Genomic DNA, 51633 nt, shown 5'->3' with positions numbered 1-51633 from the left:
CCACTAATAGGCAGATTCCTAAGCATTACTCACCCGTCCGCCGCTAGGTCCAGTAGCAAGCTACCTTTCCCCGCTCGACTTGCATGTGTTAAGCCTGCCGCCAGCGTTCAATCTGAGCCATGATCAAACTCTTCAGTTTAAAATCAATAGTGCTTTATTCAAAACACCAAATCTTGGCTCATCAATTTTCTGACATCAATTTCTCAAATAAACTTCGAGTAATTTCTACCATTCAATCAATGAAAATAATTTCGTCAATCAACCAGTAAAAATCCACACAAGTTGTTCTTCATAATCTCTTAATGATCTTTCTAACACCTCGTCAGTGCCAGAAGCTGGACTCAAAACACCGGATAACTCAGCATCTCGCTTCGTTCATCACCGTGTATCTCGTCGGTATGGGTGCATTATAGGGCAATTTCCTACACGTGCAAGTGCTTTTCACTGACACAAATCACGAGTGTACTATTTTTATGCACCAATATGGATCATTTTTATTCTATTATTCACATAAACACATGATTATAAAATAAAAATAACCGTAAAATATTTCTATATCATTTTTTACTTATTTTTGCGGGCCTGCTGTTTTAATGCTCACACTATTAATAATAACTGGTTTTAGTGGCACATTTTGATGCATTCCATAGTTGGCAGTCGGAACACCAGCAATTTTATCAACCACATCCATGCCTTTAGTTACTTTACCAAATACTGCATAACCCGCATTCATAGGAGAACGGTTCAAAAAGTTATTATCGACCAGGTTCACAAAGAACTGGGAACGGGCTGAATCTGGCTGATTCATACGGGCCATAGCTAAAGTGCCACGTGTATTGCTTAAACCATTATAAGATTCATTCTTAATAGTTGACTTATTATTTGGCTTTTCCACCATATTCGCATCAAAGCCGCCCCCCTGTACCATAAAACCTGGAATAACCCGGTGAAAAATGGTGCCTTTATAGAAGTTGTCTTTTACATAGTCTTCAAAGTTTTTGGCAGAGATCGGTGCTTTATCATTATAAAGCTCAATTTCGATATTCCCCATAGAAGTTTTCATTTCAACTATGGAATTGGCCGCCAGTGCTGGTAAAGCTAAAGCTGTTAAAGCTATTGCATATAATGGTTTTTTTAACATTTTTTAACTCATCTACTCAGAAGTAAGGGTTGAGAATCAAGCTATATTAATCTTTGATACCCATTAATGCATTACCCTAACCGACCAATTACAAGAGAATAAGAATGAACGTGCACCGTTTGCAGGAGAAAAATATTCATCAGTTTCCTCCCTGGCATTTACAGGGAGAGGGTTTTATTTTGAATTACTGGATTACTCCGCACTTTATCCGTGAATCTCGGAATTTTGGAATTGCCCCTTCTCCGCTGGGTCGTGTTGTACAAGTTATGCTGGTACGTTATCACCATTCTCCTGTAGGTCCTTATGATGAGCTACTGATTATGGACCATCCTTTAATAAGTCGAAGACGTCTGTCTACCATTCCAAAGATTTATGTTTCTACGCATGAATCTATTGTTCACGGTCAGCACTTATGGGGGATACCGAAGGAATACGCAGAATTTGAATGGCAGGAACAAGGACAGGAAGTCATTTGCCGAATCACTCATCAAGGGCAAAACATGACTGTTCGTCTGAAGAAATCTAAATCATCACGTTCCTTCTATTTAAATAGTCATCATCTTCCAACATCCATGTTAAAGATTCGACAAACCTGGAAATCCTCACATTATCAGTTTAGCCCGCAATTCCGAGGCTATCTATCCAAACTCGCTCAGGTAGAGTGGCAAAATACTCAATCGATTTTCCCGGATTTTTCTCGAGCCAAATATATACAAAGCTTTTATGTACCTAAATTCAATCTGGTCTTTCCCGAAGCCAAGGTACACAAAAAGTAAAAACTGGTGTTTCACGTGAAACACCTTAATTGAGATTTGATTTATTACTCTATATAGAGCTATTTTTAACTATGCTTATCCCAGAACTTACGGAAGTGTTTGCTCATTTCAATTACATTCTTTTTGGCGCGTCTTGAAATACTGGTCAGATTAATAAAGCCATGCGTCTGATCGGTATAATCATGATAATGTACTTTCACTCCATGCTGACGCAGCTTATGTGCATAAATAGCCCCTTCATCATGCAGCACATCATGACCAGCAGTAATCAGATAAGCCGGCGGTAAATTTTTCAGGTTGCCATAGGTCGGTGAAATGAGTGGATCATCCAATGCAATTTCATGTCGTTCCACATAATGATAAGTCACCAGTTCGATATCACCATCAGTGAGTACCAGACCATCTTTGTAAGCAAAATAGGAAGGATGACGGCTTTTAAAGTCCATGGCTGGATAAAGTAATAACTGAGCCTGAGGTACATAAACCTTGTCTGCACTGCGCTGAGCTACGACTGCTGCCAGATTGCCACCCGCACTGTCCCCTGCGACTGCAATGCGTTTTTTTAGAATTCTGAGCTGCTTGCTGTGTTGATGTGCCCAAGCCAGTGCATCTTCGCAGACTTGAACAATTTGTGAAGGATGATGTTCCGGCGCCAAAGGATAAGCGACACTCAATACTTGGGCATGCGCGTGTTTGGCCAGCAAACGACAATATTCATCATGCGTGTCCAGACTGCCAATCAGGAAGCCTCCTCCATGATAAAATATAATTAAAGGTAACTTTTTAGCTGGAGCCGGGTGATAGTGACGTGCTTGTACGATGCCACTGTGCAAGGGTAACTGGATATCTTCAACCTGGCGAATAGCAGTCGGTTTGGATTTTAGCAATTGCATGCTCTGTTCAAAGAAAATACGTGACTGCGCGATATCTTCTCTGACTATTCCAGTTTTGCCCTGTTTTAACTGCACGGCCATCAGACATTTTACAAAGGGATCCAGTTCAGGATAGTGGTAAGGATAATCCAGACTTCTGACTATTCTTTCCTGAGCAATTTTAGGTAATCGGTCCAGCAGACGTGCTGCTACCCCTTGCCCCTTATCCATCATGGCCTGTAATTGCTGACTCGATATCACCATAGCTTCCCATCCTTATTCGCTTAATTCTTCATATTTTCTACATGATCAGGGTGTATTTTGACCATATTCTTATATAAGTGCCTACATCGACATACAAATTTAGGCAGATCAATAAGCTAATCTCATTTTATCCCCCTGTCATTGACAATTTAAGCTGCTGTTTAGGCGCAAATTGTAGGATTGACCTTAACAAGGAGTGCTCACCTTTGGCTGGAAAACTGATATTCGTATCAATTGCGACGAGCTTATTGGCTGTAGGTTGTGTCGCATTCCCTGAAGATGACTATTATGACGGACGTTATAATAGAGCTTATGACTATCGCTATGACCGCGATTACCGTTATGACAACCGTTATGATCGGCAGCGTTGGGAATATGAACAGCAACGACGTTTACAGCAGGAACGTCGCCGAACTGAACTGGAACGTCAGCGACTAGAGCAACAGCGACGCCAGTTAAATGATCAACGTAGAAAACAGATTGAGTTGGATCACAGACGTCAGCAGGAACGCCAGCGTATTGAACAGCAACGCAAAAAAATCAGTAGCAGCCAAGCGGCTAGAAACCGAGCCGAGGCAGAGCGTAAAAAGCGTGGACAGCAGGCAGATACACGTCGCCGAGCAGCTGAACAGCAGCAACGACGTAAAGCTGAACAGAACCGTAATGAACGTGTCAAACGCTGGCAGGAATCACGTCGCTAGAATAGTCAGATTAATCTAAAAATTTGAAAGCGACCTAAACGGCCACTGATCCAGATAAGTTTCATCTATAAAAAAACCCGATCTCGGGCTTTTTTTAATGTCTTTATGAACAGAAATAGATGTTAGATAGCTATTATAGAATAAAACCCCTGAAGCGTATTTCTTCAAGGGTTTTATAGGGTTGTGTTTAAACGAACATCCTCTCGTTTATATGCTTCTCAGCAAATTTTTAAGAACTTCCTGTTCTCGATAAATCAATATTAGGCTGATTCGAGCATCTAACAAAGTAGATATTGTCCTGAATCCTTGTAGGCTTTAACTTACAGCTTTTCTATAAGTGATTGATCACTAGAATTTGAGAAGAAAATTAATAAATTTTACGCAAAAAAAAAGCTTATCTAGAGAGGATAAGCTTGAAAAACACATTTCAAAATAAGAAGAAACTACAGCGATAGAATCTGAAACGAATAATACGAAGTTGATCATTTTTTGTGAAATACTTTATTGCTTAGTTATTAATCGCTTTTATGTCTAAAAAACAATCAATATAAACATTCAGGCAAAAAAATAGCTGAGTCTTGGGGTATTCAGCTATAAAAGAGTAAAACGAATCAGGAACAGTAACCTAGTTCGGCTCTCTCCTTCTGAACCAGGTCACTGTTGATAAAGCTATGATGGTGCTTTTGATTTAACTTTTAAAACAGATAAATATTATTATTTATATCTAAAAATACGATTAAAAATTTTTCTGATTAAAAACATTCTTTTAATGAATGATTTATTTTCTAAAAACTAATTTAAGTACTTATACATTCATCTCTCATCTAATTACTAAGATCAAAACTAACTAAAAATTCTGAGGTTTTTATCTTCAAAACAGAGAAATTGTCTGCTTTTTCTCATTTCAATCCAGTTTGGAATAACAGAAACACAGCCTTTTGCAATAAATCTTAAAATTAATCACTCATTTCGCTTGAATTTTGAAGCCCAGCCCCGACTTCTTTATGTAATTAAGAACTTCCCAAATCATGGCAGTTCAGCATTCACGCAGTTAGCACTGATACCGAAGGACTGTACATGTTTAAGAACCCATTTAAACGGAGTAAATCAATGGCGACTGAGCAAAACGATCAAGCTCAAGAACTTGAGCAAGAGCAAACGGAACAACAAACAGCTCAAGCTGAACCTGAACAAGCTGAAGTTACCGTTGAGTCTTTACAGGAACAAATCGCACAGCTTGAAGGCGATTTAAAACTGGAAAAAGCACGTACTGCAAATGCCGTATATGAGGCACAAAAAAGTGTAGAACGCATTCAGCGCGAATCAGAAAAGCATAAAGATACTGTTTTGGAAAAGTTCTCTAAAGAGCTGTTAGAAACTGTAGATAACCTGGAACGTGCAATTCTCGCTGCGGGTGAAGAACAAGGCCCGTTACGGGAAGGCGTAGAACTAACCTTAAAAGGTTTACTGACAACATTAGAAAAATTTGGTGTGGTCGTAGTTGATACCGAGAATGGTTTTAATGCCGAGTTACATCAGGCAGTTGGTATTGCACCAGATACCAAAGCCAATGAGATCGGTACAGTCTTGCAAAAAGGCTATGCCCTGAACGGCCGTTTATTACGTCCTGCCATGGTCATGGTTGGCGCTTAAGCCAAATAAATTCGGGAGTTTGTGAAATTTTTCAAAAAATTTACTTGAAAAAAATCGAACGGCTCTCATATCGGATAACAAGTGTAAATCACAAAAAAATTTTAGAGGAAACATCCAAATGGCTAAAATCATTGGTATTGACTTAGGTACTACAAACTCATGTGTTGCAGTACTTGAAGGCGACAAAGTTAAAGTTATCGAAAACGCTGAAGGCGCACGTACAACTCCATCTATTATTGCGTACAAAGATGGTGAAATTCTGGTTGGTCAATCAGCTAAACGCCAAGCGGTAACGAACCCTAAAAACACATTATTCGCGATTAAACGTCTGATCGGTCGTCGTTATGAAGACCAGGCAGTACAAAAAGATATCGGTCTGGTGCCTTATAAAATCCTGAAAGCTGACAATGGCGATGCTTGGGTTGAAGTAAACGATAAGAAACTTGCACCACAACAGATCTCTGCAGAAGTTCTGAAAAAAATGAAGAAAACTGCAGAAGACTATCTGGGTGAAACAGTGACTGAAGCGGTGATTACTGTTCCTGCTTACTTCAATGATGCGCAACGTCAAGCTACCAAAGATGCAGGCCGAATTGCAGGCTTAGAAGTTAAACGTATCATCAACGAACCAACTGCTGCTGCACTTGCGTTCGGTATGGACAAGAAAGAAGGCGACCGTAAAGTTGCTGTATACGACTTGGGTGGTGGTACTTTCGACGTATCAATCATTGAAATTGCTGACCTTGATGGCGACCAGCAAATTGAAGTGTTATCTACCAACGGTGATACATTCCTGGGTGGTGAAGACTTCGATAACGCATTAATCGACTATCTAGTTGAAGAGTTCAAGAAAGAACAAAACGTGAATCTGAAAAACGATCCACTTGCATTACAACGTCTGAAAGAAGCTGCTGAAAAAGCAAAAATCGAGCTTTCTTCTTCTAACGCAACTGAAATCAACCTTCCATACATCACTGCAGATGCGACTGGTCCTAAACACTTAGTGATCAACGTTACTCGTGCAAAACTTGAAGGTTTGGTTGCTGACCTGGTTGCGCGTACGATTGAGCCTTGCCGTATTGCACTTAAAGACGCTGGTCTTTCGACTTCTGACATCTCTGACGTAATCCTGGTGGGTGGTCAGTCTCGTATGCCAATGGTTCAACAGAAAGTTCAAGAATTCTTTGGTCGTGAGCCACGTAAAGATGTGAACCCTGACGAAGCGGTAGCAATGGGTGCTGCGATTCAAGGTGCGGTATTGTCTGGTGACAAAACTGACGTACTTCTGCTTGATGTAACGCCTTTAACACTTGGTATTGAAACCATGGGCGGTGTATTGACTCCAATCATCGAGAAAAATACCACGATTCCTGCGAAAAAATCGCAAGTGTTCTCAACTGCTGCGGACAACCAGCCTGCTGTAGACATTTCGGTTTACCAAGGTGAACGTAAAATGGCGCAGCAAAACAAACTGTTGGGTAATTTCCAGTTAGGTGACATCCCACCAGCTCCACGTGGTGTGCCACAAATTGAAGTATCGTTCGACATCAACGCCGATGGTATCTTGAAAGTATCTGCGAAAGACAAGAGCACTGGTAAAGAGCAATCTATCCAGATCAAAGCAAACTCAGGTTTGTCTGATGCTGAAATCGAAGCAATGATCAAAGATGCTGAAGCGAATGCTGAAGAAGACCGTAAGTTTGAAGAGCTGGCTAAAGCACGTAACGAAGCGGATGCCTTGGTTTCTTCTGCTCAAAAAGCAGTGAAAGATCTTGGTGAACAAGTGACTGCTGACGAAAAAACTGCAATCGAAACTGCAGTGTCTGAGTTAGAAGCGTCAACTAAAGAAAATGATGTAGAAGCGATCAAAGCGAAAACTGAAGCGCTGCAAAACATCATCATGCCGATTACTCAACGTGCTTATGAAGCAGCTCAAGGCCAAGGCGGTGCGCAAGGTTTTGATCCAAATGCTTTCCAAGGCGGTGAAGGTCAACAACAAAAAGCGGATGATGGCGTTGTAGATGCTGAGTTCACTGAAGTGAAAGATGATAAAAAATAATTTATCAGCTTAAGCTTAAAAAAGACCGCGCGAAAGCGCGGTTTTTTTATGCCTAGACTTGAAAGAATTAATGGAAAATTACCAAAATTGGATCGTATTTTCAGGCAAAGCTGTTTAAGTTAAATCAAATATTAAAATATCCTGAACTTATGAAAATTCTTATTTTGTGGCCTTTACTCAGTTACTTGAGCCTGACAGCCTGTAGCTTCCCTGTTTCAAATTCGCCCTCTCAAATCACTTCAACTCAATCTATTCAAGCTATTGCAAAGTTATTTGATCAGGCACAAAGCTCTGGCGTTTTAGTAATTCAACGGGGTCCACATCTACAGGTCTATGGCAATGATTTGAGTCGTGCACATACCGAATATGTTCCTGCTTCAACCTTTAAAATATTTAATGCTCTGATTGGCCTGCAACATGGTAAAGCCACGACCAATGAAATTTTTAAATGGGATGGCAAGAAGCGCAGTTTTGCAGCCTGGGAAAAAGACATGACTCTCGGCCAAGCCATGCAAGCTTCTGCTGTACCCGTCTATCAGGAACTGGCACGTCGCATTGGTCTGGAACTAATGCAACAGGAAGTACAACGTATTCAATTTGGTAATCAGCAGATTGGTCATCAGGTCGACAACTTCTGGTTAGTCGGACCTTTGAAAGTCACCCCGAAACAAGAAGTCGAATTTGCCTCTGCGCTTGCTCAAGAGCAGCTTGCCTTTGATCCTCGGGTTCAGCAGCAAGTTAAAACCATGTTACTGTTACAGGAGCGACAAGCTTATCGGCTTTATGCTAAATCCGGTTGGGGTATGGATGTGGAGCCGCAAGTCGGCTGGCTCACCGGTTGGATCGAAACACCTCAGGACGAAATCGTGGCATTTTCACTGAATATGCAGATGCAAAGTAATATGGATCCGGCGATCCGTCTTAAAATTTTGCAGCAGGCCTTGGCCGAATTAGGACTTTATCCAAAAGCTGAAGGGTGACATAAATAAGCATGGGAAAAATGCCAAATTTAAGCTATATTTTTAAAAATAAACATTTAAATAAAAAATATGCGTCTTTTGCTCTGTCTAGTCGTAGTGGTATTACTAGTTGCAGGTTTTCTGCATCTACAGACCCAGTCTCATCCGCAGCTAAAATTCAATTCTCTGACTGACCGACTCATCCATCCTTTTGATACGCGCTTACGCTTTAAAGTGGACCAGGTCGATCCGGGCTTTGGACTGACTCGTGAAGAAGTGATTCAACTGGCACAAGAAGCTATTGAAATCTGGCATCGTGGCACTGGCCGTGATGACCTAATGGTCTATGATGAAAATGCACAGCTCAGCATCAAGCTGATTTATGATCACCGCCAGCAGGAATATGATGCACTGAAAAAAACCACACAGAAATTACTTCGCGATGAAGCCCAATATCAACGTCAGGCAGAAAACCTGACCGCCTCCCGAAATCATCTGGATCAGCAACAGCGTCAGCTGTTAGAGCAGCGCAATCTGCTACAACTCCAGTTCGAGCAACTCATGCTACGGCGCAATCAGCCGGGACTTTCTGCTCATCAACGTCAGCAGTTGCAACAGGAATTTAACGAGCTTCAATTCAGGTCAGAATGTTTCCAGCGTGAAGCGGAATATCTGCAACAACAGCAATTATCTTTTAATACTCAGGTTGCCGCCTACCAAAGCAGTGTTCAGTCTCACCACAATAATATTAATCAGGCACAGCAGCGCTTTCCACCACGCCAGTTCCATAAAGGAATTTTTAAAGGCGATGAAATCCATATCTATCAGTTTGATGCGCAAGATGACTTGCGTCTAACACTGGCACATGAACTGGGCCATGCCTTGGGTTTATTGCATCATGGTGATCCTGAAGCACTGATGTATCCAGTACTAGGTGAACAAAAGCTGGAAAATTTTGAACTGCGCCCGGCAGACAAGACTTTGCTATATACACGCAAATCCTAAGCGATTTAATTCCTTATAAGTTTTATGTCTTTATTATCTTTTTGAACGACCATAGTTGATGATTTCATGTTATTGTGAGCATCTATCATTCACTAAAGCCCTCTGTGGAGATCGGCATGAGTTATTACCATATCCTGATTGAAGCTAATGATCATATCAGCACAATTGATGAAACTCGTGATATCGAAATCTTTGATATTGTAGAACTTCAGCCTTATTTACATGCGATTTTGCTCCCTTATTTCAATGAGCAGCTGATTGAACTTGAGGATGAAAATATTGCCTATCAAGACATTCTACATTTGCAAGTAAAACAGACTCTATTGCCGATCAATGACCTGATTGAAGAAGAACAAAAGCTGTTACCGAGCGATACCGATATTACTATTAGCGCTTATGAGATTTTTAATAATCGTGAGCTGAGTCAGGATGTGACAACCGTGATCTTCGACTTGCTTGAAGCGGTGAAACTCGAAGCTTAACTATAAAAATAGCGCATAAAAAAAGTCCTCATTTTGAGGACTCTTGATTTCTATGGTCTAAATCTCAAATCATGTTTAGATCGAGAAAGATGAACCACAGCCACATGTAGTCGTAGCATTCGGGTTTTGTACCACAAAGCGTGAACCTTCCAGCCCTTCAATATAGTCAACGACTGAACCTACTAAATACTGGTAGCTAAGTGAGTCGACCAGCATCTTCACATCGCCGTTAATAAATTCTGCATCATCTTCATTCTGGCTTTCAGCAAAGTTGAAGCCATAAGAGAAACCTGAACAGCCGCCACCAGTCACATAGACACGTAGCATAAGATCTTGGTTACCTTCACTGTCACGCAATTGGCGTACTTTATTGGCAGCATTGTCAGTCAGCACAAGTGCTTGAGCATTCATGATGGATTCCTCTGTTCGGTTCGGGCATCTTTAAAAAGAAAAGACCATGTTTCAAGTATAGCATACTCAATATATGGTCAGTCTTTGTAAATTAAAGCTTAATCAGAGTAAATTTATCAGGATTGTTTATAATTTTCATCCTGTAGTGCACACTCAAAGTTTTTCGGGTCCTGCTTACAGCGGAACTGCCATAACAGCTTCATCATACGTTTGTCATAAATACCGCGCTTCGTCAGATCAATCCGCGCTTCACGCATCATTTTCTGATAACCGGGTTTGTCTGCTGCTGGAATATCCATCCAGTATTTAGAGGGAATATCAGCTTTCATTTTACCTAAAATTCCGAAAGCGCGTGGCAACTCCCCTTTCACCCATTCACGTGATTTTTGCCCAAAACCTGCCGGGAATTTATCTGGACGGATGATGATATTGCCTGTCACCTGTAAAATCGGATAATTCACAATCGCACCTTTGCTACCTAGACCTTTATGCAGCTCTAAGGGTTTGAATACGGCAGCAGGTGCGCCAATGATATCAACCTGACCATTGTTAAACTTGGCACCGAAGTTGGTGACATCAGCGCTGACCGCCTGTGCACCTACCTGTTGCACCATGATTTTTTGCGCTTCGTCATAATCCAGTACAGCAATTTTTTTGCCTGCTGCTTTAGCTACGGTATTAATACTGCGGTCATTGACCAGCAGGAAAGCATCACCCACTGGAATGACTCCGGCGACTTCATATTTGCCTTGTAACATATATTTGGCAAAAGTCTTGCTTGCCAGTCCTTGCATCACTTTAACTGCCAGATTCAGATCTGGGATCGCACCAATAGCATCCAGTGAACCGGTAAAATTATTGAACTGGCGTCCGCGCATCCCTGTGACGCTAATACCATCACATTTCCCGGCTTTAAAATCTTCTGCAACCACAGCTTCATTGGTATTTACCCGCAGCTCGATATTTGCACCCCAGTTTTTTGCAGCCAGCTGATAATCTTTCATCACAGCGTACACATCGCCATTCTTACCGACCAGATCAAATACACAGACGATTTGCTTCGCCTGTACTGTACCGGACGCTGCGACCATGCCTGTACCGAGTGCGAACGCCTTCAACCAAGTTTTCATATTTTATTCCTTAAAAAATTGTTTTTGTTTTCTCAGGACTGCTGCATATCATTGTTTTTATGAGAAAGATGACAGCATAACTGATATTCATTCTAATCATTTTCAAGTCGCAGGCAATGGTAAAGTTGCCTGTCTTAACATAAAGAAAGCCTGGAATTTTCCAGGCTTTTTTCCTTTTAAAATCAGTTTATTCACCTGGTAGTGAACATTCGAAGTTTGCCTTATCGACAGAACAGCGGGCACGTTTCAGTACACTCATCATAGAAGCATCATAAATTCCCCGCTTGGTCATATCCATACGGCCGTCACGAAGCATTTTTTGATATTTGGTCTTGTCTTCTGCACTCAGGTTCATTTTATATTTGGCTGGAATACCGGCTTCTAAACGGTTGATCATCGCCATGCTCTTTGGCAAGTTCTTAACAAACCAATCACGTGATTTCTGTCCAAAACCTGCCGGGAAGCTTTCAGGACGGATCACAAAGTCTGAAGTGACATGCAGCACCGGGAAGTTAAACATCGCGCCACTATTACCCAAGCCTTTATAGATTTCTAGTGGCTTATAAGCATAAGCAGGTGCACCTACCATATCTACCTGACCATTATTAAACTTGGCCACAAAGTTGGATACATCAGACACGACTGCCTGGGCACCTACACGCTGCACCATGATTTTTTGTGCATCGTCATAGCCCAGTACAGCAAACTTTTTACCGGCGGCTTTTTCAATCGAGTTGATGTTTTTGTCACGCACAAAGATAAAAGCCGAGCCCAGTGGTGCAATACCGGCAATTTCATATTTTTTGCCGCCTAAATTACTGACCATTTTGGCAGCATTACGTTTATCCAAAGCGAAGGTAATGGCACGCTGTGCAATCGCATTACTTGGCACGCCGCCTAGCGCATCAATAGAGCCAGCAAATTTATTGTATTGACGTGCACGCATCGCCGTCATAAATACGCCGTCACATTTACCTGCTTTAAAATCATTATCTGCAACTGCTTCATCCTGACGGGCAATCAGATTAATTTCTGCCCCCCATGATTTCGCTGCCAGTGCCCATTCCTGAGCCATCTGGAAAGACTCACCAGATTTGCCCAGTAAGTCGAAAACACAGATATCGACTTTTTTCGCTTGCGCTGTACCTGCGAAACTAACGGCAGAAAACGCCGCCAATGCTAGAAGTGTTTTTTTCATTCTAATAATCCTTGCAAAATCTTGTTCTTCGATGGAGTTTCCATACTTGTGACAAATATTAGCAAGTTTCTTTAAAAAAAATAGAGTATTTACTCCATTATATTTAGGGAGTTTGTCCCCTATTATCAAAATGTGTCCCGTATTCACATTTTGGATATAAGGAAGTCCATAGATATCAATTTTTTAGCGATTTATTTAAAATCCTAAAAACTTACATTTTTTTAATTCAATTTACAAACAAATACATTAGAGCACTATTCTCCGCCTAATGAGCATTCAAAATTGGTACGTTCTACCGTACAACGCGCACGTTTCAATACCCGCATCATATTTGGGTCATAGATGCCCTGATTAGTCAGATCAATCCGGCCATCTCGGAGAATTTTCTGGTAACTGGTATAGTCCTCACGACTTAAATTTAGCGTATATTTAGCTGGAATTTCTGCTTCCATACGTTTAACAGTAGCAATGGTTTTCGGTAACTGTTTGATGAACCAGGCACGTGAGTGTGCTGCAAATTTGTCCGGAAATTTATTTGGCCGAATAATTAAATCTGCCGTCACATTTACTACAGGGAACTTGATCATTGCACCTTTATTCCCCAAGCCCTTAGACAGTTCTAGCGGCTTAAAAGCATAAGCAGGTGCAGCCACAATATCGACTTCGCCCTGATTAAAACGGCGAATAAAATTAGAAATTTCCGACATAACTGGCACAGCTTCAATCCTATTTACCATGACTTTTTGTGCATAGTCATAATGCAAAACTGCAAATTTCTTATCTTTAACCTGTTCAATCTTGTTTATGGCACGATCCCGTACAAAAATATATGCCGTACCAATTTGCACAATTCCGGCAACTTCAAACTTGTCTTTACCAATGGTAGACACCAGACGTTTGGCATTACGCTGATCCAGTACATAGCTAATGGCTTTCATGGCAATATCATTGCTAGGCACACCACCAATAGCATCAATTGAACCGGCAAATTTGTTATAGGCCCGGGCACGCATGGAGGTCATAAACAGTCCATCACATTTGCCTGCTTTAAAGTCCTGATCGACTTTGGCTTCATCCTGATAAGCAAGAAGTTGTACTTCAGTCCCCCATTGCTTGCTCACTAATTGCCATTCTTCTAGTAACTTGTAAGATTCACCAGATTTGCCCAATAAATCAAAGACGCAGATATCTACCTTGGCAAAACTCATATTTGAGGCAAGTACAGTCAAGGCTGCTAAAATCAAAGATCCTTTTTTCATTTTGCTCTACTCTATTTATTCTTGGTTATTTTTTACTGAAATTTATATTTCAATATCATCTTGTTTGTCATTAAAAATACCTGTTCTATTTAAACATAGATTCAAAAATATGAATCTATGTTATGGATGAAGTGCAGGATCCTGTGAATTCTCCAGCAAGATTTTTTTATTTTGATGGGCTTTCCTTTAGAATAGCGCCATTCTTCTTGTCGAATGTCAGTACAGTTCCATGATTCAGTTAGATCAGTTAACCATACGCCGCGGTGGACGCATCCTTTTCCAGAAAGCCTCCATGCAATTGCATCCTGGATGGAAAATTGGCCTGACCGGTGTCAATGGAGCCGGCAAGTCGACCCTATTTTCAGCACTCTTGGGTGGGATTGAGTCTGACAGTGGTTCCCTGACCCGTCCTGCAGTCTGGACTGTGGCGCATATGGCCCAGGAAATCAAAGCCTTGAATATGAAGGCGATTGATTTTGTCCTGTCCGGTGATGAGGAATACTGGGATATCCAACAAAAGCTGAATCATCTTGAACAACTGGATGATGCTGAACTGGCACGCCTCTATGGCCGCTTTGACGAAATTTCCGGTTATGTAGCATCATCTAAGGCTTCACAGCTGATGGCAGGTTTGGGCTTTATGGATTATCAATCCGAGCTGGATGTTGCCAGTTTTTCAGGGGGATGGCGTATGCGTCTGAATCTGGCGCGTACCTTGATGAGCCGTTCTGATCTGTTATTACTGGATGAACCGACCAACCATTTAGATTTAGATGCGATTCTTTGGCTAGAAGATTGGCTCAAAGCCTATGAAGGCACCTTGGTGCTGATTTCACATGACCGGGATTTCCTGGATGCCATTACCGATCATATTTTACATATCGAAAATCAGGAACTGACACTTTATACCGGTAATTACTCGACTTTCGAGCGTACCCGTAGCGAACGTCTGGCACAGCAGCAACAAGCCTATGAAAAGCAACTTGAAGTGCGTGCCCATCTGCAAAAATTTATTGACCGTTTTAAGGCCAAAGCCACCAAGGCAAAACAGGCCCAGAGCCGAATCAAGCAGCTGGAGCGTATGCAGGAACTCTCCGTTGCGCATGTAGATACGCCGTTTACTTTCAGCTTCCGTGAACCAACCAAAATGAGTTCACCATTACTACAGCTGGAAAATGCCGATATCGGTTATGGCGACAAGCTGATTGTGCGTAATGTTACCCTGCAAATTACTCCCAATAGCCGTATTGGTCTGCTGGGGATGAATGGTGCTGGTAAATCGACTTTGATTAAATCTCTCGTCGGTGATTTAGCTTTAATTAAAGGTCTTCGTAAAGACTCGGAATTGTTAAATATTGGCTACTTTGCCCAGCACCAGATGGATGCACTGGATGGTAGCGCCAGCCCGATGTTGCAGCTGGCACGTATCGCTGATCCTAAAATCAGTGAGGCCAGCTTGCGTTCTTTCCTCGGCAGCTTCGGCTTTAGCGGCGAACGCATGGATACACCAAGTGAAAGTTTCTCGGGCGGTGAACGCGCCCGTTTAGCACTTGCATTAATCGTATGGCAACGTCCAAACGTGCTGATTCTGGATGAACCAACCAACCATCTGGACCTGGATATGCGTCATGCTTTAACGATGGCACTACAAGATTTCAAAGGTGCTGTCGTGCTGGTTTCGCATGAACGTCAGCTGATCGCCAGTGTCTGTGATGAGCTGCTGTTAGTTCATAACGGCAAATGTACTGAATTTGATGGCGATCTGGTGGCTTATGCCGAGTGGTTACGTCAGGCACGTGCAGAATTATTAAAAAATGCGCCTAAAACTGCTGAAGTGATGAAAACACAGCAAGCTGAAGCGAAACCTGTACCAAGTAAAATGGATAAAGAAGCCCAACGCAAGGAGGCTGCTCGCCAACGTGAGCGGACTCGGCCGATTCGCAAAAATATTGAAAAATGTGAAAGCCAGATCGGAAAGTTGCAGCCAAAACTGGCTGCAATTGAAGAAAAGCTGTCAGATACTGGTCTGTATGATGCAGCGCGTAAGGATGAATTGCTTAAGCTCATGAATGAGCAGACTGAACTGAAAGCACAACTGGAAACTGCTGAAGAACAGATGCTGGAACTGATGATGGAATTAGAGGAACTGGAACAGTCTTTCTAGGGAAAGCTAATTTTAATATTTGTTTAAAGCTTCAAGGATCATTAACTATAGTTACTGATCCTTTTTTTATGGGTTTATATTTTCTCTGCTATTAGTAAATCTTTTCTCTTACCTATTTTCCTACACTTCTCAGCTTGGTTAATCATTTACTCGATTTTTGACATATTTTGTAGTGAATTACGCAAATACTATATAAGTTTATTTTTTAAACACTCGGCTTCCTTATTTCATACATTAATTTACAGCTCTAGGTCAGGTTATAAGGCTCTAATAAAAAGGCTTTTTAATAATCAGCAGCCTTATTTGAGACTATTTATGTTGAACTAGAGAGGAAATCCGCATGCGTGCTCTTACCTATCATGGTGCTCGGGATGTACGAGTTGAATCTGTTCCAGATCCAGTGATTCAGGAACCAGATGACGTTATTTTAAGGGTGACAGCCACCGCTATCTGTGGCTCAGATCTACATCTATACCGGGGTAAAATCCCGGCCACTGAAGACGGTGATATTTTCGGCCATGAATTTATGGGAGTTGTAGAAGAAGTCGGCCCTGCAGTGACAGAAGTCAAAAAAGGTGACCGGGTGATCATTCCCTTTGTCATTGCATGCGGTCACTGTTTTTTCTGTGAACATGAACTGATGGCTGCCTGTGAAAATACCAATACGGGTCGTGGTGCAATTCTCAATAAAAAACAGATTCCACCAGGAGCAGCCTTGTTTGGCTTTAGCCACCTGTATGGTGGTGTTCCGGGTGGTCAGGCTGAATATGTGCGGATTCCCAAAGGTAATGTCGGACCGTTTAAGGTTCCCGGCTCCTTGCCTGATGAAAAAGTATTATTCCTGACCGATATTCTGCCAACAGCCTGGCAGGCAGTAACCAATGCTCAAGTCACCCGTGGTTCTACAGTGGCAATTTATGGTGCTGGTCCAGTCGGTCTGTTATCTGCAGCTTGTGCACGGATGCTCGGTGCCGAACAGATCTTCATGGTAGACCATCACCCTTATCGCTTGCGATTTGCTCATCAAACCTATGGGGTCATTCCGGTCAACTTTGATGAAGTCGATGCAGCTGAATTTATTATTCAAAATACAGCAGGTTATCGCGGTGTTGATGCGGTTATTGATGCCGTTGGTTTCGAAGCCAAAGGGAGTGTTCTGGAAACCGTAATGACCAACCTGAAATTAGAAGGTTCGAGTGGTTCAGCGCTCAGACAATGTATTGCAGCGGTCCGCCGTGGCGGTGTGGTGAGTGTACCTGGGGTTTATGCCGGTCCAATTCATGGCTTCCTGTTTGGTGATGCCTTTGACAAAGGTTTGACCTTTAAAATGGGACAAACCCATGTGCATAAATACTTGCCGCAGTTGCTCGAACATATTGAAAATGGAGATCTGTCTCCAGATGTGATTATTACCCATCGCATGAAACTGGAAGATGCTGCGGAAGGTTACCGTATTTTTGATAAAAAGGAAGAAGACTGTCGTAAAGTCATTCTGACACCGTAAATGTACTAAAAGAATAAAAAGCGCCTTCTAGGCGCTTTTTATTCTTTAATTAAGACAGATCAAATCACCTGTTTCTATTTTTCAAGTTTCTTCATCAAAAACTCTGTTTAACAGAAGTTATTTAATTTTTACTCCTCTTTCTAACTTGTAGAAAGTAGTTCAGCAAAGTTCGAATATAAATACTGATCTAGAAAAGCAACCCAAAGAATAAACCAGTAATAACCATATTTAACCCAGTGATTTTAAAAATAAAATTAAATTTCACTTGATTATTAAAATAATTATGTAGTTTAACTACATTTAAATTTTCAAGAAAAAATAAGTTCCACGCCCACTATTAAATAAAACTACATTAACCACATAAGCGTTTATTTTATATAATATTTATTTTAATTTTCTATAAAAAAGTAAGCAAACTAATCTGTTTTGGACAGTTTTGGCTCAAACGCAGAAATCCCGCATAAGCTGCTAATTTAAATTTAAAACATTATTTTAAATTTAAAAATATTTACCCACAAGTCACCAGAGAATAAATTTGAATTTGAAATAAGAGCTGATTTAAAAGTGAACCTATTGTGGATAAATACTATCTTATTCACATAAATAAATATGGATAACTTTAGAGTTATCCACACTATTGATCAAGCTTTGAACTTATTTAGGAATGGGAATATTCATACATATTTTGATTTATTAATTACTTTATTTTTATAAATTTGTTAAGCGATTGAAAATCTAGGATTTTAGAAATCGAAGTTCAATGATTTTCCATTCATTTTCATAGCGCCATAATTCCTGAATACGATGTTTATCTTTAGCCAAACCAGTCATCACACAGCATTCCGTCTGATCTGCATTATATTCGTAATCTTCATATTCTACTTCAGGCTTATGCGGCTTCCAGACCCCATTCTTGACCGCATGCGCAATCCTGTCATAACGGACATAACTGGTTTCTACACGGTTTTTCTGCTCAAACACTACCTTAAAGTCTTCATGTTCATACTGACGCAGAACCTCATAATGACCGGTATAGAATGCATTAGCCCAAATTTCACGAACTTCTTCAAGCTGGCTATCCATGGATAAACCTCTTTATTGCTATAGGCTGGCCCAGATCAGACAAATACTGCGAATAAAAAAATCACCAGATAGGGTGCCAGAATCACTGATCAGCTGCTGAATATGCTAACCAGTTAAAATGACACTAGCATAAATTGATCATAAAAAAAGCACCCCGAAAGGTGCTTTTTTAAGTGTATTGTGTATCAGTTATGCATCGATATCTGCATTCAGAGCATTCTCTTCAATGAAGGCACGGCGTGGTTCTACGTCGTCACCCATCAAGCAAGAGAACATACGATCTGCTTCAATCGCATCCTGTACCGTCACCTGTAGCATATTACGGTTTTCTGGATCCATAGTGGTTTCCCACAGCTGATCCGCATTCATCTCACCCAGACCTTTATAACGCTGGATCATCATGCCGCGACGTGAGTCTTGCAGGATGTGCTGCCATACTTCATGGAAGCTATTCACTAGAATCTTGCGCTCACCTTTTTGCAGGTAAGCACCCTCTTCAAGTAACGTAAACCAGCTCTTCGAGTTCTTCAATAAACGTGCATATTCACTTGAACCCAACAGACCTGAATCAAGCAGATAAACATGTGGCAGGTTATGGATATAAATCGTGATACGTGGCAGATAAGTCACAGACTTGTTGCCTTCTGCATCTTCCTTCTCGAAGGTTTCAATACCCAGCTCAGGACGCAGGCTTGGTTGCTTGTCTTCGATGTGTTGACGCAACTGCATTGCCCAGTTTTCTACATAATCCAGATCAGCTGCCTGATCCAGTTTAAATGCTTCAAGCGCCAACAGACCATCCAGCAACGTTGCAGGATAACGTAGCGTCAAACGATTCAAGCTTTTTTGCGAGGTCTGGTAATCCGCAATCACATTTGCCAGTGCATCACCACGAATGGCAGGTGCATCCGCACTGATGTGCAGTTCAAGTTCATCAATCGCATTCGAAATCAGGTAAGTTTCCAGCGCATCATTATCCTTAATGTACTGTTCCTGCTTACCTTTTTTCAGCTTGTACAGCGGTGGCTGTGCAATATAAATATGACCACGTTCAACCAGTTCCGGCATTTGACGGAAGAAGAAGGTCAACAGCAAGGTACGGATGTGCGAACCATCCACGTCAGCATCGGTCATGATGATGATTTTGTGATAACGCAACTTGTCCGGATTATATTCCTCACGACCAATACCACAGCCCAGTGCAGTAATCAGTGTCCCCACTTCAGCCGATGAAATCATACGGTCGAAACGTGCACGTTCCACGTTCAGGATTTTACCTTTCAGTGGCAAGATTGCCTGCATCTTACGGTTACGACCCTGTTTCGCAGAACCACCCGCCGAGTCACCCTCGACCAGGTACAGTTCAGACAATGCTGGATCTTTTTCCTGACAGTCTGCCAGTTTACCTGGAAGACCGGCAATGTCTAACGCACTCTTACGACGTGTCATTTCACGTGCTTTACGCGCTGCATCCCGGGCACGTGCTGCATCAATGATTTTACCCGCGATTGATTTCGCTGCTTGCGGATTCTCTAACAAGTACTCCGAGAATGACTTATTCATGGCCTGTTCGACCGCAGTTTTTACTTCGCTCGATACCAGCTTTTCTTTGGTCTGTGATGAGAATTTCGGATCAGGTACTTTCACCGATACAATCGCAGTCAACCCTTCACGTGCATCATCACCAGATACTGCAACTTTTTCTTTTTTCAGAATATTTTCACTGTCCATATAGTTATTTAAACCACGGGTCAGTGCAGCACGGAAACCGGCTAAATGCGTACCACCATCCTTTTGCGGGATGTTGTTGGTGAAGCAGCGTACATTTTCCTGATAAGAATCATTCCATTGCAATGCCACTTCTACCCCGATCCCGTTCTCCGCCATCGTAGTAAAATGGAAGATATCATTCAGGTGAGTTTTGCCCTCATTGATATATTTTACAAATTCGGACAGACCACCTTCATAATCAAAGATGTGCTCGGCATTAATGCGTTCATCACGCAGTACGATACGCACACCGGCATTTAGGAATGACAATTCACGTAAACGGCGCGCCAGAATATCGACATTGAAAATGGTCTGACTAAAGGTTTCAGCACTTGGCCAGAAACGTACACGGGTACCGGTTCGGTCTGTATCACCAATGACTTTTAACGGGTACTGTGAATCGCCATGGCGGTATTCCTGTTGGTGAATATGACCAGCACGATGAATGGTCAGTTCCAGTTTTTCTGACAGGGCGTTTACAACCGAAACACCTACCCCGTGCAGACCACCAGAGACCTTATAGCTGTTGTCATCAAACTTACCGCCGGCATGCAGAATAGTCAGAATTACTTCTGCTGCAGACACACCTTCTTCAGGGTGAATATCAGTTGGAATACCACGGCCGTTATCTGATACTGACACCGATTCATCTTCATGAATAGTCACTAAAATTTCATCACAGTGACCTGCCAGCGCCTCGTCAATCGAGTTGTCGACCACCTCGAAAACCATGTGGTGTAAGCCTGTACCGTCGTCTGTATCACCAATGTACATGCCCGGACGCTTACGCACAGCGTCTAAACCACGTAATACCTTGATGCTAGAGGAATCATAAGCCTTTTCAATGGTTTGTTCTGGTTGAGAAGCAGCTTGATCTTCTGAACTCATGGTTTCTCCCTAGTGAAAAATAGGTCTATCCAAAGATGGGTAAAACTTTAAAATACTATTGCACAACAACCTGAACGATACCGTTTTCAACATTGAATAACTGATATGAGATAGACAAATCATGTAAATGCTTTTGTACTGATTCGTGGTCTAAAGTGGTAATAAAAACTTGACTACCAAGTTGGCTCAATCGCTCAATTAAACGTTGTTGTGCGGTTAAATCTAATTCTGCTGTCAGATCATCTAATAATACCACAGTTTCCTTATTACAAGAATGTAGCATTGCAATTTGAGACAGTTTTAACGCCATCAGCAGCAGCTTTTTCTGTCCACGAGACAGGATCACATCTGCATCTCCCAGAGGGGTCTTCAGACGCAAATCTGCGCGATGTGGGCCGTATTCTGTATAGCGTCTTTCAACGTCCCGCTCATGATGATTGGTCAGGTCATTGAGCAGGCCAGTTTCAGCATGAAAACCGGGACTATAATCCAGGCTAATCGTGAGATCTGGCAGCAAATGTTTCAGGTCTTCCTCAAAGAAAACTTTCCATTGCTCGACAATACCGATCCGTTGTGAATGCAGAATCTCACCATATTGACTGAGCATCTGGTTCCACGGCTCCAGCTCTGAAAGACTGAGGTAGCGCCTGGACTTTAGCAAGCTGTTGCGCTGCTTCAAGGCACGCGAATAATATTGCCAGGCATGATAGAATTCTGGTTCCACGTGGAACATTAACCAGTCCAATAACTGTCGGCGTGGCTTGGCACCATGATCGATAATATCGGTGCTTTGTGGATCAATCAGCTGCAAAGGTAGCAGCTTGGCCAGCTGCCCCTGGGTCGCCACCAGATCACCATTTACCTTGATCAACTGCTCACCACTGGCCATTTTCTGCATACCGACTTTTTCGGTATCAGACTGGGCAAACACGATCGCATCCGCAGCACTGTGCTGAATGTAATTTTTAGGAATATGGGTACGAAAAGAACGCCCTGTGGCCAGCAGATGAATGGCTTCCAGAATAGAAGTCTTGCCTGAACCATTCTGGCCATAAAAAACGTTAAACGGCTGCAATCCCTGGAGAGCAACCGTTTTTAAGTTTCGTACACGCTCTATATGCAAACGCGTAATATGCATGATTAGCTTGTGCCTGGATGCTGCCGCTTAAACGCGCATCGGCATGACCACATAAGTTTGATCAGTATGTGCAGGATCTTGAACCAACACCGACTGGTTTGCTTCGGTCATGCTCATGGAGACATCATCACCGTCCAGCACACCCAAAACTTCTAGCAAATATTGCGCATTGAAAGACATTTCCATTGGTGCATCCGCATACTGAATGGCGAGATCTTCAATCGCTTCATCCTGCTCCGGGTTATTGGCACGCAGTTGCAGTGAATCCGCATTAAAGTTCAGGAATACACCACGAAGTTTTTCATTACTCAAAATCGCAACACGTTGCAGAGATTGCTTGAATACATCATGTGCGATGATCACGTGCTTGTCACCACCACGTGGAATCACACGGCGATAGTCAGGGAATTTACCATCAATCAGTTTCGTGGTGAAACGTACTGTAGTATCCCCCTGCTCCTTATCACGGTTTGCAACAGTGATAGTTACATTTAGCAATTCACGACCAATCAGCAATGATAACTGATCATCTTCAACACTAAGTAAACGCTGTAATTCACCTACTGCCTTACGTGGCACAATCGCCTGGATTGGCTGAGCTGCAGTCGATTGCGCAGCTGTTTCACACAGCGCCAGACGGTGACCATCCGTAGTCACTGCACGCAATTGGTTAGCATCAATTTCCAGTAATGTACCGGTCAGGTAGAAACGTACATCCTGTACCGCCATCGCAAACGCAGTTTTTTCAAACAGGCGTTTTAGTTCACGCTGGGTCACAGTTACCTGGGTGCCCTGACTGTTTTCAGTCGACAGTAATGGATAGTCTTCAGCAGGCAAGGTACCGAGCACAAAACGGCTGTTTCCAGACTTCAAAATACAGCGCTGATCTTCAGTAATTTGCAGATCTACCAACGCAGCTGATGGCAAAGATTTACAGATATCAATCAGCTTACGTGCAGGAACCGTGGTTTCACCAGCTTGCAAACATGCACCTTCATTCAGAGGCATACTTGCTACCAGTTCTACCTCAAGATCTGAACCAGTTACCGTTAATGCTTGAGCTGTCACTTGAATTTTCAGGTTAGACAGAATGTTTAAGGTATGGCGACGTTCAACCGCTCCTACGACATGTGATAGAACATTCAGTAAGCTCTCTTTCGCGATTTTTAAACGCACGGTACATTCCTCTGAAAACTGAAGATTAATATGGAAAAGTTAATTATTTAGCACTGTACTATGCGGCAAAAAAAGCCGCATAGCAAGCGCAGAATTTGAGCGTTTTGGCTTAGCTTTGCAGCAGGCGCTGCAGGTTTTTATAGTCCTCGTTGAAGATCGGATCTTCCTCACGCAGACTCAATACTTTTTCACAGGCATGCATCACGGTACTATGGTCACGACCACCAAATGCCATGCCAATTTCCGGGAAACTGTCTCCGGTCAATTCACGTGCCAGACCCATTGCAAGCTGACGCGGACGTGCATAAATACGGGTACGTTTCGGACCGACCAGTTCTTTCAGTGGAATACGGAAATATTCACTGACCACACGCTGAATATTTTCAGTACTGATGGTGCGGGCGCGAATCGCCAAAACATCTTTTAAGGATTCACGTACCACATCCAGATCAATCGGTGTACCTTTAAAGCGGGAAATCGCCACCACTTTGTTTAGTGCACCTTCCAGCTCACGCACATTGGCAACCACTTGTTGTGCAATAAACAGTGCGCAGTTACGTGGCAGATCCACTTCATTGCTTTCAGCTTTTTTAAGTAAAATTTCAATACGGGTTTCAATATCGGGCGGCTCAACCCCTACCGACAAGCCCCAGGAGAAACGTGAAACCAGACGTGGATCCAGCTCCGTCAATTCTTTCGGATAACGATCCGAGGTCAGGATGATCTGTTTCGATTCATCCAACAGTGCGTTAAAAGTATAGAAAAACTCAACCAGACTAGCCTCTTTACCCGCCAATAAATGAATATCATCGACCAGTAATAAATCCAGAGAACGACAGTTTTTCTTGAATTCTTCAACCTTGCCCTGCTGCAGCGAGCTGACAAAGTCCTGCACAAAGCTTTCTGCGGTCATATACATCACGCGGGCATTCGGCTTGGCTTGCAATAATGCATTCCCTACTGCCTGCATCAAGTGGGTTTTACCCAGACCGGTCGGGCCATACAAAAATAATGGGTTATGTTGAGATGCACCGAGCTGGGTCAAAACCTTACGGCAGGTTTCTGCGGCCATCTGATTCGAGCGGCCTTCCACAAATAGAGAAAAAGTGAATAAGGGATTTAGCTGACGCTTGCGGCTATTTTTAACTGATTCTTCTTTTTCTTTACGTGGGCGAGGCGCAGGCGTACTCACTGGCTGTGTTTCTAAAGCAGCCGTGGTGGTTGCTGGCTGTTCACTGGCAGATAAAATCGCACCAGGACGGGAATCCACCAGAATTTCGACTTTACGGATCCGGCCTTCAGATAACTGTTCCGCCAGAATCGAGATCAGCTCCAGATGATGTTCTTGAATGTAGCGCGTCCAGTAAGGGTTCGGTGCATAAAGACGAAGAGTATCGTCCAGTTCCTCTGCAACCAGTGGGCGTATCCACATTGTAAAGACATTTCCAGAGAGCTCTTGTCGCAAGCGATTTAAGCAGTCTGTCCAAAGCATGTGAATCCCCTATTCATTCCATTGTTTATTCAAAAGCCATTGCCGCACCTGAAAGCGGGTCGCCATTCTAACCAAGTTATCCACATCTGTCATGAAATATTCAGCATAAATCGTTCAAAAAAGCGCTTTTCATGCATAAATTTAAATTTAAAACCTGGTGTGGATAAGTTTATCCGCAAGCTGTGGATAAAATATAACATAAAGTTATCCACAAAGTATAAAAATTATAGAAACAGTTTTATCCACAATATAAGATTATGTTTATTAAAATTAAAAATGCATTTTCCACAGAAAAACAGTTCCCTAATAGTAATAAATTTAAATTTATAAATTTGAATTTATTTATAAGATCCAGACTTTCTGTGGATAACCAGCACATGGTTTAAATTTAAATTCAAAACGAGAATCTAAATTTGAATTGTGTATAGTATTGTGGATAAATCTGTTGATATAGATGTTAATAACTAAAATATAATATTAAAACAATTATTTATATTGTGGTTAACTATTTTATTCACTCTTTGACTACACGATTTGAAAAGTATCAGGCAAGCCAATTCCTAGACTAATTTGAAAAGAAATATGCTTTTGCATTGACAGCTCAAGCAATGAGCACTAAAATCGCGGACCTTCATAGAAAGATCATTTTTGGAGTTTCGACATGAAACGTACATTCCAACCATCTGAATTAAAGCGTAAACGCGTTCATGGTTTCCGTGCTCGTATGGCTACTAAAGCTGGTCGTCAAGTTCTAGCTCGCCGTCGTGCAAAAGGTCGTCACAGCTTAACTGTTTAATCAGTTAGGCTTCGCCGACTTTGGGTGATATGACAACACTTTATGGTTTTGGCACAGAGTTACGATTACGCTGTGCTGCCGATTATAAAGGTGTCTTTGATGGTGCGCTTTTAAAAGTGCATCAACCCCATTTCTTATTTCTTGCAAAACCGTCCGAACTGCCAAATAGCCGTTTGGGTTTAGTTGTTGCCAAGAAAAAAGTGCGCCGTGCGCATGAACGAAATCGAGTAAAACGTCTTGCTCGCGAAAGTTTTCGCCTGCATCAACAGCAGCTCAGCGATCTGGATATTGTGGTGATGCCAAAAGCTGGTATTGATACAGTCCCGAATGCAGAATTGCACCAGCAACTACAATTTGCTTGGCAGAAACTCAACCGTCTTGCCAAAAAGCATATAAAAATAGCTCCCTCCCCACAAAAGTAGAGATGGCCAATGGTACGTTTACTGCATTGGTTGATCCGTTTCTATCAGATTGCGATTAGTCCTTTACTTGGACCACGCTGTCGTTATCTTCCAACATGTTCTCAATATTCCTTGGAAGCAGTCCATACACATGGAGCTGTGCGTGGTGTGTGGCTGGCTACTAAACGTATTTGCCGTTGTCATCCGTGGGGTGGCTCAGGATACGATCCTGTTCCTCCGAAAGCGATTCGTTTTATTTCATTTCAGCAAATAGATTCTCAAACGCTTCACGTTGCTGTACCCTTTCGTGATCGTTTATTGAACCAAAATCACTCTCACCACTTGGGGTAATACATATGCAACAATGGGCCAGGATTGCAATTCTCGGGGCTATGTTTGTTGTCGCATATTTGCTCATTTTGGCGTGGCAAAAAGATTATGGAAATGCGGAAACTCAACCTCAGCAGGAAACTGCAGTTGTATCGCAAGAAGTGTCAGCAGATTTGCCAAATGCTCAGACGGCTACCGCCGCTTCTGATGTGCCACAAGCAAATGTTCCAGCGCAGCAAGCCACGGATGCTACAGCACCTGTAAGTCAGCAGCTTATTTCAGTACAAACTGACCTTTATCATCTTTGGATTAATCCTAAAGGTGGTGATATTGTTCGTGTTGAATTACTCAATCATGACAAAAACAAAGACAGCGATGAACCTTTCGTCATGCTGGAAAGCGATGCGAAACGTACTTATGTCGCGCAGTCAGGTTTAATTGGTCTAAATGGACCGGACAGCAGCCGTAATGGCCGTCCAAGCTATGAGCTGGAAAAAACTGCTTATACCCTGGCAGATGCCAAGGCAGTCAAAAATAAAGATGGCGAGAATGTAAAAGTTCTGTCTGTACCAATGGTATTCAAGACGGCAGATGGTGTAGAAGTCATCAAAACCTTCAATTTTACTGAAGGTGAATATCCAGTTGTCGTGAACCACAAGGTTATCAACCGCAGTGGACAGGCTTGGCAAGGTCAAATGTTTGGCCAGATCAAGCGTGACAATTCTGAGGATCCAGGCAAATCTGATCAAGGTATCTTTACTTTAGGTACTTTCTTAGGTGGCGCTTGGGGTACCCCGGATGAGCATTACAACAAGTTGAAATTTGACAACTTTGTTGAAGAAAAACTCAGCACTGAAGCCAAAGGCGGCTGGGTTGCGATGGTGCAGCACTACTTTGTCAGTGCATGGGTACCAGGTAACCTGAAACTGACACAGGGCAATGGCGAGGCCTATACGGCGAAGCTGGAATCACGTAAGTCAACTGATAACATGAATATCATTGGCTTTACCTCTCCGACCTTCAACGTACCTGCCGGTACTGTGGCTGAAATTGATGCGACCTTCTATTCTGGTCCAAAAATCCAGTCAGAGCTCAAAGATCTGGCAACAGGTCTGAACCAGACTGTAGATTATGGCTGGTTATGGCCGATTGCCAAACTACTATTTGTTGGTCTGGAATTTTTCCATGGCCTGGTAGGTAACTGGGGCTGGGCGATCATTCTGTTGACTATTCTGGTAAAACTGATCCTGTGGCCATTGTCGTCGAAGAGTTACCGCTCTATGGCGAAAATGCGTGTGATTGCGCCAGAAATGCAGCGTATGAAAGAAGAGTTCGGTGAAGACCGTATGCGCTTCTCTCAAGAGATGATGGCACTGTACAAACGCGAGCAGGTAAATCCACTTGCCGGCTGTTTACCGCTCTTGCTGCAAATGCCAATCTTCCTGGCATTGTACTGGGTACTGATGGAATCTGTGGAACTGCGTCATGCACCATGGATGCTGTGGATTCAGGATTTATCTTCAATGGATCCTTGGTTCATCCTGCCATTGCTGATGGGTGCAACCATGTATATCCAGCAGTCGTTGAACCCACAACCGACTGATCCAATGCAGGCGAAAGTGTTCAAGATCATGCCAGTGATCTTTACAGTATTCTTACTGTTCTTCCCGGCTGGTCTGGTGCTGTACTGGATTGTCAACAACCTGATCACCATCCTGCAGCAAAGCTTGATCAACAAGTCTGTTGCCAAAGATCGTGCACAACGTGATGAGGCAAAGCCAGTCAACTAAGTTGAACTGACGGGCTGAATAAATCCGCTTAAGATGGTAATCTTAGGCGGATTTTTTTTGGCTGTACTTTTTGTTCTTCTGCAGGTGAATTTTATGCTCAACCCAACCACTACGATTGCTGCGATTGCGACACCACCGGGACGTGGCGGTGTTGGGGTGATCCGCCTGTCTGGTCCAAAATCTTATGCAATTGCCCAGGCGCTAACTCAAAAAGAATTGCCTAAAGCCCGATTTGCCGGTTTTCGCCAGTTTTATGATGCGGCAGGTGAAGTCATGGATGAAGGTTTAGCGATCTGCTTTCCGAATCCAAATTCTTTCACGGGCGAAGATGTGGTGGAACTGCAAGGCCATGGCGGTCCGGTCATCCAGAATGCCCTGCTGGCACGTTTGCTGGAACTTGGGGCAACAGCAGCTAAAGCGGGTGAATTCTCCATGCGTGCCTTTGAAAATGGCAAGCTGGATCTGGTCCAGGCTGAAGCCATTGCTGACCTGATTGATGCGACATCACAAGCGGCTGCACGTTCTGCGGTACGTTCTCTGCAAGGTGCATTTTCGACCAAGGTGAATGCCGTACTTGAACAGCTGATTCATTTGCGTCTGCATGTAGAAGCCGCAATTGATTTCCCGGAAGAAGAAATTGATTTTCTGGCTGATGGCAAGATTCTAAATCTGCTGGATGGCGTATCCAGTGCAATCACTCAAGTACAGCAATCTGCGCGTCAGGGCCAGCTTCTACGTGAAGGTTTGCAGGTGGTCATTGCCGGTAAACCCAATGCCGGTAAATCGTCATTGCTAAATGCTTTGGCCGGGATTGAACGCGCCATTGTGACCGATATTGCGGGTACGACACGTGACGTTTTGCATGAGAAAATTACCTTAAATGGTTTGCCAATTACCCTGACTGATACTGCCGGTCTGCGTGAAACGGGTGATATTGTGGAAAAAGAAGGGATTCGTCGCGCAATCAAGGAAATTGAACAAGCAGATCTGCTGTTGCTGGTCTATGACCTGAGTCAGGGTGATGATCCATTACAACTGGCACAGGAGTATTTTGCTGAACATATTGAACCGAAACGCCTGATGCTAATTGGTAATAAAGCAGATTTGACCGGTGCCGATGCTGTCATGGGGGATTTTAAGGGCTTCCGTCACATTACCGTTTCAGCCAAGCAAGAAACTGGCGTCCAGTCGCTCATAGATGCGATTACGGCGCATGCAGGCTTCCAGCCTGAAGAGGATACCTTTATTGCCCGTACTCGTCATTTAGACGCAATGAAGCGTACCCAGGTGTATCTGACTGAAGCTCGTGAACAACTGGTGGTATATAACGCAGGTGAGTTAGTGGCAGAATCCTTGCGTCTGGCACAGAATGCTTTAGGTGAGATCACTGGTGATTTTAGTGCGGATGACCTGCTGGGCAAGATCTTTGGATCGTTCTGTATTGGAAAATAATCTTCAAGATATATAAAAAAGCCCTCAATTGAGGGCTTTTTTATCAGGCTTTTACATGCAGTTTCTGATGTGATACCCAGAGAACTACACATAAAATACTAATCACCGCACAGAAGCTGATAACAGCAAAACCCAAGCCAAAATGATCGGCCAGATAACCCACTGCAATAATTGGCACAATTGTGCCTAAATAACCCATAAACAGATAGGTCGACATGACTGCGGCCCGATTCTGTAAGGTTGTGATCGCATGAATCACACCAAATGCGCCCATCAAGGCAAAACCATGTCCAATTCCAAACAGAATATCACTGACAAAAAATAAAATGCTCGTTTTGAGGAGCATACACAGTGCAAGACTTATCAGACTCGCAAACATAATGATCAAGCCAATATTCAGACATTTCTTTGCAGCAACCGCTTTAGCAAAGAACTGCACCATGGCAGAAATCAACAAAATGCAGGTGATGGCGGTACCACTGACTAGAGGCCCATGCCAAGGCAGAATATCCTGCACAAAAGAGGGTGACAGTGAGGCAAATAAACTAAAGGCAGCAAAGGCAGAAAATGCGGTCAAACCCACGATCATAAACAAAGCATGATATTGAGGCTCAGGACGCAGTAATTTCGGTGCAATACTAAAAGGCTGACGTTCAAATGCTGGCACTTTTAACCAGAACAAGCCAATAAAACATAGTACTGCCCCCCAAATAATAGGTAGATATGGAGTGATCAGTGGCATCTGAGAAAACTGCGCAATGATTCCGCCGACCAAAGGACCCAAACCAAAGCCAACCGCAGTCAGGATTGATACCAGTTGCGGCGCAAACTGCTTATGACTCTCGGGAATGGTTTGCATCATGCCAATCATGGCAGAAGTGGTCATGAGACCTGAGGCAATGCCGATAATGAAACGCCCCACTGATAAAATCAGTGCATTGTCTGCAAAGACGGAAATGATTAAGCCTAGACTGATAAATACCAAGCCGATTTGTAAGGTTCTTAAAAAACCAATACTGTTACTGGTTCGTCCCAGAAACAACAGAGTGCCTAGACAGCCAAACATATAGGCGACAAAAATATAAGTAATCTGGCTTGGAGATAGATGCCAAACCTGTTGATAAATAGGGTAAAGCGGACTGGCCAGTGCCGTGCCGATAGTCCCCATAATCAATGTAAGGCTGACCATGGCGAATGGTCGCCATGTGGTATTTATTGTCATGCTGCTGCCATAGAAGTTCAACATCACGCTTCCAGAAAAATGATGTTGAATAAAAATTTGAATGGAAAGCAGTGTATCGGTTAGATGAAAAAGCGGTCAATTATCTTGCTGTAAACAAAACGAAAATATTCAGCAGAAAAAATCAGCCATAACGCTTGAGCAATTTTAAAAATTCCTGAAGATCCTGTTCATTGACAGCTTCTGGATCTTTGATTACATGCTCTCTAAGGTGCTCCTCAATCAGTTCATTCATCAGACCATTCACCGCCCCCTTAATGGCAGCGACCTGTTGTAGCACATCAATACAGCTGGGTTCTTGCTGTGTCAGTGAGGCTTCTACCGCATGAATCTGACCTTTTAAACGCCGTACACGATTTAATATTTTTTTATCTTCATGCAAATGACTCACCACAAGTCTCCAAAAATAAATATACTAAGGGGGAGTATATAAACAAGACCACTCGAATGCAAAACAATACCGCTCCACAGCACAACCATCAGTTTGATCAAGGCAATCCACTGGCACAGAAGAAAATACTGCTCGCCACAATCCTGACTGCCGTGATGATGGTATTTGAGATTATGGGTGGCTGGGTCTTTCAATCCATGGCCTTGCTGGCAGATGGCTGGCATATGAGTTCCCATGTCCTGGCCTTGGGACTTGCCTTTGCCGCCTACAAAGCAGCACGTCATTATGCCGATGATCCTCGCTTTAATATGGGGACTTGGCGTATTGAAATTCTGGCAGGTTATAGTAGTGCCATCATGCTATTAGTGATTGCGGGCTTTATGGCTTTCCATTCGATTGAACGCCTGTTTGCTCCGGTAGAGATTCACTATAATGAAGCCATTCCTATTGCGATTTTAGGTTTATTTATTAATCTGGTCTGTGCCTGGTTGCTGCATGATGGTGGACACGAACATGCTCATGGGCATCACCACGATCATGAGCATCATCCTAGCCATTCTGACCATCAGCACGACCTGAATCATCAGGCAGCATTTATGCATGTAGTAGCAGATGCCCTGACTTCAGTCTTTGCCATCATAGCCCTGCTTGCCGGTAAGTATTTTGGCTGGGATATTCTGGATGCTGTGCTCGGGATTGTTGGCTCGGTTCTGGTCGCACGCTGGTCTATTGGTTTATTGAAACAGACTGCCAAAACCCTGCTGGATGCCGATATGGATGCACCGGTGGTAGATGAAATCCGGGAAGTTGTCGCGGAATTTGGTCCTTTAGTAAAACTGTCTGACCTGCATGTTTCCCGCGTTGGGAAAGGCAAGTTTGCCTGTTTTGTGGCGCTGGAGACTGCGCTAGATTTAAGTCCTGATCAGGTCCGTGAAGCGATTTCTATTCATGAAGAAATCGTGCATATTTCTGTAGAGATTAATCCGGTTACTTCTATTTCATAAGTAGTTTATGTTCCACGTGAAACATTAAGAATAGTGAAACATGACAGTACATAAATCATCTGATTTTTCTGCATGAAACGCATAGAATTAGCACTACTTTACTCTGACATGAGCAGGAGATTCATGCTGAAACCTATCCTACTGCTGGCCATGACGGTATTGGCTACGAGCCTTAGCTTTGCCGATATCAATACAGTCAAAGCTAACCTGGCCAAACATAGCCCAGACCTGAAGATTGAAAATCTTCAGACTACTGAAATGAAAGGGATCTATAGTGGTTCTATGGATGGACAAGTGATTTACCTGAACGAGGATGCCAAGCATCTCATCGGTGGGTCTATGATTCGCCTTGCCGATAAGCAAAATCTTACCCGGGATCTGGTGCTGAAACAGAACAGTATCGACTGGAAAAAGCTGCCTTTACAGGATGCATTGAAAACAGTACGAGGCACTGGCAAGCGTCAGTTGGCGATTTTTTCTGACCCCAATTGCCCCTATTGTAAACAGCTTGAACTAGAACTTAAAAAGCTCAATGACGTAACCATTTACACTTTTGTTCTGCCACTGAAAGCGCAATCTATAGCCCCTTCACGACAGATTTATTGTGAAAAAAATCCGGCTCAAGCCTGGGAGGATCTGATTAGTAAAGGTATTCAGCCTAAATCTGGCAAACGCTGCGCTAATCCGGTAGAACGCAACTTGGCCTTGGCTAAATCCCTAAATATTCAAGGTACTCCAGCAATTATTTTCTCGAATGGTTTTAAAGTCATGGGTGCCTATCCGGCTGAACAGATTGAAAAGATTCTGACAGAACTCGGTCTTTAATCTTAACTTTTGCTTGGTCATCTGAAGTATATCGAGAGCAGAAGCTTTGAATTGAATCTTTAAAAACCTAGCAATAAAAAAGCACCCGACAGGGTGCTTTTTTCAATGCAAAACAGAAATTATTCAATTAAATATTTAGACAGTTCTGCGTTTGGTGACCATGTTGTAGATAAACAGGATAATAATGGCACCAATCACCGAAGCAATAAAGCCTGCTGCTGAACCTTCCTCATAAAGACCTAGCATACGACCGCCATAGGTCGCAAGTAATGAACCGGCAATCCCCAGTAGGGTTGTCATAATAAAGCCTGCCTTGTCATCTCCAGGATGGATTGCACGCGCAATTAAACCTGCGATAAAACCAATAACAATTGCAACTATAAGTGACCACATATGTATGCTCCTTTCTTATCATGTCTTTGTTTTTAAGTCATGTTCAGAAATCATCATCGGATAAGTCAAGTCTTCAATCTAGCGAAGTCCTGAAACGGAATGTTAGCTTTTTGTTCATGTGAAGCAGACATAAAAAAAGTGGCTATCGCCACTTTTTAAAGTTGGATCTCTTAAAGACCAATTTCACCAATAAAAGGCAAATGGCGGTACTTCTGGTCATAGTCCAGACCGTAACCGACAATAAACTTGTCTTCGACTTCAAAGCCAAGGAACTGCACATCCAGATTAATTTCACGGCGTGAAGGTTTGCTGACCAAGGTACAGAGCTGAATCGAGTTTGGGTTACGGGTTTGCAGAATTTCCAGAACTTTGCTCAGCGTATTGCCGGAATCGATGATGTCTTCTACCACCAGTACATCTTTACCACGGATTTCACCGTCTAAATCTTTCAGGATTTTTACATCACGTGACGATACCGTGCCACCACCATAACTGGACACAGTCATGAAATCCAGTTCATGTGGTTTTGAAATCACACGACACAAATCGGCCATAAAAATCACTGAACCACGTAACAAACCGATGAGCACAAGTTCTTTGTCACTATGGGCATAGTGTGCATCGATTTGAGCACCAAGCTCTTTGACTTTAGCTTGAATTTCTTCAGCGGAAATCATTACGCTCATTTGAACGGTCATGGGTAGATACCTAAAAAGTAAAAATAGCAAAATAAAAAAGGTGTTGACCTGCAACACCTGATATATCAGCAATTTTAATACATCCAGCAGGCAGATGCACCTGTTTTGCCCTGTGTTAATGTAATCATTTTTTCGGCAATTGTGAATCGCGCTTGAGTAAAAAAGCGCAGCCAATGGCTATTGCTGATAGCATGAACCATATGCGACGGCGTGATTTTTCAGGCTTTTTCCTGAGCTGTTGTTTTGACATAAACCGCCTCTCCAGAAACATAAGTCGCTGCAATATTACGGTCATCACCCAGCATAATCAGTGCAAAAAATGCATCTTCAATATTTTTGGCTTTGCTTTGACGCAGCTGTTGTAACGCCGTCGCATTCAGATCTAATACAACAAAGTCGGCTTCTTTACCGATATTAAAGTTGCCGAGTTGATCCTCCAGACTCAAGGCTTTGGCCCCGCCTAGTGTCGCATGATATAGCGATTCGAAGGCAGACAGTTTATTACCTTGTAACTGCTGCACCTTATAGGCTTCATTCAGGGTTTGCAGCTGATTAAATGAGGTCCCTGCTCCGATATCGGTGCCCAGTCCCACTTTAACGCCTTTGTCCCAGGCCTTTTTCAAAGGGAATAAACCACTGCCCAGGAACAGATTTGAGGTTGGACAGAAGGCAATAGCCGAGTCGGTCTGATGCATGCAATCCCACTCCTGCTCTTCCAGATGCACACAATGAGCAAATACCGATTTAGAACCAGTCAGACCATAGTGATGGTAAACATCTAAATAACTTTGATGTTCCGGGAACAATTCCTTGACCCAGGCAATCTCATTCTTGTTTTCACTTAAATGAGTATGCACATACACATCCGGATATTCCGCTTTAAGTTGTCCTGCTTTTTCTAGCTGTTCAGCTGTTGAAGTTGGAGCAAAGCGTGGCGTGATCGCATACAGGTTACGGCCCTTGCCATGCCACTTTTCAATCAACTTTTTAGAATCGGTATACGCTGTTTCTGCGGTGTCCGTCAGTGCTTCCGGTGCATGACGGTCCATTAGCACTTTACCCGCAATCAGACGCATATTACGCGTCGTCGCTGCATTAAATAAAGCATTGACTGATTCAGGATGGACGGTACAAAAGACCAATGCGGTCGTGGTGCCGTTTTTAAGTAATTCTTCCACAAAAAATTCGGCAATTTTTTCTGAATAAGCTGGATCCTGGAACTGGATTTCAGTCGGAAAAGTATAGGTATTTAACCATTCTAGAAGTTGTTCACCATAAGCACCGACCATTTCGGTTTGCGGAAAATGGATATGGGTATCAATAAAACCTGGTACGATCAGCTGCTCAGGATAATGAGCCACTTGCACTCCTTCAGGCAGATGCTGCTGCCCCTCTTCCCAGCTGCCAAACCATTGAATCTCACCATTCTGGCTGATGAGCAAGCCATCTTCTACATATCGCACTTGGTCGTGAATTTCACGCGCTTGGGCAACCGTATTCTTGATATCCAGGAAGCGACCGCGTACTGCCGTCGTTGCAATGATAGAAGACATTTAAAACCTGCGCTTTTTGATTTTTTCGATTGATTGTAGCTGAAAAAATTAGCATGTTTATATGAACATTCATATTTAACCATGCATTTTTTTTATGAGATCAGACAATCACGAATAATTTCAACAGAGCGTGCGTATGCAGCTGAGCTTATAGACAAATAAAAAAGCCTGCATCAGCAGGCTTTTTTTATGATTAGCTTTACAGCGTAGTTTCGTTATGTTTCTTGCTATGACGAATCGACAAGATCGCAGTCACCGTCAAGACAATCACAATAAAGCTCAGTGAAATCCAGATCGGCATATGGAATACATCCAGCATCAGCATCTTAAAGCCGATAAAGACCAGAATCAAACCTAGGCCATAAGGCAGATAATGCATTTTTGAGGCTGCACCTGAGAGCAGGAAGAACATTGCACGCAGGCCTAAAATTGCCATCAGGTTCGCAGTAAGCACAATGAAGGGGTCGGTGGTGACAGCAAAAATAGCCGGAATAGAATCGACTGCGAAGATGACATCAGAGGCTTCGACCAGAATCAGCACCAAGAATAACGGCGTTGCCCAAAGCAAACCATTTTGACGGACAAAGAATTTATCGCCCTGAAGTTGCGGGGTGATACGCATATGTTTACGTAGCCATTTCAGAATGGCCATATCTTCAATATTGCTGTCTTCTTCATGCTGACCACGCAGGAATTTGAAGCCGGTATACACCAGGAACGCACCGAACAGATACAGAATCCAGGAGAATTCCTGTACAAACCAGGCACCAATAAAAATGAAGATTGTTCTGAGCACAATCGCACCCAGTACACCATATAACAGCAATTTACGTTGTTGCGCTGGTGGAATGGCAAAGGCGGCAAAGATCATCAGCCAGACAAAGACATTATCAATTGCCAGGGATTTTTCCAGCAAATAACCGGCAAAGTATTCCATGACCTTGGTATTGGCAATTGCCGCACCTGCAGTCTGCTCCAGATACAGCCATAATCCACCACCAAATAAAGTCGCGACACTGACCCAGGCAATACTCCAGTAGGCAGCGGTACGGACTTTTACTTCCTGACCATGCTGATGTTTAAAGCCGACAAAATCGATCACCAGCATGACGGCGACAATTGCGAAAAAGACAAGATACAGCCAGAGCGTACCAATTGTTTCCATGTGAATTCTCCACATCGGACGACTGGCCATAAAAAAACCTTGACCAGCTGCCAGATGAAAAACATCTATAACAACATGATCAAGGTCTTGCCTACATCTTAGTGTTTCACTTTTTTACATCAAGTGTAACCTAAAGATGCTCAGATACCGACTTTTTGCAAAGTGTAATGACGATATTCTGACACGTTCAAAAACTGAAATTTCATTCTTAAACGTTTGGAGGAGGCTACTCCCCTTGTTCAAACTAAATTTTGTCTGAGCGATAGCTCAATATAAATTAAGCATGACAGATTTTAATTAGGGATACAATTTTATTTACAAAAATCATTCACTAAGCTTTAAGAAAATCAGGACGGCGTACCAGAAACACACTAAGCGCAAATCCAAAAAATGCCAATAATCCTCCCATCCAGCCGATACAGCCCAAGCCAATTTGCGCGGTCACGATCCCGCCGAGTAATGCACCCCCACCAATCCCGACATTGTATAAACCTGAAAAGATTGCCATGGCTACATCGGTGGCATCTGAGGCGAGGTTTAAAGTCTTTGCCTGTAAAGCCAGACTAAAACCAATAATACTGACTCCCCACATAAGACTCAGGCTATTTAAGCCAAAAAGGCTCACTGACATTGGCAATAGCAAGAGCATCGATATACCCAGCCCTAAAGTGAAAAATGGAATCGTCAGTCGTGGAAACTGTGGTGCAAATTTACCAAACAAGTAGGAACCCAGGAAGCCTGCTCCGCCATAGATCAGCAGCAATGTTGTGGTCTGTGCAGAACTGAAATGTGCCACATTCAACGCAAAAGGTTCGATATAACTATAGGCTGTGAACTGGGCACTGATCACCAATACAGTCAGTGCAAAAAGTAGCATCAGGCTGGGTCGTCTGATCAGGCTTTTTAAACTGCTAAAGGAGCCTGAGTTAATACTCGGTAAATGTGGCAAAGTTTTGACCAGAATAAAGCAGACTAACGTGGCAATTACTGCAATTAGCCCAAAACTGTTACGCCAGCCATACGCTTCGCCAATCATCCGGCCAAAAGGAATCCCGAGTACCATTGCCATCGCAGTACCGGTAGATAGTAGGCCTAAGGCCTGAAATTCTTTTCCTTTCGGTGCTACACGCACTGTCAGTGATGCCGTGATTGACCAGAACAGTGCATGAGCAACTGCAATTCCGATCCGACTGATAACCAGGACAATGAAACTCCAGGCAAAATAAGACAGCACATGACTGGCAATAAAGACCATAAATAGCAGTGTAAGCAGGAAACGGCGTTCAATATTTCTAGTGAGTAGCATGATCGGTAAAGACAGTAATGCGACTACCCAGGCATAAATAGTCAGCATCAGCCCGACTTCTCTTGGAGTCATGGCAAAGCTCTTTCCTATATCGCTCAGTAGTGCTACTGGAATAAACTCGGTCGTATTAAAAATAAAAGCGGCACAGGCCAAGGTAATCACACAGATCCATTGGCGTGTAACAGAAAGAGGTTGAGCAGAAGCAGACATGAGGGAGGATCAATACAGGATCGGCACATTCTATGCTTTTGCCAGAAAATTTCACATGAGGCAGGCTGTAATTTTACTCAGCGGAATTAAAAAAATTGCAACATTGTAAAGCTGAGGACTATGGCAGTCTGAGATAAAATCTTGAGGTAAACCTATGCAGATTGAACACCAGGAACAAGGAACTAAAGGTGAATGGTATGTGGCGCAGAAAGACCAGCGCCTGGCAGAGATGACATATTCCCGGGCAGGTGATGATAAGTTCATTATTGATCATACCTGGGTGGATGATAGCCTACGCGGACAACGTGTTGGACAGCAGCTGGTTGAAGCTGCGGTTGGTTTTGCTAGAAAGCATGCTCTGAAAATTATTCCACTCTGCCCTTTTGCCAAGTCGGTGTTTGACAAAAATGAAAGCATACGGGATGTACTTCAGTAGGACTTCATCTAACTCAAAGATGGGACTAAACATCTATAAGATGTTTAATGGATGAGGATATGACGATATAACAGGTTGATCCTGGATTAGTACAACAGGTAAGAAAATGAGCAACATCAAACATCAGGACTCAAAGCGCGGCGGTGTGTTTTACATGGAAGACAATGGTCAGCGCGTAGCAGAAATTACTTATCAATGGCGTGAACCGGACACCATTGTTGCTGACCATACCTGGGTCTCACATGCACTGCGTGGTAAAGGCGTGGCCCGTAAAATGCTGGATATTCTGGTCGAATTTGCACGTCAGAAACAGCTGAAAATTATTCCACAATGCTCTTATGTGCATGTCATGTTTAAGCGTGATCGGAATTTACATGACGTAGCGACTTTAGCCTTTTAAACCATCCCGTTGGAATAAACAGATTCAAATGGATAAGAGACGATAAGCCCTGTTTATGGGCTTGTGGCAGTCTATAAAGCAGAGTGCCGCTGAAGAGTCCTAATCCCATCCAGACAATCTGTTCATACTGTTGCAGCATGATCAAAATAACGATGATCAGGGAGATGCTGGTCTGAAAAAAGGCGCGATGATCCACACAAATCAATAGTGCCCAAGTTAATAGCATGCTGCTGATCAGCATGTTAATCTCACGTTGCAAGCCCCAGCTATGCAACACGATGACTAGCGCGAAACACAGACATAACAAGCTTAACGTGATAAAAAGATCTTTTAGCATGTTTCACCCTCATTAAAAGCATTATCATTCGAGTAATTATTTTTCAATGATGTCTCTTTAATTTTTAATAATTTAGCTACAAAATGCAAACTGAAAACAGTGTAAGAAATAGCTGATATTTGATTAAAAAATAACCTAAACCCAATATATTGACTATAAAATCAATACTTGAAATTTAAAGGAATCATTCATGCTACAACTCTGTTATGCCAGTACGCGCATCGAAACAGAACAAGATCTATTACAAGACCTGAGTGATATTTTAGCAATTGCACGAAAGTTCAATTATGAGCATCAGATCTATGGAGCACTGTATTATGCACATGGAAAGTTTTTCCAGTGTTTGCAGGGTGAACCTGAGATTGTAGAGCAGCTTTTTCAAAGTATTTTGAAAGACCGTCGGCATCAGCAGGTGTATCGTTTCGCTGATACAACCGTGGAAGCGCCAAGCTTTGCTGAGTGGTCGATGAAATATGTACATAAGCATAGCGAGATTGCTTCGTTCTTTTCCAAGCTGGGTCATAGCACTTTTCAGCCGCATTATCTGAACCAGCAAAATCTGGATGGCTTGCTCGAGATCTTGTATCGTGTTGACGAAAATCATCAACAGTTGGTTTCACCCCAGGGTTATAAACAACGTGGTTATGTCCCTTATTTCTGATCTGGTGAATCCAGACTAAAAATAAAAAAAGTCCGCATGGCGGACTTTTTTTGTCTGATTTGCATTAGTTCATGTCAATCATCACTTTTAGGGCTTTTTCATCAGCCGCGTGTTTAAACACATCATAGGCCTTTTCAAACTCGTTAAATTTAAAGTGATGCGTGGCCAGTTTTTCTAATGGTATTTTGCCGGAACAGCAGGTCTTGAGCAGCATGCCAGTGGTATTGGCATTGACCAGACCAGTGGTAATGGTCAGGTTTTTAATCCACAGTTTATTCAGTTCAAAATTTACCGATTTGCCATGTACACCGACGTTGGCGATATGTCCACCCTCTTTCACCACATGTTGGCAAATATTCCAGGTCGGTTCTACCCCTACCGCCTCAATGGCACAGTCGACACCGCGTCCATCGGTAATTTCTAAAATCTTTTGAATGGCATCTTCTTTACCAGAGTTAACGATATGAGTTGCGCCTACCGTTTTGGCAAATTCCAGCCGGTTATCATCCATATCTACCATAATAATATTGACTGGAGAATAAAATTGAGCAGTGAGCAAGGCACTCATCCCGATTGGCCCTGCACCTACGATCGCGACATTGTCACCCGGTTTGACATCACCATATTGCACACCAATTTCATGTGAGGTTGGCAGGATATCGGACAGGAAGACGGCGACGTCTTCATTTAAGCCTTCAGGTAAATGGTAAAGAGAAGTGTCAGCAAAAGGTGTACAGACATATTCGGCATGGGTACCATCAATCATATAACCCATAATCCAGCCACCGTCATTACGACAGTGTGCATACAGCTGTTTCTGGCAATTTTCACAGGTACCGCAGCGGCTGACGCAGGAAATAATGACCCGATCATCCTTTTTAAAGTTTTTGACTGCTGAACCGACTTCTTCAATGATGCCAATGCCTTCATGACCGAGAATCCGGCCATTAAAGTCGCCAGTTTTTTCTTTTGCCACCTGTTCAATTTCCGGGTTTTACCTTTCCAGATGCCGAGGTCGGTCCCGCAGATCGTGACCTTAGTCAGTTTGATAACGGCATCATCGGGCTGCAAGATTTTCGGGATGGGACGTTCTTCAAAACGGATCTCATTGGCGCCATAGTAAACCATTGCTTTCATTGTATTTGACATGGCAACTATCCTTCTTAGTGATTATTGTGGAGGATTGGCAGTCGTATTTAGCTATGACGACTGTCAGCTGAGAAACACGTAATGGCTTTAAGCTAGCAGGACTTTAGGATTAGATCATTGGTAAAATAGTTAATTCCTTAAAAAAATTAAGTATTTTTTAATATTAAAAAAGGATCGTAGACATGTGTATACGATCCTTGAGAAATTTTATGGAATAAAGGCTACAAGTATTGATTTAGATAATTTACTGTAAGGCGCTAATCAGTTTCTGATGCAAGCCACCAAAACCGCCATTGGACATGATCACCACAGCATCGCCTTCCCCTGCTTCAGTAACAACAGTTTGAATGATCTCATCCAAAGTACGTGCTACCACAGCTTTATTTGGTGCAGCCTCAATCACAGGTTGCAGATCCCAATCCAGACCTTCAGGCTGATACCAGATCACTTCATCCGCCAGACGTGCTGAATAAGCCAAACCCTCTTTGTGACTGCCCATACGCATGGTATTGGAACGCGGTTCAATAATCGCCCAAAGCTTACGTTCACCCAGACGCTTGCGTGCGCCGTCGAGGGTAGTATCAATTGCAGTCGGATGATGGGCAAAATCATCATAGACTTCGATACCACGTACCGTATCAAGCAGCTCCATACGGCGTTTTACACCGCCAAAATTCGAGAGTGCTTCACAGGCAGTTTCAATGGATACACCGACATGCTCAGCAGCAGCAATAGTTGCCAGAGCATTGGCAACCGAGTGCTGACCCGTCATATTCCATTTTATTTCGCCTTTCACTACGCCATGCTGAAGCACTTTAAAATGTGAACCATCAGCAGACAACTGTTGTGCAGAGAGTTCAGCTTTTTCATTGGCATCCAGTGAAGTGCGAACTATCGGTGTCCAGCAGCCCTGCTCTAGTACTTCATCAATATTGGTTTCCGTAATCGGTGCAATGATGCGACCTTCAGACGGAATAGTGCGTACCAGATGATGGAACTGTTTTTGAATTGCGGCCAGATCATCAAAGATATCGGCGTGATCAAATTCCAGATTATTCAGAATCGCAGTCTTAGGATGGTAATGTACGAACTTGGAGCGCTTGTCGAAGAAAGCAGAATCGTATTCATCGGCTTCTACACAGAAGTATTTGCCGCCACCTAAACGTGCACTTTCAGAAAAGCCCAGTGGTACACCGCCAATCAGGAAGCCTGGCTCTAACCCTGCCTGGTCCAGTACCCACGCCAGCATTGTCGTCGTCGTGGTTTTACCGTGCGTACCAGCTACCCCCAACACGTGTTTACCTTGTAGTACGTGATCTGCCAGAAATTGTGGACCTGAAATATAAGGCAGGCCTTCATTTAGCATGTATTCCACGGCATCAATACCACGCTTCATGGCATTGCCAACAATGACCAGATCGGGATGTGGTTGTAGGTGGCTACGGTCATAGCCCTGCATTAAAGTAATGCCTGCATTTTCCAGTTGGGTCGACATCGGTGGATACACGTTCTGGTCTGAACCTGTCACCTTATGTCCGAGGTCTCGCGCGAGTAAGGCCAGCGAGCCCATAAAGGTGCCACAAATGCCCAAGATATGCAGATGCATCGACTTCACTCCATTTTGTACTGACACAGCACTTTGTTTTCTGTGCTGTTGTCATGATTTATTCGATTTACCGGCAACGATAGCAAGGCTTTGCGGGAAAAGATAGGCATTCTGGCGTGATTTTTTATGTGAAGAAACGATGCTAGATGTGATAAAAAACCAAGGTTCACGATTATCTTTTGCTGCAATAATCCGTAAAATATCCTGTAAATTTTCTACCGGCATCCGCTATGTTCTGGCCCCTGCTCCTGCTTGTTTGTGCAAACTGCTTTATGACATTGGCCTGGTATGGTCATCTGAAATTTTTACCGCATGATGCCCCAATGTGGAAGATCATTTTATTTAGCTGGGTCATTGCTTTATTTGAATATAGCCTGATGATTCCTGCAACACGTCTGATGGCGCAACACGGACTCGCAGTCGGTCAGATGAAGATCACCCAGGAAGTGGTGACGCTACTGGTCTTTGTGCCCTTTATGCTGTTTATGTTTAAACAGCCATTTAAACTGGATTATCTCTGGGCAGGATTATGCCTGTGTGGCTGTGTCTATTTCGTGTTCCGTAGCCCCTAATATCATTCAAGTGGTGTACTTCCCTATTTTTATTCCAGATTTTGAGATTTCATTAAAAAAATAAGAAAAATCGAGCCTTGCTTTGACCGTTAAATTTTATGAAGCTGAATTTTCAGTCTATAATACGAACTCCCATTAAAGCTTGGCTCTCTCGTCGAGATTTATCTTCTCTTACTTTAATCTCTGGAAACATTGCAATGAATGCGGCTGCTGCACAAGATGCTCCTCTAGTAGGTATTATCATGGGTTCTCAATCAGACTGGGCAACTCTCGAACACACTGCCAATATGCTTAAGCAGCTTGGTGTCCCATTTGAAGCCGAAGTCGTTTCTGCACACCGTACCCCTGACCGTCTGTTTGAATATGCAGAACAAGCACGCGATCGTGGCATCCAGGTGATTATTGCCGGTGCTGGTGGTGCAGCGCATTTGCCAGGCATGTGTGCCGCAAAAACCGATCTGCCAGTATTGGGTGTGCCGGTAAAATCTTCTATCTTAAATGGTGTCGATTCATTGCTTTCAATTGTACAAATGCCAGCAGGCATTGCCGTGGGTACCTTGGCGATTGGTCCTGCAGGTGCGACCAATGCAGCCATTATGGCCGCGCAAATTTTAGGTCTGACCCGTCCAGAAATCGCGAAAAATGTTGCAGATTTTCGTGCTGCACAAACGGATAAAGTCGCTAGCAACAATATTCCAGGCCAAGCTTAATACGGGATAAAACACAATGGATAAAACCATCGGTATTTTTGGTGGCGGTCAGCTCGGTCGAATGATGGCACAAGCGGCATTGCCTTTAAACATTCAATGTACTTTCTTTGAAGCCACTACAGATTGCCCTTCGGCTGCATTAGGTCCGGTATTTTCCAGCAAAGCTGAAAATGGTCTGCAAGACTTTATCAACAGTGCAGATGTGTTCAGTCTTGAATTTGAAAATACACCACTGGCTGATGTAGATGTTTTGACGAAAAACAAAGACCTGCATCCGCCACGTCAGGCTTTAGCAATTGCACAGCATCGTCTGTCTGAAAAAGCCCTGTTTGATGAACTTGAGATTCCGGTTGCGCCGTATAAAGCAGTCACTTCAGTAGAGAGCTTAAAAGCTGCTGTTGCAGAACTCGGTCTGCCGATTGTACTTAAAACTTCTCGTGGTGGTTACGATGGTAAAGGTCAATTCGTTCTACGTTCAGCAGATCAAACTGATCAGGCTTGGGCAGAACTGGGTCCTGCCGGTGAACTGATTGCAGAAAGTTTTGTCACTTTCTCACGTGAAGTCTCAATTATTGCGGTACGTGGTCAAGATGGTGATGTGAAGACCTGGCCATTGGCCGAAAATCATCATCATAATGGCATTCTGTCTCATTCGATTGTACCTGCACCCAACAGTGCGGACTTGCAGCCAGTCGCACAAGATTACATCACTCGCCTACTGAATCATCTGAACTATGTGGGTGTATTAACTCTTGAGCTGTTTGTGACAGATAAGGGGCTATACGCCAACGAGATGGCACCACGTGTGCATAATTCAGGTCACTGGTCGATTGAAGGTGCAGTGTGTTCGCAGTTTGAAAACCATGTGCGTGCGGTGGCTGGATTGCCTTTAGGTTCAACTGACGTGATCCGTCCAACCGTGCTGGTGAATATCATCGGTCAACATCCAAAATCTGAAGATGTTCTAGCCTTGGAAGGGGCGCATTTGCACTTATACAATAAGTCAGAACGTGAAGGCCGTAAGATTGGTCACATCACCCTGATACCAACCGACAGTGCACAATTGACTATGCTATGTCGTCAATTGGCGAAGATTTTACCGAATCCATTGGCATTGAGCGAAGATATGAGCATCTAAACTTTAACTTGCTGATAAAAAAAGCGATCACACCTGTGGTCGCTTTTTTATTTGTCGGCTTTCAGGCATGATTGCGCCTCCTTAAAAATCCCTGCCATTGGTCGGATCATTTTTAAAATCAATTGCTTATAGTTTGATCAATTGAGTATAAATATAACAACCCAAAAAACCTATTTTTGGTCTGATTTTTAGCTTGTTCAGTTGAGGATCAGCCTGAAAATCAGCATTTGAATTTAAAACTGGAACACAGTTTTGAATTTAAATTCATAAAAATAAATTCAAATTTAAATCGAACTTTGAATTTAAACTCGTGCTTTTAAATTTAAAAAAATATGAATTTAAATTTATAGCTGGTAAATGAATTCAAAGTTTTTGAATTTAAATCGACCCACCTGTTGTTAATGAATTTAAAACCAGAATATTGAAAGCTATAAGCATTCTGCTGCGTGGCGGCTTATTTCCAAACAAGTTATCCACATTAATTTTTTTAAATTCAAAATGGATGTTTGTTGGTTTTGAATTTAAATTTAAAAAATCATTTGATTTGAATTTAAAGTAGCCTTGTGGATAAGTATTTTTAAATTTAAAAATTACAAAATGAATTTAAAAGTGTAGAAATTATGAATTTAAAGTTACGTATTGGCGCTTTAATTTTCCTTATGAGCTGCTAAGGTAGAAACATAATTCAAAATCTAAATATTCAAGGGTCTTATGCAACGGCTTGCACTTTTTATTGGTTCGGTGGTCTTGGCGGCTTCACAGGCACAGGCTGAACTTATTATTAATGGTCAGCGTGTCACGTCGACGGATTTGACCTCTACTTCAAATCGCCCGAATTATGCAGCTCAGAATAATTTTCAAAGCTGTCTGGCCAATTTGCGTAGTCAAGCGATTGCCAAAGGTGTGAGCGGCAGTACTTATGATCGTTATACCCAAAATTTAAGCCCGGATTATTCAGTCATTGAACGCCTGAATTACCAGCCTGAATTTTCTACCCCAATTTGGGACTATCTGTCTGGTCTGGTCGATGAGGAGCGCGTACAGCAAGGCCGTCAGAAATTACAGCAGCATCGCGACGTATTAAATCGAGTTAGTGCTGCTTATGGCATTCCGGCTGAAACTGTGGTGGCAGTCTGGGGCGTGGAAAGTAATTATGGTGATATTTCTGGTAAATATCCTTTATTACAGGCGCTCGGTACTTTGAGTTGTGAAGGTCGTCGTCAAAGCTATTTCCGTGGTGAGTTCTTTACTACCATGAAGTTGTTGCAACGTGGTGATGTCTATGAAAACCAGCTTAAAGGTTCATGGGCAGGAGCTTTTGGTCACACCCAGTTTATGCCATCCACTTATGATGAACTGGCGGTCGATTTTGATGGTGATGGGCGTCGTGATCTCGTCAGCAGCATCCCGGATGCCTTGGCTTCAACAGCCAACTTCTTGAAAAAACGCGGCTGGCAGAGCGGACAGCCATGGGGTTTTGAAGTAAAAATTCCTCAAGGTATGTCAGTTTCTGGTGAAGGTCGTCGCAATAAAAAATCCTTGAGTAGTTGGATCAATCAAGGTCTGGTTCGTGCCGATGGTTCGGCATTAGTTCAAGGGAATTTATCGGAATCCTCTCAAGCTGGTTTATTGGCGCCTGCCGGTGCCAATGGCCCGGTGTTCCTGGTCTTTAAAAACTTTGATGCCATTTATAGTTATAATGCAGCTGAAAGCTATGCTTTAGCCATTGCACATCTTTCAGATCGTTTGCAAGGTAAAGGTGGCTTGGTGCAAGCATGGCCAACCGATGATGCTGGCACATCACGTGCAGAACGTCGAGAGATTCAGCAATTCTTGCTCAATAAAGGTTATGACATTGGGGCAGTGGATGGTTTGATTGGGGATAAAACCCGTCAGGCGATCCGCCAAGAGCAGATCCGTTTAGGCTTAACTCCAACCGGACGGGCAGGTCAGCAGATTTTACGTGCGTTTCGGAATGAAAATGCCAAACTGATGATGCAATAACAGAGATTGAAAAAAGGTCTGCAATAATGCAGACATTTTTTATTTAACTATAATATAGTTATAAGAGTTCATGAGATTAAACTGCTGTAATCGTACCGAGCACACGATAGCCTGAAGCCCCAGTCACAGCTGGCAGATTGCCACTCAGCTGATTCATAAAGCGCATCGCTAGCCAGGCAAAGGCAGTGCCTTCGACCCATGTTGGATTTAAGCCTAAATCAGCTGTGGTTTGCACACTCCAGTGATGTTTACGCAAACGCCAGCGCAGCTGTTCCAGTAGATGTGAATTATAAGCACCACCTCCACAAACATAGACTTCACCCGTATCCAGACCAGAGCGATAAATCGCTTTTTTAATGGCACGTGTGGTGAGCTTCATGAGCGTCGCCTGAACATTTTCTGGAGTATCTTCCAGCTCATCATATTCTAAAGCGCTACGCCAGTCAGCAATCTGTTCATCCAGCCATTCCAAATTAAAGTCTTCACGGCCAGTACTTTTGGGAGGTTCTTTGGAGAAAAATGTATGTTCCTGCAAACGATCTAACAGGCTACGGATGGGTGTACCATAGGCTGCCCAGTTGCCATTTTCATCAAAAGGCTGGCCGGTATAACGCTCACACCAGGCATCCATCAGAATATTGGCTGGACCGGTATCAAAGCCGTAGACTTGATCTGGCTGACCAGCAGGCAGAATACTGACATTGGCAATACCGCCCAGGTTTAGAATCACCCGGTGAATACTGTCATGCTGAAAAATATCCTGATGGAAAGCCGGAACTAGCGGCGCACCCTGGCCACCAGCCGCCAGGTCACGGCGACGGAAATCGGAAATCACTGGAATCTGGGTAATTTCAGTAATAATGTTTGGATCACCGATCTGCAAGGTAAAGCCATGTTCAGGACGGTGGCGAATAGTCTGTCCATGTGAGCCAATAGCTTTGATTTGTGTGCGATCCAGATTATTTTTTTCTATCAGCGCATTAATACCATGACCAATCATCTGTGCCAGCGCAACATCTGCTTTACCCATGCGGTCAATTTCATTATCGCCTGGCAGTGTGAGCGCCATCAATTCATCACGAAGATCATGATCAAAAGGTAGGGTGAGGGTGGCATGAAGCTGGAGTGGATCAAAAGAAGCAGCAACAATATCGACACCATCCATGCTTGTGCCGGTCATTACCCCAATATAGATCGCTGTCATGGTTATTCTTAAGCCTGCAATATGCTGAAAAAGTGTTAGTATATCGCACAAATTGAATAACTGATGTATTTGGGTTTTGTAATGTCAAATTTCCTGCCGGCTGAAGAACAACTTGCCCTCATCCAACGAGGCACACACGAAATTATTTCTGAAGAAGATCTTCTAAAGAAATTAAAGCAGAATCGTCCACTAAAAATTAAAGCGGGTTTTGACCCCACTGCACCTGACTTGCACTTAGGTCATACTGTACTGATCAATAAGCTAAAAGTGTTCCAAGACCTGGGCCACGAAGTTTTCTTCCTGATTGGTGACTATACTGCGATGATCGGTGATCCAACCGGCAAAAGTGCAACACGTCCACCATTATCGCGAGAGCAAGTTTTAGAAAACGCTAAAACTTATCAAGAACAAGTATTTAAAATTCTTGATCCAAACAAAACCAAAGTGGTGTTTAACTCGGAATGGTTTGCACAAAAAACTGCTGCTGATCTGATTCAACTGGCATCACAGCAAACTGTTGCCCGTATGCTTGAGCGTGATGACTTCACAAAACGTTATAACAACCAGCAACCGATTGCGATTCATGAATTCCTGTATCCACTGGTACAAGGTTATGACTCAGTAGCACTAGAAGCGGACGTAGAGCTGGGTGGCACAGACCAGACCTTTAACCTGTTAATGGGTCGTACCCTTCAAGGTCGTTATGACCAGGAAGCACAAGTCTGTATTACAGTACCAATTCTTGAAGGTTTAGATGGCGTTAATAAAATGTCTAAATCTTTAGGTAACTATATTGGCGTATTTGATGCGCCAGGTGCGATGTACCAGAAAGTACTGTCAATGCCGGATTCACTGATCGAACGTTACTTTGATCTGCTTAGCTTCAAATCTGTAGAGGAAATTCAGGTATTGCTGAAAGAGATTGAAGAAGGTCGTAATCCACAGGAAGTGAAACGCATTCTTGCACTGGAACTGGTTGAACGTTTCCATGGAAGTGAGGCTGCTGCGCATGCACATAAAGGCGCGGGTAATATCATTACTGAGGGTGAACTTCCTGAAGGCACACCGGAAGTAACCATTTCATTAAGCGAGTTCGGTGGTGAAATCTTTATTACTTCAATCCTGCGTGAAGCGGGTCTGACTAAAAACTCGGCACAAGCCAAAGATGCGCTGGGTCGTGGTGCAGTAAAAGTAGACTGGCAACCAGTTGATACGTCTTTTTCTGTGAAAGAAAACGTGACTTTGATTGTTCAGGCGAGCAAAAAAGCGATTGCAAAAGTGACCTTTGTTGATTAAGACACTTTCTAAGTTATTGAATTAAAAGCAGGCTTCGGCCTGCTTTTTTTTATATGACTCTATATTCAAAAATCAAATAAGCAAATTCAAAAAAAACCTTATAAAAACAAGAGTTAAATTTTGCCGAATTCCTTGCGTTTCCTTATTATTATGTATAAGATTTATTCATCTAGAGAATTCGCTTTAAGCACATCTAGAGGGTAGTGGTAATAATAAATAACTCCACAACTTATAGTCTCTTCCCCAAGAGACTTTTTTTAAGATACTGAAGCAAATAACTATAATAATGACATACTGGATCGGGTAAAGATTCAATTCCGAGGGAGAGATTTTGGGAGAGATCTCTTCCTTTTTTATTTGTAAAACTCCAGTTTTTCTTTCTATATTTCTTTTAAAAATCAAATTTTTTATTTGCTTTAAATCCACTACAGATCGCCGGATAGATACTGACATCCAGAAAATTATCAGTATGCTGATCACATCAGGTCTCAAAGAAGATCTAGAAATTTAAAATAAGAGGGTAAGCAGTGTTTATGTATCACTATCGGACTCAAGATATTTTTGATCAGGAAATTGATTTTATTTTACGTTTTCTATTTGAATACGATACGCCTGAGCAGAAACAGAAATCTTTTAAACAGGCATATACTTTATTACAGAAACTCGATCTGGCATCACACTATCTTCTCTTTTCCTTAGTCAAAGAGCGGTTACCTCGTCGGGCTAAATTGTTATTTGCTGCTGAGGACTATAAAGGTAAGAAAGAAGTGATTGAAGAAGTCATGCATCACTGGGTGGGACATAAGTATCGCCAATACGTAGCTTCGCTATCTTAATATTCTCTTTGGCTTTATATAGATATTAAAAAGTCAGGTTTCGTAACTTATATAAAGCTGAATACGGCTGATTTGACTATTTTGACTTTTTAAAACCTGTGATTAGAAAAAGAAGTCGCTATGAAAGCAGCAAACTGACTTTACTGATAGGACCTATATCTATTAGTCGGATAGAAAATAGCAAAATATGTAAGCTGATATAAGCAAGTTTTGAAAAATTCTGAATACAGAGTTGAAATTTTACAGTCTTATTAAGATTTAGTAATTTTTTGAGAGCTATTAAGTCTTAATGAAAATAACCGTTTTAAAATGAATTGCACTGAATACAGGTTTTATTTCAAAAAAATGGTTAAATTTTAGATAAAAAAGCGATTTTTTAGTGATTTTCGTAGAAAAAAGATACATACGTGAAAAATATAGTGAATTGGGGGTTGCAATGATTCTGAAATCCTCTAGAATGCACCCATACCGACGAGATACACGGTGATGAACGAAGCGAGACGCTGAGTTATCCGGTGTTTTGAGTCCAGCTTCTGGCACTGACGAGGTGTTAGAAAGATCATTAAGAGATTATGAAGAACAACTTGTGTGGATTTTTACTGGTT

At 42.7% G+C, this 51633-nt stretch carries 47 protein-coding genes and 1 rRNA gene; 25 read left to right on the top strand and 23 right to left on the bottom strand.

Going from position 1 to position 51633, the window contains the following annotated elements; genetic code table 11:
- Together C8322_RS12725 and C8322_RS12720 are read right to left on the bottom strand one after the other, a co-directional pair.
- Positions 1-139 (bottom strand): 16S ribosomal RNA (locus C8322_RS12725); the annotation flags it as partial.
- A gap of 429 nt (positions 140-568) precedes the next feature.
- Positions 569-1141 carry a peptidylprolyl isomerase gene (locus C8322_RS12720; RefSeq protein ID WP_111810736.1) on the bottom strand — a complete coding sequence of 191 codons (573 nt, stop codon included), beginning with the start codon at positions 1139-1141 and terminating at the stop codon, positions 569-571.
- Between the two features lie 104 nt (positions 1142-1245).
- Between C8322_RS12720 and C8322_RS12715 the strand changes: the two genes are divergently transcribed.
- Entirely contained in the window at positions 1246-1917 is a 672-nt protein-coding gene (locus C8322_RS12715) for an acetoacetate decarboxylase family protein (protein ID WP_048880931.1), read from the top strand.
- Between the two features lie 65 nt (positions 1918-1982).
- Here the strand turns inward: C8322_RS12715 and C8322_RS12710 are convergent, their stop codons facing one another.
- A complete protein-coding gene (locus C8322_RS12710; protein ID WP_111810735.1) occupies positions 1983-3053 on the bottom strand; it encodes an alpha/beta hydrolase in 1071 nt (356 codons plus the stop codon).
- Between the two features lie 206 nt (positions 3054-3259).
- On the opposite strand from C8322_RS12710, the gene C8322_RS12705 reads away from it, so the two are divergent.
- From C8322_RS12705 to C8322_RS12680, 6 genes are all read left to right on the top strand, one after another.
- Positions 3260-3754 carry a hypothetical protein gene (locus C8322_RS12705; protein WP_004814042.1) on the top strand — a complete coding sequence of 165 codons (495 nt, stop codon included), beginning with the start codon at positions 3260-3262 and terminating at the stop codon, positions 3752-3754.
- A 1110-nt stretch (positions 3755-4864) separates the two neighbouring features.
- Positions 4865-5407 carry a nucleotide exchange factor GrpE gene (gene grpE, locus C8322_RS12700; protein ID WP_004814040.1) on the top strand — a complete coding sequence of 181 codons (543 nt, stop codon included), beginning with the start codon at positions 4865-4867 and terminating at the stop codon, positions 5405-5407.
- A gap of 118 nt (positions 5408-5525) precedes the next feature.
- Positions 5526-7466, top strand: a complete 1941-nt coding sequence (gene dnaK, locus C8322_RS12695; protein ID WP_004814038.1) for a molecular chaperone DnaK — start codon at positions 5526-5528, stop codon at positions 7464-7466.
- A 149-nt stretch (positions 7467-7615) separates the two neighbouring features.
- Positions 7616-8446, top strand: coding sequence for an OXA-134 family carbapenem-hydrolyzing class D beta-lactamase OXA-276 (locus C8322_RS12690; RefSeq protein ID WP_004814035.1), 831 nt, complete (start codon positions 7616-7618; stop codon positions 8444-8446).
- Positions 8447-8515: 69 nt separating this feature from the next.
- The gene (locus tag C8322_RS12685) at positions 8516-9430 is read left to right on the top strand and encodes a matrixin family metalloprotease (RefSeq protein ID WP_111810734.1); all 915 of its coding nucleotides are present in this window, start codon (positions 8516-8518) and stop codon (positions 9428-9430) included.
- 104 nt (positions 9431-9534) lie between these two features.
- A complete protein-coding gene (locus C8322_RS12680) occupies positions 9535-9912 on the top strand; it encodes a hypothetical protein (protein WP_171063227.1) in 378 nt (125 codons plus the stop codon).
- Positions 9913-9987: 75 nt separating this feature from the next.
- Here C8322_RS12680 and erpA read toward each other — a convergent pair whose 3' ends face one another.
- The 4 genes from erpA to C8322_RS12660 form a co-directional block, all read right to left on the bottom strand.
- Entirely contained in the window at positions 9988-10323 is a 336-nt protein-coding gene (erpA, locus tag C8322_RS12675; protein ID WP_004814030.1) for an iron-sulfur cluster insertion protein ErpA, read from the bottom strand.
- 116 nt (positions 10324-10439) lie between these two features.
- Complete coding sequence (locus C8322_RS12670) at positions 10440-11414, bottom strand: putative solute-binding protein (RefSeq protein ID WP_171334362.1); 975 nt, start codon at positions 11412-11414, stop codon at positions 10440-10442.
- A gap of 226 nt (positions 11415-11640) precedes the next feature.
- Positions 11641-12651, bottom strand: a complete 1011-nt coding sequence (locus C8322_RS12665; protein WP_004814025.1) for a putative solute-binding protein — start codon at positions 12649-12651, stop codon at positions 11641-11643.
- A gap of 254 nt (positions 12652-12905) precedes the next feature.
- On the bottom strand, positions 12906-13910 hold the full coding sequence (locus C8322_RS12660; RefSeq protein WP_005220459.1) for a putative solute-binding protein: 1005 nt from the start codon (positions 13908-13910) through the stop codon (positions 12906-12908).
- Positions 13911-14139: 229 nt separating this feature from the next.
- Between C8322_RS12660 and C8322_RS12655 the strand changes: the two genes are divergently transcribed.
- Both C8322_RS12655 and C8322_RS12650 read left to right on the top strand, forming a co-directional pair.
- Complete coding sequence (locus C8322_RS12655; RefSeq protein WP_111810732.1) at positions 14140-16074, top strand: ATP-binding cassette domain-containing protein; 1935 nt, start codon at positions 14140-14142, stop codon at positions 16072-16074.
- Between the two features lie 340 nt (positions 16075-16414).
- Positions 16415-17578, top strand: a complete 1164-nt coding sequence (locus C8322_RS12650; protein WP_002045824.1) for a zinc-dependent alcohol dehydrogenase — start codon at positions 16415-16417, stop codon at positions 17576-17578.
- 735 nt (positions 17579-18313) lie between these two features.
- Here C8322_RS12650 and C8322_RS12645 read toward each other — a convergent pair.
- The 5 genes from C8322_RS12645 to dnaA form a co-directional block, all read right to left on the bottom strand.
- Positions 18314-18661, bottom strand: coding sequence for a hypothetical protein (locus tag C8322_RS12645; RefSeq protein WP_008306872.1), 348 nt, complete (start codon positions 18659-18661; stop codon positions 18314-18316).
- Positions 18662-18850: 189 nt separating this feature from the next.
- Positions 18851-21319 (bottom strand): DNA topoisomerase (ATP-hydrolyzing) subunit B, encoded by a 2469-nt coding sequence (gene gyrB / locus C8322_RS12640; protein WP_111810731.1) that lies wholly within the window; start codon positions 21317-21319, stop codon positions 18851-18853.
- A 55-nt stretch (positions 21320-21374) separates the two neighbouring features.
- Positions 21375-22457 carry a DNA replication/repair protein RecF gene (recF, locus tag C8322_RS12635; RefSeq protein WP_111810730.1) on the bottom strand — a complete coding sequence of 361 codons (1083 nt, stop codon included), beginning with the start codon at positions 22455-22457 and terminating at the stop codon, positions 21375-21377.
- Positions 22458-22484: 27 nt separating this feature from the next.
- Positions 22485-23633 (bottom strand): DNA polymerase III subunit beta, encoded by a 1149-nt coding sequence (gene dnaN, locus C8322_RS12630; protein WP_004814015.1) that lies wholly within the window; start codon positions 23631-23633, stop codon positions 22485-22487.
- 109 nt (positions 23634-23742) lie between these two features.
- Complete coding sequence (gene dnaA / locus C8322_RS12625; protein WP_004897458.1) at positions 23743-25125, bottom strand: chromosomal replication initiator protein DnaA; 1383 nt, start codon at positions 25123-25125, stop codon at positions 23743-23745.
- Between the two features lie 661 nt (positions 25126-25786).
- Between dnaA and rpmH the strand changes: the two genes are divergently transcribed.
- The 5 genes from rpmH (at position 25787) to mnmE (ending at position 29894) form a co-directional block, all read left to right on the top strand.
- A complete protein-coding gene (gene rpmH, locus C8322_RS12620; protein ID WP_000831329.1) occupies positions 25787-25921 on the top strand; it encodes a 50S ribosomal protein L34 in 135 nt (44 codons plus the stop codon).
- 29 nt (positions 25922-25950) lie between these two features.
- On the top strand, positions 25951-26343 hold the full coding sequence (rnpA, locus tag C8322_RS12615) for a ribonuclease P protein component (RefSeq protein ID WP_004814013.1): 393 nt from the start codon (positions 25951-25953) through the stop codon (positions 26341-26343).
- 9 nt (positions 26344-26352) lie between these two features.
- Positions 26353-26673 carry a membrane protein insertion efficiency factor YidD gene (gene yidD, locus C8322_RS12610; RefSeq protein ID WP_004814012.1) on the top strand — a complete coding sequence of 107 codons (321 nt, stop codon included), beginning with the start codon at positions 26353-26355 and terminating at the stop codon, positions 26671-26673.
- 5 nt (positions 26674-26678) lie between these two features.
- On the top strand, positions 26679-28442 hold the full coding sequence (yidC, locus tag C8322_RS12605) for a membrane protein insertase YidC (protein WP_004814010.1): 1764 nt from the start codon (positions 26679-26681) through the stop codon (positions 28440-28442).
- A gap of 93 nt (positions 28443-28535) precedes the next feature.
- Complete coding sequence (mnmE, locus tag C8322_RS12600; RefSeq protein ID WP_108676018.1) at positions 28536-29894, top strand: tRNA uridine-5-carboxymethylaminomethyl(34) synthesis GTPase MnmE; 1359 nt, start codon at positions 28536-28538, stop codon at positions 29892-29894.
- 43 nt (positions 29895-29937) lie between these two features.
- On the opposite strand, the gene C8322_RS12595 is transcribed toward mnmE, so the two are convergent.
- Positions 29938-31083: an MFS transporter gene (locus C8322_RS12595; RefSeq protein ID WP_108676019.1), complete on the bottom strand. Its 1146-nt coding sequence runs from the start codon at positions 31081-31083 to the stop codon at positions 29938-29940.
- Between the two features lie 175 nt (positions 31084-31258).
- Positions 31259-31525 (bottom strand): metal/formaldehyde-sensitive transcriptional repressor, encoded by a 267-nt coding sequence (locus C8322_RS12590; RefSeq protein WP_004813991.1) that lies wholly within the window; start codon positions 31523-31525, stop codon positions 31259-31261.
- A gap of 56 nt (positions 31526-31581) precedes the next feature.
- Between C8322_RS12590 and dmeF the strand changes: the two genes are divergently transcribed.
- Both dmeF and C8322_RS12580 read left to right on the top strand, forming a co-directional pair.
- Complete coding sequence (gene dmeF, locus C8322_RS12585; protein WP_108675709.1) at positions 31582-32529, top strand: CDF family Co(II)/Ni(II) efflux transporter DmeF; 948 nt, start codon at positions 31582-31584, stop codon at positions 32527-32529.
- A gap of 123 nt (positions 32530-32652) precedes the next feature.
- The gene (locus C8322_RS12580; protein ID WP_108675710.1) at positions 32653-33354 is read left to right on the top strand and encodes a DsbC family protein; all 702 of its coding nucleotides are present in this window, start codon (positions 32653-32655) and stop codon (positions 33352-33354) included.
- A gap of 135 nt (positions 33355-33489) precedes the next feature.
- On the opposite strand, the gene C8322_RS12575 is transcribed toward C8322_RS12580, so the two are convergent.
- From C8322_RS12575 to C8322_RS12555, 5 genes are all read right to left on the bottom strand, one after another.
- The gene (locus C8322_RS12575) at positions 33490-33747 is read right to left on the bottom strand and encodes a GlsB/YeaQ/YmgE family stress response membrane protein (RefSeq protein ID WP_004813984.1); all 258 of its coding nucleotides are present in this window, start codon (positions 33745-33747) and stop codon (positions 33490-33492) included.
- 170 nt (positions 33748-33917) lie between these two features.
- Positions 33918-34445: a hypoxanthine phosphoribosyltransferase gene (gene hpt / locus C8322_RS12570; RefSeq protein WP_008306930.1), complete on the bottom strand. Its 528-nt coding sequence runs from the start codon at positions 34443-34445 to the stop codon at positions 33918-33920.
- Positions 34446-34663: 218 nt separating this feature from the next.
- On the bottom strand, positions 34664-35998 hold the full coding sequence (gene guaD, locus C8322_RS12565) for a guanine deaminase (RefSeq protein WP_108675711.1): 1335 nt from the start codon (positions 35996-35998) through the stop codon (positions 34664-34666).
- Positions 35999-36197: 199 nt separating this feature from the next.
- The gene (locus tag C8322_RS12560; protein ID WP_111810729.1) at positions 36198-37163 is read right to left on the bottom strand and encodes a TerC family protein; all 966 of its coding nucleotides are present in this window, start codon (positions 37161-37163) and stop codon (positions 36198-36200) included.
- Positions 37164-37494: 331 nt separating this feature from the next.
- Entirely contained in the window at positions 37495-38679 is a 1185-nt protein-coding gene (locus C8322_RS12555; RefSeq protein ID WP_111810728.1) for a sugar transporter, read from the bottom strand.
- A gap of 154 nt (positions 38680-38833) precedes the next feature.
- Here C8322_RS12555 and C8322_RS12550 point away from each other — a divergent pair, with 154 nt between their 5' ends.
- From C8322_RS12550 to C8322_RS12535, 3 genes are all read left to right on the top strand, one after another.
- On the top strand, positions 38834-39115 hold the full coding sequence (locus C8322_RS12550) for a GNAT family N-acetyltransferase (protein ID WP_111810727.1): 282 nt from the start codon (positions 38834-38836) through the stop codon (positions 39113-39115).
- Positions 39116-39221: 106 nt separating this feature from the next.
- Positions 39222-39515 (top strand): GNAT family N-acetyltransferase, encoded by a 294-nt coding sequence (locus tag C8322_RS12545; protein ID WP_004813972.1) that lies wholly within the window; start codon positions 39222-39224, stop codon positions 39513-39515.
- Positions 39516-40042: 527 nt separating this feature from the next.
- Positions 40043-40513, top strand: a complete 471-nt coding sequence (locus tag C8322_RS12535) for a BLUF domain-containing protein (protein WP_111810726.1) — start codon at positions 40043-40045, stop codon at positions 40511-40513.
- A gap of 64 nt (positions 40514-40577) precedes the next feature.
- Here the strand turns inward: C8322_RS12535 and C8322_RS12530 are convergent, their stop codons facing one another.
- From C8322_RS12530 to C8322_RS14430, 3 genes are all read right to left on the bottom strand, one after another.
- Positions 40578-41489, bottom strand: coding sequence for a zinc-dependent alcohol dehydrogenase family protein (locus C8322_RS12530; RefSeq protein WP_111810725.1), 912 nt, complete (start codon positions 41487-41489; stop codon positions 40578-40580).
- A 417-nt stretch (positions 41490-41906) separates the two neighbouring features.
- Entirely contained in the window at positions 41907-43268 is a 1362-nt protein-coding gene (gene mpl / locus C8322_RS12525; protein WP_111810724.1) for a UDP-N-acetylmuramate:L-alanyl-gamma-D-glutamyl-meso-diaminopimelate ligase, read from the bottom strand.
- A 51-nt stretch (positions 43269-43319) separates the two neighbouring features.
- Positions 43320-43493 (bottom strand): hypothetical protein, encoded by a 174-nt coding sequence (locus C8322_RS14430; RefSeq protein ID WP_155858004.1) that lies wholly within the window; start codon positions 43491-43493, stop codon positions 43320-43322.
- Between the two features lie 5 nt (positions 43494-43498).
- Between C8322_RS14430 and C8322_RS12520 the strand changes: the two genes are divergently transcribed.
- The 4 genes from C8322_RS12520 (at position 43499) to C8322_RS12505 (ending at position 47692) form a co-directional block, all read left to right on the top strand.
- Positions 43499-43840: a DMT family protein gene (locus C8322_RS12520; protein ID WP_103800869.1), complete on the top strand. Its 342-nt coding sequence runs from the start codon at positions 43499-43501 to the stop codon at positions 43838-43840.
- A gap of 197 nt (positions 43841-44037) precedes the next feature.
- Positions 44038-44550 (top strand): 5-(carboxyamino)imidazole ribonucleotide mutase, encoded by a 513-nt coding sequence (purE, locus tag C8322_RS12515; RefSeq protein ID WP_111810723.1) that lies wholly within the window; start codon positions 44038-44040, stop codon positions 44548-44550.
- 16 nt (positions 44551-44566) lie between these two features.
- A complete protein-coding gene (locus C8322_RS12510) occupies positions 44567-45688 on the top strand; it encodes a 5-(carboxyamino)imidazole ribonucleotide synthase (RefSeq protein WP_108675713.1) in 1122 nt (373 codons plus the stop codon).
- Between the two features lie 711 nt (positions 45689-46399).
- Complete coding sequence (locus tag C8322_RS12505; protein ID WP_111810722.1) at positions 46400-47692, top strand: lytic murein transglycosylase; 1293 nt, start codon at positions 46400-46402, stop codon at positions 47690-47692.
- 76 nt (positions 47693-47768) lie between these two features.
- Here C8322_RS12505 and C8322_RS12500 read toward each other — a convergent pair whose 3' ends face one another.
- The gene (locus C8322_RS12500; RefSeq protein ID WP_111810721.1) at positions 47769-48896 is read right to left on the bottom strand and encodes an anhydro-N-acetylmuramic acid kinase; all 1128 of its coding nucleotides are present in this window, start codon (positions 48894-48896) and stop codon (positions 47769-47771) included.
- Between the two features lie 63 nt (positions 48897-48959).
- On the opposite strand from C8322_RS12500, the gene tyrS reads away from it, so the two are divergent.
- On the top strand, positions 48960-50192 hold the full coding sequence (tyrS, locus tag C8322_RS12495; RefSeq protein ID WP_004813954.1) for a tyrosine--tRNA ligase: 1233 nt from the start codon (positions 48960-48962) through the stop codon (positions 50190-50192).
- A gap of 533 nt (positions 50193-50725) precedes the next feature.
- Entirely contained in the window at positions 50726-51028 is a 303-nt protein-coding gene (locus C8322_RS12490) for a hypothetical protein (protein ID WP_111810720.1), read from the top strand.
- Positions 51029-51633: the final 605 nt, after the last annotated feature.

It is taken from the genome of Acinetobacter sp. SM1B, from assembly GCF_003289665.1.
GTDB classification, from domain to species: Bacteria; Pseudomonadota; Gammaproteobacteria; order Pseudomonadales; family Moraxellaceae; genus Acinetobacter; species Acinetobacter schindleri.
The sequence above is the reverse complement of the archived record's forward strand: the minus strand, read 5'-3'. Positions and strand labels throughout refer to the sequence as shown.

Coding starts and splice junctions, on each gene's coding strand:
- C8322_RS12720 (WP_111810736.1), bottom strand. CDS start 1,141: ATGTTAAAAAAACCATTATATGCAATAGCTTTAACAGCTTTAGCTTTA.
- C8322_RS12715 (WP_048880931.1), top strand. CDS start 1,246: ATGAACGTGCACCGTTTGCAGGAGAAAAATATTCATCAGTTTCCTCCC.
- C8322_RS12710 (WP_111810735.1), bottom strand. CDS start 3,053: ATGGTGATATCGAGTCAGCAATTACAGGCCATGATGGATAAGGGGCAA.
- grpE (WP_004814040.1), top strand. CDS start 4,865: ATGGCGACTGAGCAAAACGATCAAGCTCAAGAACTTGAGCAAGAGCAA.
- dnaK (WP_004814038.1), top strand. CDS start 5,526: ATGGCTAAAATCATTGGTATTGACTTAGGTACTACAAACTCATGTGTT.
- C8322_RS12690 (WP_004814035.1), top strand. CDS start 7,616: ATGAAAATTCTTATTTTGTGGCCTTTACTCAGTTACTTGAGCCTGACA.
- C8322_RS12685 (WP_111810734.1), top strand. CDS start 8,516: ATGCGTCTTTTGCTCTGTCTAGTCGTAGTGGTATTACTAGTTGCAGGT.
- erpA (WP_004814030.1), bottom strand. CDS start 10,323: ATGAATGCTCAAGCACTTGTGCTGACTGACAATGCTGCCAATAAAGTA.
- C8322_RS12670 (WP_171334362.1), bottom strand. CDS start 11,414: ATGGTCGCAGCGTCCGGTACAGTACAGGCGAAGCAAATCGTCTGTGTA.
- C8322_RS12665 (WP_004814025.1), bottom strand. CDS start 12,651: ATGAAAAAAACACTTCTAGCATTGGCGGCGTTTTCTGCCGTTAGTTTC.
- C8322_RS12660 (WP_005220459.1), bottom strand. CDS start 13,910: ATGAAAAAAGGATCTTTGATTTTAGCAGCCTTGACTGTACTTGCCTCA.
- C8322_RS12655 (WP_111810732.1), top strand. CDS start 14,140: ATGATTCAGTTAGATCAGTTAACCATACGCCGCGGTGGACGCATCCTT.
- C8322_RS12650 (WP_002045824.1), top strand. CDS start 16,415: ATGCGTGCTCTTACCTATCATGGTGCTCGGGATGTACGAGTTGAATCT.
- C8322_RS12645 (WP_008306872.1), bottom strand. CDS start 18,661: ATGGATAGCCAGCTTGAAGAAGTTCGTGAAATTTGGGCTAATGCATTC.
- gyrB (WP_111810731.1), bottom strand. CDS start 21,319: ATGAGTTCAGAAGATCAAGCTGCTTCTCAACCAGAACAAACCATTGAA.
- recF (WP_111810730.1), bottom strand. CDS start 22,457: ATGCATATTACGCGTTTGCATATAGAGCGTGTACGAAACTTAAAAACG.
- dnaA (WP_004897458.1), bottom strand. CDS start 25,125: ATGCTTTGGACAGACTGCTTAAATCGCTTGCGACAAGAGCTCTCTGGA.
- rpmH (WP_000831329.1), top strand. CDS start 25,787: ATGAAACGTACATTCCAACCATCTGAATTAAAGCGTAAACGCGTTCAT.
- rnpA (WP_004814013.1), top strand. CDS start 25,951: ATGACAACACTTTATGGTTTTGGCACAGAGTTACGATTACGCTGTGCT.
- yidD (WP_004814012.1), top strand. CDS start 26,353: ATGGTACGTTTACTGCATTGGTTGATCCGTTTCTATCAGATTGCGATT.
- yidC (WP_004814010.1), top strand. CDS start 26,679: ATGCAACAATGGGCCAGGATTGCAATTCTCGGGGCTATGTTTGTTGTC.
- mnmE (WP_108676018.1), top strand. CDS start 28,536: ATGCTCAACCCAACCACTACGATTGCTGCGATTGCGACACCACCGGGA.
- C8322_RS12595 (WP_108676019.1), bottom strand. CDS start 31,083: ATGGTCAGCCTTACATTGATTATGGGGACTATCGGCACGGCACTGGCC.
- dmeF (WP_108675709.1), top strand. CDS start 31,582: ATGCAAAACAATACCGCTCCACAGCACAACCATCAGTTTGATCAAGGC.
- C8322_RS12580 (WP_108675710.1), top strand. CDS start 32,653: ATGCTGAAACCTATCCTACTGCTGGCCATGACGGTATTGGCTACGAGC.
- C8322_RS12575 (WP_004813984.1), bottom strand. CDS start 33,747: ATGTGGTCACTTATAGTTGCAATTGTTATTGGTTTTATCGCAGGTTTA.
- hpt (WP_008306930.1), bottom strand. CDS start 34,445: ATGACCGTTCAAATGAGCGTAATGATTTCCGCTGAAGAAATTCAAGCT.
- guaD (WP_108675711.1), bottom strand. CDS start 35,998: ATGTCTTCTATCATTGCAACGACGGCAGTACGCGGTCGCTTCCTGGAT.
- C8322_RS12560 (WP_111810729.1), bottom strand. CDS start 37,163: ATGGAAACAATTGGTACGCTCTGGCTGTATCTTGTCTTTTTCGCAATT.
- C8322_RS12555 (WP_111810728.1), bottom strand. CDS start 38,679: ATGTCTGCTTCTGCTCAACCTCTTTCTGTTACACGCCAATGGATCTGT.
- C8322_RS12550 (WP_111810727.1), top strand. CDS start 38,834: ATGCAGATTGAACACCAGGAACAAGGAACTAAAGGTGAATGGTATGTG.
- C8322_RS12545 (WP_004813972.1), top strand. CDS start 39,222: ATGAGCAACATCAAACATCAGGACTCAAAGCGCGGCGGTGTGTTTTAC.
- C8322_RS12535 (WP_111810726.1), top strand. CDS start 40,043: ATGCTACAACTCTGTTATGCCAGTACGCGCATCGAAACAGAACAAGAT.
- mpl (WP_111810724.1), bottom strand. CDS start 43,268: ATGCATCTGCATATCTTGGGCATTTGTGGCACCTTTATGGGCTCGCTG.
- C8322_RS14430 (WP_155858004.1), bottom strand. CDS start 43,493: ATGCCGGTAGAAAATTTACAGGATATTTTACGGATTATTGCAGCAAAA.
- C8322_RS12520 (WP_103800869.1), top strand. CDS start 43,499: ATGTTCTGGCCCCTGCTCCTGCTTGTTTGTGCAAACTGCTTTATGACA.
- purE (WP_111810723.1), top strand. CDS start 44,038: ATGAATGCGGCTGCTGCACAAGATGCTCCTCTAGTAGGTATTATCATG.
- C8322_RS12510 (WP_108675713.1), top strand. CDS start 44,567: ATGGATAAAACCATCGGTATTTTTGGTGGCGGTCAGCTCGGTCGAATG.
- C8322_RS12505 (WP_111810722.1), top strand. CDS start 46,400: ATGCAACGGCTTGCACTTTTTATTGGTTCGGTGGTCTTGGCGGCTTCA.
- C8322_RS12500 (WP_111810721.1), bottom strand. CDS start 48,896: ATGACAGCGATCTATATTGGGGTAATGACCGGCACAAGCATGGATGGT.
- tyrS (WP_004813954.1), top strand. CDS start 48,960: ATGTATTTGGGTTTTGTAATGTCAAATTTCCTGCCGGCTGAAGAACAA.
- C8322_RS12490 (WP_111810720.1), top strand. CDS start 50,726: ATGTATCACTATCGGACTCAAGATATTTTTGATCAGGAAATTGATTTT.